Source organism: Mesorhizobium sp. M0077 (assembly GCF_040322955.1).
Classification (GTDB): domain Bacteria; phylum Pseudomonadota; class Alphaproteobacteria; order Rhizobiales; family Rhizobiaceae; genus Mesorhizobium.
On the sequence record NZ_JAMYUL010000010.1, the window covers coordinates 1 to 56,472 of the forward strand.

Genomic DNA, 56,472 nt, shown 5'->3' on the forward strand with positions numbered 1-56,472 from the left:
ATAGTCTCGGCCCAGCCGTCATCAACAAGCGATTCGTGTGTCATCGCAGTGTAGAATCACACCCGATTCCGCAGGGCAATACCTATCTTAGCGCCTATGCCCACTTGGGGGGAGATTGGCCGTCACGCAGGCTCTAGCCAATCGCCAGCGGTGCAAGAATAAGCGAGGCGCCGAAGCCGCCAACCTCCCACTTGTGGGGGAGATGTCCGGCAGGACAGAGGGGGGCGCGAAGGAACGCTGCCTAACGGTTCCCCTTAGATGTGGCCCACAAGCTTTTCGCAGCCAAGCGCTTGACGAGAAATTGAATCGATCTAATTTGCCGCGCAAAGCCATTCTTTGACCGGATTCGGGCCATGAACGCGCAAAACACCATGCAGAGCGCCATTCGCGAGCGATGGGCCGTAGCCGCGATCTTCCTCGCCAACGGCTTCCTGACCGGCAGCTGGGCGCCGCAGATTCCGGTGTTCCTGACCCGGCTCGACATCTCGAAATTCACCCTCGGCCTGCTGATCCTTCTGTTCGGCGTCGGCGCGGTCGCGGCCATGAGCTGGTGCGGCCATCTGATCTCCAGGCATGGCTCGCGCACCGTGTTGCGCTGGTTCGGCCTGTGCGGCAGCCTCGGCCTGCTGATCGTGGCGCTGGCGCCCAACGTCCCGCTGGCGGCGATCGCCATGATCATCTTCGGCGGCTCGATCGGCGGCATGGATGTCGCGATGAACGCCAATGCGGTGGTGGTCGAGCGCCGGCTGTCCCGCGCCATCATGTCGTCCTCGCACGGCTTCTGGAGCCTCGGCGGTTTCGCCGGTGGCGGTCTGGGCGGTTACGCCATCCAGACTTACGGCCACCTCGCCCATGCGGCTGTAGTCACGGTCATTGCTTTTGCCACCATAGCCGTGGCGGTCGGCTACCTCATCGCCGAGGACAAGCCGCAGGCCGCCGAGCATCACAGATTAACGCTGCCGGCCAACCCGCTGGTCTATCTTGTCGGGCTGATGGCGCTGCTGACGATGATTTCCGAGGGCGCCGTGCTCGACTGGGCAGCGCTTTATCTCCGGCAGGAGCTCGGCGCCGACCTCGCCATCGCCGGCCTTGCCTACGCCGCCTTCTCCGGCGTCATGGCTGTCATGCGCTTTTTCGGCGACGGCGTGCGCAACCGCTTCGGCGCGGTGGCCACGCTGCGCGGCTCTGCCGTCGTCGCCGCCGCCGGCATGCTGGTCGCCGGCCTGTCGCCTTCGCCCTGGATCGCCATCGCGGCTTTTGCCCTCTGCGGCTTCGGCATCGCCAACATGGTGCCGATCATCTTCTCGGCCGGCGGCAATCAGGAAGGCATGTCGTCGGGCACCGGCATGAGCGTCGTCACCACCATGGGCTATTCCGGTATATTGGTGGCCCCGTCGGCGATCGGCTTCGTTGCCGAGCGTTCGAGCTTCGGCCCGATTTTCGTCGCCATGTCGGCGCTGCTGATCGTCGTGCTGTCGATGGCCGGGCTCGCTCACCGCGCCGAATTCGCGGCCGCCCCCGCCGAATAGCGCTTCAGCTCCTCGTACAGGAAATCCGCGACGCGGCGGATGCGCACGCTGGTGCGCACGTCGCGATGCATGGCCAGCCACACCGGCAGGCTGGGCAATGGCAGGCCGGGCAGCAGTTTCTCCAGCGACGGGTCGCTGTCCGCCAGCGGCTCCTGGCCAAGACCGACGCCGTTTCCCGCCCGCAGCGCTTCCCACAGAACGATCTGGTTGTCGGCCCTGAAGCGGAAGCTGCTTCGGGTGACGGGGATGCCGACTTGCGTAAAGCCCCGGATCATCTCGTCGCTGCGGTCGAAGCCGATCAGCGGGTGGTCGAGAAGGTCGGCGGGCTTGAGCGGGCGGCCGTACGTGTCGAGATAGGATTTCGCCGCGCAGCAGCAGAGCTTGATATCGCAGACCTTGCGCGCCGTCAGCTCGTTCTGCGCCGGCTTGACCATGCGGATGGCGATATCGGCATCCCTTCGCAGCAGGTTCTCGACCTGGTTCGAGGCGACGATCTCGACCTCGATGCCGGGCTCCTCGATGCCGAGCCGCGCCGTCATCCTCGGCAGCACATAGGCCGCCACCACCTCGCTGGCCGCAATGCGCACCGTGCCTTCGATCGCCTCGACCGAGCCCAATGCCAATAGTGAGAACGCGCTCGCCTGCTCGCTCACCGCTCTGCCGCGTTCGAACAGCGTGGCGCCTGCTTCCGTCAGCGCATAGCCGCGCCGCCCGCGCCGGAACAAGGTGACGCCCAACGCCTGTTCGAGCTCACCGATGTGACGCCCGAGCGTCGGTTGGCTGGCCGACAGTTTGCGCGCCGCGGCCGACAGGCTGCCGGTCTCCGCCACGGTGACGAAACTCTTGATCAGGTTCCAGTCGATATCTTCCATTCAATTATGAATAACAAAGCTGCATCCCTAGTCAATTTTCATTCGCATATGGAGGCATCATATTCGCCGTGCAAACACAAACACGGAGAAGAAAATGACCAAGATCGCAATTCTGGGGGCCAATGGCCGGCTCGGCCGCGTGGTTGGCAAGGCCTTCATCGACGCCGGTTTCGACGTCCGCGCCGTCACCCGCAGCGGCAAGGTCCCAGCCGAACTCAAGGGCGCCACCGCCGTCGCCGGCGATGCGCTCGACCGCGAGGCGCTGATCCGCGCCACGCAAGGCGTCGACATCATCTTCAACGGCCTCAACCCGATCTACACCGACTGGGGCAAGTGTCTGCCGATGGCGGAGAACGTCATGGCCGCCTGCCATGCCAATGGCGCGCTGCATCTTTTCCCCGGCACTGTCTACAATTACGGCTCGCCGATGCCTGAGGTGGTCACCGAAGACACGCCATTCCGTCCGACCACCGAGAAGGGCCGCATCCGCTGCGCCATGGAAGCGCTGTTTCGCCGCGAGGCCGATGCCGGCCGCGTCCGCACCATCATCCTGCGCGCCGGCGATTTCTTCGGCGGCACCGGCAGCGGATCATGGTTCGACCTCGTCGTCGCCGCTAAGATGAGCAGGGGCGTCTACACCGCGCCTGGCCCTGCCAACCTCGTGCACGAATGGGCCTATTTGCCGGACTTCGCCATCGGCTTCGTCGGCCTGGCGCGCAATCAGGGCAAGCTCGGCTTCTTTGAGGCGCTCAACTTCCCCGGCCACGCCGTCACCGACATGGACATCAAGGCCGCGGCCGAGAAGGCGCTGGGCCGTCCGCTGAAACTGACCTTCATGCCTTGGTGGGTGCTGCGCGCCGGCAGCCCGTTCGTGGCGATGTGGCGCGAGATCGTCTCGATGTCCTATCTGCGCTTCGAACCGCACCGGCTCGTGTCCGACCGGCTGGCAGGCATCATCGGCGAAGTCCCGCACACGCCGCTGGACGAGGCCGTGGCCGAGGCCTTGAAGGACATCGGCATCAGCCTCGACAATGCAAAAGACGCCGCTTAAATGCATGTCGCCCAGAAGTGTGCGCGGTTCTGGGACAACGACATGCATCAAAACAAAGACTTTAGACAAAAATCTCTCTCGCAGTGCTGGCCCAATCGCTGGAAATCAGCAACCGGATGGTCATTATGAGGAGACTGTTTATAACGGTCGGCGAGATCACCATCACCAAGGGGAGACGATGCGTTACATACGTCCGCTTTCAATCGAAGACGCCGTTGGCCTGCTGGCCGACGCTTCCGGCACATCAGCCATTCTCGCTGGAGGCAGTGACCTCCTCGTTCGGATGAAGGGCGGGTTTGTCGATCCCGACCTGATCGTCGACATCAAGGCGATCGAGGGCTTGAGCGAGATCAGGGAGACGGCCGACGGCTTCAGCATCGGCGCCACCGTCCCCTGCGCCGTCCTGGGCGAGAGCGCGGTTCTGAAGAAGGCCTGGCCCGGTGTCGTCGAAGCGGCGAAGCTGATCGGCTCCAAGCAGGTCCAGGGCCGCTGCACCATCGTTGGCAATCTGTGCAACGCCTCGCCGGCCGCCGACAGCGTCCCGGCCTTGGTGGCCGCCGCCGCAAAGGCCGTGGTTGCCGGTCCCTCGGGCAAGCGCACCATTCCTGTCGAGGCCGTGCCGATCGGGCCCGGCAAGACCTCGCTCACCAAGGGTGAGATCGTCGAGGCGATCCTGCTCGGCAAGCGGGAGCCGCGTTCGGGCGACGCCTATCTCAGGTTCATTCCGCGCACCGAGATGGACATCGCCGTGGTCAGCGCCGGCGTGAAGCTGTCGCTCGACGAGCATGGCGTCATCACGGCCGCGCGCGTCGCGCTGGGCGCCGCGGCCCCGACCGTGCTTCTGGTGGAAGAAGCAGCCGAGGCTCTCATCGGCAGGAAGCTGGACGAGGCGGCACTTGAGCGGCTCGCCAAGATCTGCGCTGGGGCCTGCCGCCCCATCGACGACAAGCGCGGCACCATCGAGTTCAGACGAAAAGTTGCGGGCGTGCTGGCCGGACGGGCCGCGACGACCGCCTACGCACGCGCAGGAGGCAAATGATGGCCGGTGTAGCAGTTTCAACGACAATCAACGGCGATCACGTCGAATACCTTTGCCAGCCCGACGAGACGTTGCTCGACGTCCTGCGCGATCGGCTCGGGCTGACCGGCGCCAAGGAAGGCTGCGGCACCGGCGACTGCGGCGCCTGCTCGATCATTCTCGACAATCGGCTGGTCTGCTCCTGCCTTGTGCTTGGCGCTGAAGCCGAAGGCCGGCATATCGAAACCGTCGAGGGCATGGCGCATGGCGATCAGTTGCATCCGCTGCAGCAGAAATTCCTCGAGCATGCAGCCTTGCAATGCGGCATCTGCACGCCGGGCTTCCTGATCGCGGCGAAGGACCTTTTGGCCAAGAACCCCGATCCGACCGAGGAAGAAATCCGCTTCGGCCTCGCCGGAAACCTCTGCCGCTGCACCGGCTACGACAAGATCGTGCGCGCGGTCCAGGATGCGGCCAATGTGATGAAGGGAGCGCACGCATGAACTTCGATCCACGCTTTTCGGGCCGCAAATTCTCCTCCGTCGGCACGCGGCCTATCCGTCCCGACGGCGTCGACAAGGTGACGGGACGCGCCCGTTACGGCGCCGACTTCAACATGGCGGGACAGCTGGTCGGGCGTGTCCTGCGCAGCCGGCATGCGCATGCCAGGATCCTCAAGATCGACACTTCGAAAGCGGAAAAGCTGGCCGGCGTGAAAGCGGTGATCACCGCCGCCGACCTGCCCGATCTCACCGATGGCGATGCCGCCATGTACGACGTCCTCGACAATTGCATGGCGCGCGGCAAGGCTCTCTATGACGGCCACGCCGTGGCCGCGGTCGCCGCCGTCGATGCCCGCACGGCAAGGCAGGCGCTGAAGCTCATCGAGGTCGAGTACGAGCTGTTGCCGCATGTGACCGATGTCGACGAGGCGATGAAGCACACCGCGCCGTTGATCAACGACACGATCTTCACCGAGGGTCTCGAGGAAAAGCCGGCAAAGCCGTCCAACGTCACCAAGCGCAGCCAGTTCGGCCATGGCGATGTCCATCAGGGCTTTGGGCACGCCGATGTCATCGTCGAGCGTTCCTTCAAGACCGAGCAGACGCATCAGGGCTATATCGAGCCGCATGCCTGCGTGGCGAGCGTCTCGTCCGACGGCACCGCCGACCTCTGGGTCTGCACGCAGGGCCATTTCGTCTACCGCCAGCATTGTGCGCAACTGCTCGGGCTGGAAGCCTCGAAGCTGCGCGTCACCTCCTCGGAGATCGGCGGCGGCTTCGGCGGCAAGACCCATGTCTGGGCCGAGCCGGTGGCGCTGGCGCTGTCGCGCAAGGCGGGACGGCCCGTGAAGCTGGTGATGACCCGCGACGAGGTGTTCCGCGCCTCCGGTCCGACCAGTGCCACCTCGATCGACGTGAAGATCGGCGCCCGCAAGGACGGCACCATCACCGCCGCCGAGGCGACGCTGCGCTACACCAGCGGCCCCTATGCCGGCACCTGGGCCGAGATCGGCGCCATGACGGCCTTCGCCTGCTACAAGCTCGACAACGTCCAGACGGTCGGCTTCGAAGTGCTGGTCAACCGGCCAAAGACCGCGGCCTATCGCGCGCCTTCCGCGCCGATGGCGGCGTTCGCGGTGGAAAGTGCCGTCGACGAGCTGGCCAAGGAACTCGGCATGGACCCGGTCGAGTTCCGCATCAAGAACGCCGCGCAGGAAGGCACCCGCTCCTCCTACGGTCCGGTCTACGGCCCGATCGGCATCGGCCCGACGCTGGAGGCGGCCAAGCACCATCCGCACATGAAGGCGCCGCTGAGCAAGAACCAGGGCCGCGGCATGGCCTGCGGCTTCTGGTTCAATTTCGGCGGCCAGACCTGCGTGGACCTGAACATCGGCATGGACGGCTCGGTGTCGCTGGCCGTCGGCACGGTGGATGTCGGCGGTTCGCGCGCGTCGCTGTCGCTGGTGGCGGCGGAGGAGCTCGGCATCGACTATGCCCAGCTCAAGGCGGTGGTCGCCGACACGTCCTCGCTTGGCTACAACGACATGACCGACGGCAGCCGCGGCACCTTCTCGTCCTCGATGGCGACCATCTCGGCCGCCCGCAACGCCATCAAGATCCTGCGTGAGCGCGCCGCCCAGACGTGGGACATCCCCGTCGACGACGTGGTCTGGGAAAACGGCCACGCCATCGCCAAGGGCGAGAAATACGGCAACCTTGCAGCCCTGTCGCTGAAGGAGATCGCCGCCGCTTCCGGCAAGACCGGCGGGCCGATCGCCGGCCACAGCGAGCTCGTCGCCGACGGCGCCGGCGTCTCCTTCGCCACCCATATATGCGACATCGAGGTCGACCCCGATACCGGCTCGACCAGGGTGATCCGCTACACGGTGATCCAGGATGCCGGCAAGGCGGTGCACCCCACCTATGTCGAGGGCCAGTACCAGGGCGGTGCGGCGCAAGGCATCGGCTGGGCGCTCAACGAGGAGTACATCTACGGAAAGGATGGGCGTCTCCAGAACGCCGGCTTCCTCGACTACCGCATCCCGGTCTGCTCGGACCTGCCGATGATCGACACGCAGATCCTCGAGATACCCAATCCCAACCACCCCTATGGCGTGCGCGGCGTCGGCGAAACCTCGATCGTGCCGCCGCTGGCGGCGATCGCCAATGCCGTCTCCAACGCAGCCGGCGTGCGCATGACCCACATCCCGATGTCGCCGCCAAGGGTCCTCGCCGCGATCGAGGCGGAACGGGGAGGCTAGGGCAAAAATGAGGTTCTTGCCCTAGTGGTCGAAGTGACGCTCTGGGGCGCGCTGGGCCAGCTCGCCGGCGGCCAGAGCAAGGTCGAGGTCGAGGCCAAGGACATCAGGGAGCTGTTCAGGAAACTGGCTGAACAGTATCCCGGCATCGAGCCCTGGATCGAGAAGGGCATCGCGGTGGCGATCGACGGGACGATCTATCGCGATACGTGGTCGAAGGAACTGCCGCCGGGGGCCGAGATTTTCCTGCTGCCGCGGCTGGCTGGGGGGTGAAGTGGGGTGTCGCCCTACGTCCCAGAGCGGACCGGCATCCTCGGTCTGCGACCTTCAAGTGCAGGTCGGTCCTCGCCTAGATACCAGTTTTGCTGACCGCGTCTTATCGGCGGCGGGTTGGCCAACAATCCAGAGAACCTGATCCGCTGGATTACTATCGGCAAGGGACATCAGTCCGCACACCGCTCTGAAGTGACTCGAGCGGGTCACCGTTTGACGGACAACACCGGCCCCTTTCTGGAGAGGCCGGCTATCGTTGATCCAGGATCATCAAGCTAGGTTTGGCGCTGAGACGTATCGGAAATACGTTCGCGCACGGCATGCTCGGTCTTGTCTGCTGTGGACTTCACGATCTCGCCGAGCTGATCGGCTATCGTGTCTGCTTCCATATCTTGCCGGCCAGCTTCCTGCTTGATGGTCTCATAGGCGTCGGCGGCGACCTGCTTGGCCTCATCGAGGCCCCTATTGAGCAAAGTTTCGGCGGAATCGCGAAGCTTGTCGCCATAGGCGCCTAGTTGCTCGTCCTCCGTTGCGGTATGGGGCAGCATTGCACCTATAGCGGCGCCGATGGCGAGACCGACGGCCGCTACGGCCAAGGGTTGATCCTCCAACAGATCTTGCGCGGAGCGGCTGGCTTTCGCCGCCATGTCCCCAGTCGTCGAGCTTGCATTGGCAGCGCTTCCCGTCAGGCCCGCCGCAGCGGCTCTTGCGGCGTTCGATATGGTGTCGCCGACGCTGGTAGCGCTCGAGGAGAGCGATTCCGCGGCGTCGGAGAGCGTGCCGCCCAAGCCGCCGCGCTCCCCTGCTGCATCATGTCGTCCCGGCGCTGAAGGCAATGGATAGCCAGCCGAACGTTGGGCGGCGTTTGAGGTACCGCTGCCGAACATCAGCCAGGCCAGACCTGCGCCCACCATGGTGACCGGCAAAGGATTGTCTCGGACCTGCGTTCTGAGATTACTGAGCATGGCCGCGCTCTCCCCTCCCGAGAACAACCCGGTGAACTCATCCAGCAATTGTCCCGGCGTCATCTTGCCTCGAATGGATTCGGCGGTCTCCATCACCCGAGCGCGAGCAGCCTCGGCCTCGCGTTCAAGTTCGGCTGCGGATTTCTCGTTCATCTCACCTGCTCCTTAATCGCGCTCGCGTCGCGCTTGAGCTGTCCCTGAGTCCGGTCGGGGGTAAGTTCCGAAGGCGCCATGCTGGCCGTCCCCGTCCGCAGCAGGATGACGCCGAGGACCGCCACGACCACACCGACCAGCAGGGAAGACCACCCCGCGCCAAGCCCTGCTCGCGTCAGTGCGATAATGAGCGCCTGCAGCAACACCAAGAGCGCGGCGAGCAGGCAAATCGCGCCGCCCAGCACTTCCGCGGCACCTGCTCCGGCTTTGGTAAGCTTTTCAGAGAGCTCGGCCCGAAACAGCCTCGCCTCGGTTTGCACCAGAGTGGTGACATTCTGGGCCAAATCGGTGACTAGCCCGGCAAGGCTGGGATTGTCCTGGTTGTTCATCTGTCCTGCTCCGCGATCTGCGTGGCCCCATCATCGCCGACCACGCCAAAATCTTGTGGACGATCAGCGGACCAACCCTGTGGCTGATCGGTGTGTGATTTGAGGCCTCCCGGAGCGGCCTCAGAATCGGGCCTTGCCGGCGGAGAAGCCTTGATGAACCGCCCGAGAGCCAATCCGGCCAACACCGATCCCGCAAGCAGGACACCGGGATTTTGCCGGCCGAAGGACTGCACGTCATCAAGGACTTGGCTAAAGGGCTTCTGTTTCAAGGACGATGAAAGCCGCTCAAGGCCACTGGCAGCATCCAAAGCGAACTTCGATGCGTTCCTTTCATCGTTGCTGGCAAGGTGATCGCTGGCCGCTCGCAGTGCACCACCCAACGCCGCCAAGCTCGATCCGATGTCGCGCTGCGCCTCCTCCGCCTTGTCGGAGATGACCTGCGTGGCTTCAGATGCATAGTCGCCAGCCTTACGGGTCACCTCGTCCCGCGCGTCGTGAAGCAACTCGCTGGCACGCTCATTTTCCTGGCGAAGTCTTTCGGAGACGTCGCTTTTCGCCTTGTCGAAATCGGTGGGCTGTCCACCCTGATCCTTCTCATGCTGCATGAGGCCACCTAGTGAAAACCGAGGAAGGAGAGGACCGCGAGCACGACGACGATAAGGCCGATAAGATAGATTACACTGTTCATGTGCACGTCCTCCGTAGCTTTCCAACTTCGACGAACCTGCGATGTTCCGTAAGTGAGAGCATTTATCTCAGCCGAAACGAAGAGCTTCGTCAGGCACGCACCCAGTCAACAGTGAGTTGACCTGTCCCTCGTGGGCAGGAGCCGAGTGCCGGCTGCCTCCTGTATTGCAATGTTTGCCTATTCGGCGGCCCCGCCTCGGCGTACCGGCGACCAGGGAGAACTCTCCCTTGCCGTCCATCGACGGTCCATCCTCCAACGGCCCCGCGCTGGTTCGATACCTTCGACGAAGCAATTGATGAAGGCATAGGATACGTCCTGATACACACGGGAAGGAGTTGGGACCGGCAGAAACGCGTTAAGTCCGCCCATGTCTTCAATGGCCGTGAGCCACTGCTGTGGGTGCATGGTGTCGCGCGCAATAAGGAAGGACACGATGTCCTTCATGCCGGGATCGTTGGTCATGTTGTACAGGCGGGTAGCAAGTACGCGGCCACTTCCTTCCGCAGTGACGTTTGCGACCATATCTGCGCAAGATTGCCGCCGGCGTAGGGATGCGAAGCATTGAAGGGAAACGCCGTTGGCGTTTTCAGGCAGTGCGGCCAGGCCGGTCGACAAGATTTGGCGGACGTTCATCCCGTTGAGGGCCGAGCCGCCGACCTGTCGGGGAAAGGCGGTAGCGCTTCCGCGACCACCTTACCCCCGCTGCTTTGACGCCATGCCCACCAGCTCGCCGACTCTGCGGCTGGAGATTGCACTCATCGCTAATGACTGCTGGGCGTACTTTTCTGGGGTGGATCGTGCCGGTCCGCCTGTACGCTCGAATTTCTGCCTTTGGGATTCCGCTGGGGCCAGCTCAAAGACCTGAGGCATGCCTGAGCTAGGCTACTGGTGAACGCGTCTCCAAGGCCAAGTCTCTACTTTGCAGAACGCCTCCCTACGCCCCCAACGTCGGCTCCGTATTCACCTCCAGCGCCTCTTCCGCCTCATCTTCCTCGCCGAGCACCTCCCCATGCACCCCCAGCGGCCGGCCGATCCAGATCGGATCGACGAGATGGTCGCGTTTGGGGTTGGTGGTGTTGGGGTGGATGAGAATGCTCAGGCCGCCGTGGTTCAGCATCAGCCATGGGACCAGCGTGGCGAAGATCTCGGTGGCGAAGGAGACCTGGTACATGGCCTGCTCGTGCGGGCCGACCGGCTCGTCGCGCCAGTTGCCCAGGCGCACGCGAAAACGTTCGCCGATGCGCAGGCGCAGCCATTCGGCGTGTTGCCGCTCGGCTTGGCCGTCATAGTAGATGTGGGCGTGATAGCTGGCGATCTCGGCGAGCGGCCTTGGCGGGTTGGCGGTGTTCACCTTGATGGCTCCCTCGGCGATTATGGTGCGGGCAGCGTATACGCAAGGGGGCGGGGTGGCCAAGGGGGGCACAGCGTGTGCTCGTCATCTCGATTTCGGGCCAATCGCATATGGAGCTCCCCCGCTCCGTCTCGGCTTCGCCCAGCCACCTCTACCCCCACATTCGTGGGGGAGAGGAAATGCTAATCGCCAAGATCGCTGCCTTGAAAAGCTTGGCATTTCCTCTCCCCCATGGACATGTGGGAGAGGTGGCCGCGAAGCGGACGGAGTGGGGGCGGGCGCCGCCGTATGCCTATTGCCAGCACTTCATCGGGCGAGGACCCGCTGATCGCAGAGGTCTCTTGCCCCAATCAAACCCTGCCCATCAGCACCAGGATCAGCAGCACCACCAGCACAATGCCGACGATGCCCGATGGCCCATAGCCCCAGGAGCGCGAATGCGGCCAGGCCGGTACGGCGCCGATCAGGATCAGGATCAAGACAATGATGAGGATGGTGCTGACGGTCATTAAGAGTCCCTCGCCTTGCTGGTCGGATACGAGGGGACAATGCAAAAGGCCGCCCGGTTGTTCCGGACGGCCTTTTGTCTGACTGGTCGAATGCAGCTATTCCGCGGCTTTCGGGAAGGCGATTGCCGGCTCGTCGAGCGGACCCGGTCTCGGCCCCATAGGCGCATCGGGCTTCTTGTCGCGGCCGAACAGCCGGCGGAAGAACGCGTAGAAGCGGCTGTTCTTGCTGCGCGTGAAGATCATCAGCATGGACGGCGTCACCACCAGCGTCAGCAGCGTGGCGAAGGACAGGCCGAAGACGATGGCCGAGGACAGCGAAATCCACCATTGCGTCGACGGCGCGTTGATCGTCGTCTCGTGATGGAAGATTTCCAGCCCGAGACCAAAGGCGATCGGCAGCACGCCGAGGATGGCCGATACCGCCGTCAGCACCACCGGGCGGGCGCGCTCGCGGCAGGTCTGCAGCACCGCCTCCATCTTGTCCCAGCCCTCTTCGCGCAGCCGGTCATAGGTGTCGATGAGCACGATGTTGTTGTTCACCACCACGCCGGCCAGCGCGATGACGCCGATGCCCGACATGACGATGCCGAAGGCCTCGCCGGTCAGGAGCAGCCCCAGGAACACACCGATCGTCGCCATGACCACGCAGGACAGCACCAGAAGCACGCTGGTGAACTTGTTGAACTGCATCAAGAGCACCAGGAAGATCAGGAAGATCGCCGCGCCGAAGGCCTTGCCGAGGAAGGCGCTGGCTTCGGCGCTGTCCTCGTTCGACCCCGCCAGCTTCCAGCGTATGCCGTTGTCGAGCTTCATGTCGGTGACCGCCTTGGTCACCTCCGCCTGCACCGCCGCAACCTGGTTACCGGCGGCGACGTTGGCCTGGACGACCACTGTGCGGGCGCCATCGATGCGGTTGAGGATGCCGACGGTCGGCTCCGGCTTGCGCACGACGAAGTTGGAGATCGGCACCGAGCCTTGCGCAGTCTGCACCCGGAGCTCGTCGAGCGTCGACAGCGTGCGGCGGTCTTCAGGCAGCCGCAGCCTGATGTCGACGGCATCGTCGGCGCCGGCAGGCCTGTACTCGGACAGCTTCAACCCGTTGGTCACCAGTTGCACCACCGTGCCGACGGCGGTCGGGCTGATACCGTATTGCGCCGCCTTGGCGCGGTCGACCTCGAGCGCCCAGTCGACGCCGGGCGGCGGCAGGCCGTCGGAAACGTCGATGACACCGGGCACCTTGGCAATGCGCGCCGCAACCGCGCGGGCCTGGTCGTCGAGCCCTTTGGGGTCGATGGCCGAAAGCCGCAGCTGCACCGCCTTGCCCGTGGGAGGACCGGCCTCCGGCACGCGCACTTCGACATCGACGCCGGGAATGCCGGCCATGACGGTGCGCAGCTCATCCAGGATATTGTTCGCCGATTTGCGCTCGCGCCAGTCGATGAACTCATACTGGATGACGCCGACGACGTCCTCCGGCACGTCCTGTCCGCCGCCCTGCGTCTTGCCGACGCGGGTATAGACCGATTTGACGCCAGGCCAGCCAAGCAGCCGGTTTTCGGCGATCCTGGTCGCCGTGTCCATTTCGGCCAGCGAGAGATTGCCGCGGGCATGCACATAGAGCAGGCCGTAATCGGGCTCGACGCTGGGGAAGAACTCGACGCCGGCGCCATATTTCGAATAGGCGAAGCCGACGCCGGTGAGCAGCACGGCGGTGAGCACCAGCACGGTGATGGGGAAGCGCACCGCCTGTTTGACCAGCGCCATGTACCAGCCGTCGCGATTGTGTTCCTCGTGATGCTCCGGCGCCTTGGCGAAAAGCGCGCCCAGCGTCGGCGCGAACACCAGCGCATAAAGCATCGAGGCCGACAGCGTGACGATCAGCGTGATCGGCATGTATTTCATGAAGTCGCCGATGATGCCGGGCCAGAACAGCAGCGGCGAAAACGCCGCGATGCGGGTCATGGTCGCGGCGATGACCGGACCGGCCATGCGCTTGGCGGCCAGCGTGAAGGCTTCCGCCTTCGGCATGCCTTCGCCCATGCGCCGTTCGGCAAATTCGGTGACGATGATGGCGTCGTCGACCAGCATGCCGACCGCCAGGATAAGGCTGAACAGCACGATCATGTTGATCGTGTAGCCCATCATCGCAAGCAGCAGGATGCCGATCAGGAAGGATGACGGAATGGCAAGCCCGATCAGCAGCGAGGCGCGGCCCGACAGCGCATAGAGGATGACGATGAACACCAGGATGACGGCGATCATCACGTGGTTCTGCAGGTCGCCCAGCAGCTGGTTGACGAAGACAGACTTGTCCTGCGTGTAGGTGATGTTCATGCCTTCCGGCATCGTCTTGACGTAGGCGTCGGACACTTCCCGCACCTTGGCCAGCGTGTCGATCAGGTTGGCGCCGATGCGCTTCTTGACTTCGATGGCGATGGCCGGCTTGCCGTTGAGGCGAGTGATGGTCTCGGCGTCGGCGAAGGTCGAACGCACCGTGGCGATGTCCTTCGCCTGCACGACGGCATTGGGGCCGGCGACCACCGGCAAGGACGCGACATCCTCGGGTGTCTCGATCAGCGACGGCACCTTGACCGCGTATTTGCCTTCCGAACCCTCGATATTGCCGGCGGCGACCAGGCTGTTGGAAGCGCCGACCGCGCCGATCAACTGGTCGAGCTGCAGGCCGTAGGAGGACAGCTTCATCGGGTCGATGACGACCTCGACGAGATCGTCGCGCGCGCCTTGTATGGTGCCCTCAAGAACGCCCGGGACTTCCTCGATGCGGTCGCGCAGTTCGCGCGCCGCCGCCGTAAGCACACGCTCGGGCACATCGCCGGACAGCGTGACGACCAGGACGGGAAACTCGGAAATGTTGACCTCGGTAACAACCGGTTCTTCTGCCGCTTGGGGAAGGTCAGCCTTCGCGTCCTGAACCTTCGAGCGTGTATCAGTCACCGCGGTGTCGACTTTTATAGACGGCAGAAACTCAAGGAAGACAAAGGCACCGCCCTGATAGGCGGATGATTTCATCTCCTTTAACCCCTTGAGACTCTTAAGCTTTGCCTCCAGAGGCCTAAGCAGAAGTCTTTCAGCGTCTTCGGGCGCGATGCCTTGATAGGCAACATTTATATAAACATAAGGGGTAGGAACGTCGGGTTCCGCTTCCTTCGGTGTCGACTGATAGGCGACCCAGCCCGCCAGCAGCAGGAAGACCAGCACCGCAATGGTCAGCCGGGCATTGTTGATCGCGAGTTTGACGATATCCATGGCCTGTTCTCAAGATTTCAGGAGCCGCATGGCGGCCGGTTGTCCCCGCCCGGGGCCACCCGGCGCTACTGCGTTGTCGCTTCGCCCAACAGTTTCTGGATGGTCGCCTGGTCGGCCTCGACCGGCTTGACGACGTCCCCTTCCTTGACGAGCTCCTGGCCGGCGACGATGACGCGGGCATCGGCGGGAATGCCGCCAAGCACCAGGCCCTTCGGCGAGTCATCGACCAGGTCGATCGGGAAGAACACCACCTTGTTGTCCTTGTCGACGGCGCGGATGCCGAGGTCTCCCTTGTCGCCCAGCGTCACCACGGAGCGCGGCAACATGACGGCGTCGGTCGGCTGCGCGCTGAGCGCAATCTCTGCCGTCATGCCGGCCGGCACCGAGCCGTCGGCATTGGGGACGGCGATCTCGACGCGGAAGGTGCGCGTCGCCGACGAGGCGTCGCGGCTGATGTAGCGCACGGTGCCTTCGACGGTCTGGCCGCTGACCAGCCGCACAGCAGCCTTGTCGCCGAGCTTGAGATAGCCGAGGTCGCGTTCGCTGACTTCACCGCGCGCAATCACCGGATCGAGCTTGAGGATGGTTGCCACCTCGCCGCCCTGCATGACGGAACTGCCGAGCTCCACCGGCACCCGGTCGATGACGCCGTCGAAGGGCGCCTTGACCAGATTGCGGTCGAGTTCGGCCTGCGCCGTTTCCAGCTGCGACTGCGCAGCGGTCAGGTTCGAACGCGCCGTGTCGAGCTGCAGCTTGGGCAGATTGCCGGTCTTCATGAGCCGCAGCGACGCTTCGAGTTCAGCCTGGCGCTGCACGACGAGCTGCTTGGCATTGTCGACCATCGAGATCTTTTCTTCCGCCGCAAGCATCAGCACCAGATCGCCGGTCTTGACGTGATCGCCCTGCTTGACCGGCAGCTTTTCGATGACGCCGGCGACACGCGTCGCCAGCACGGCGCGCTTGTCGGCCTCGGTCAGCCCGGAAATGCGGATGGCGCGGGCATAGGTCTTGCGCGGCGGCGTCACCACCGCGACGGTGCGCAGCGGCGCCTTCGGTTCGGCCTCGGCTGCCTTAGGCCCAGTGGTCGGGGGCTTGGCTGCGTCCGGCGCCTTGGCCTGATCGCCCGGCTTGGCCTGGTCGCCCGGCTTGGCAGCGCCTTCGACAGCGGCGCTGCCGACGGACGAGAACGCGCCTGTTCCCATCCAGGCGGCGAAGCCGATGAGCACGACAATAGCGGCAAGCTTGTGAAACCTGATCTTCGGCATCATTTTTTTCCACTGCGGGGTTCGGCCAAGTCGTTATCCAACAGGGTGTCCGTCGTCTAACAGCTACCGTGTCTTCCAACTCGGGCGCATCGCCGATATGGGTGCGCGCCAGGCCGTGTTCAATTTGCCGTGAACGGCGAAGCCGCGCTTCTACATCAAAGTTGCATCGCAATACAGTCGAAAAGTTGCAGGGGCATTGCGCAAGGCAGGCGTAGTGTGGCCAACGGAAACGGTTTTATCGGCGCCCCGTCAGGCGGCGGAACCACAGTCTCGGAACCATACGGATGTTGGAGGCGCTTTGTTTTCAAGGCGTTTGGGCACTGACATCCCCTGTGCCCGCACCAGTTTTTGACGCTCAAATGTGGGCGCGCCCTGCGTCGTCGCGACTTGAATGGCAGTAGGCGTCAGTATGATTTTGTATACCGTCACACGCAGAAGTTGCGCCGCATCGGGAAAGCCGCCGGCGCTGCTCCGAAAAACTCAGGCCCGCCGGCGTTCCGCCTCCGGCTTCTTGCGGGCGGCGAGAAATTCCTTCACCCGCCGTCCCGGTGCCGGCCCGCGCACCGGTTTGAAGCCGTCATCGAGTTCGCCGGAAAGATCGAGCGTCGGCCGCTTGCCGACGGCGTCGTAATTCTCCTCCAGCCAGTCGCTGGCCGCTATACGGCCAAGGTCTCTGAGATAGCTCAGGAAGGCCCATTCCGCATTGACCTTGGACGACGCCGACAGATCCTTGAACGCCTCGTCGGCATCGATGCGGTGCATGCGGATGTCGCGGTATTCGCCAGGCGGCAGCCGGCCGGCGGCGATCAGCTCCTTGACGAAGGCGATCGAGCGGAATTCGTTCAGCAGCCCGGCATTGAAGGTGATCTCGTCGATGCGGTTCTGGATTTCGTTGGCGCTTCTCGGCGTGCCTTCGCGCACCACCGGATTGATCTGCACCAAAAGCACATCCTCGGTCGCCGCCGTCTTGAAGAACGGGAACAGCGCCGGATTGCCGCCATAGCCGCCATCCCAATAGGGCACGCCCTTGATCTCGACGGCGCGGAACAATTGTGGCAGGCAGGCCGAGGCCATCACCGTGTCGAGGTCGATCTCGCCATCGGAAAAGACGCGCAGCTGGCCGGTCTCGACATTGGTCGCCGAAATGAACAGCTCCATCGACTTGCAGGCGTGAACATTTTTGAAATCGATCTCCTGCTCGACCACGTCGCGCAGCGGGTTCAAGCCCAGCGGATTGGCGACATAGGGCGAAAACACTCGGGACATGGTGTCGAAGAAGAAATATCCGGGCGTGTTCTCGATCGACCAGTTGCCCCAGGCGACGTCCCACGGCATGCGCTGCACCGGGCTGAAGCGGCCCTTGGCCGCCACCGCGCGCCAGAAATCGTCGAGCTTTTGCCGTGCACCCTCGACGCCGGCGCGCACAAACCCATCGGCCAGCGCCACCGCATTCATGGCGCCGGCGCTGGTGCCGGACACCGCCGCGATCTCCAGCCTGCCATCCTCCAGCAGCCGGTCGAGCACGCCCCAGGAGAAGGCCCCGTGCGAGCCGCCGCCCTGCAGCGCGATGTTGATCTTCTTCGTTTCCTCCGCCTTGCCGTTTTTGGTCATGGCGTTCCTGTTCGGTTTGGTCGCTGCTGCCTCATTCCGCCCGGGGATCGGGCGGGTTCGACTGCAGCGGACTTATATTGCAGCGCAGCATATAAGGGATGACCAAGGCAAGAACACGAACACGGTCGCGTGATCACATGAAATTTTGGTCATGGGGAATGGTCCTCCACGCCCAGGTCTTCGCCCTACGAATACCCCCACCCTTGATCCCTCCCCACAAGGGGGAGGGAGACTTGGTAGACGCTGATCTCAGCAAACCACCGACGTTTCGGCGGCGCGCGCCAGCTGCCCTCCCCCTTGTGGGGGTCCGAAGGACGGGCGAGACCCGTGGCTCGCCCCGGCAAGCTAGGGTGGGGTCCTCTTCGCAACAATCTGAACTTGGAACCTCAGGCCACGAGGTCCGGCACCGGCCCGACATAGCGCGATTGTGGACGGATCAGCCGCCCCGTCGTCTGCTGTTCGCGCGCATGCGCGATCCAGCCGGCGACACGTCCGGCGGCAAAGACATTGCTGAACGCCTGTGGCGGAAAGCCAGCCGCCTCAAGCACAAGCGCTGTGTAAAACTCGACATTGGTCTGCAGCGAGCGCTGCGGCTTGGCGATCCGCAGCACTTCGAGCGCCGTCTGCTCGACCTGTTCGGCGAAGGCCAGGCGGCGGCCGGCTTCGCCCTCGCTGCCGAGCTGCCGCACGACGGCTTTCAGTACATCGGCGCGCGGATCGCGCACGCGGTAGATACGATGGCCGAAACCCATGATGCGCTCGCCATGCGCGACCTTCTCGCGCAGCCAACCGGCCGCGTCGCCATGCGCCTGGATTGCATCGAGCATCTCGATCACCGGGCCGGGCGCGCCGCCGTGCAGCGGCCCCTTGAGCGCGCCGAGCCCGGCCAGCACCGACGATGTCAGCCCTGCCAGCGTCGATGCGACGACGCGGGTGGCAAAGGTCGAGGCGTTGAGGCCGTGATCGCACACGGTGACCAGATAGGTGTCGAGTGCCCTTGCCAGCGCCGGCGACGGGACGGATCCCTCGAGCATCCTCAGCATGTCGGCGGCATGATCGGCCTTCGCGTCAGGTGCGATCGGCTGCTCGCCACGCGCCAGCCGCAGCAGAGCCGGCGTCAGCACGGCGGGCGCCGCGATCAGCCGCAAGGCGTCCGTCAGCGTCTCGCCATCCGGCAGCAGCGCCATGCCGGCGCGCATGGCGCCATAGATCTCAATCGGTGCGAGCAGCGGCAGCGAGGGTGCAAGCCGCTCGAACAGCTCGACGCGAGCCTTGCCCAGCCTCGCTGCCAGTTCGGCATCGCCGGGAAGGCCGTCGAAGAAGCCGTCGAGCAACAGGCGAACCACTTGCGCATAGCGCCAGCGTCCCGCCAATTCCGGCAGCGAATGACCGCGGATCGTCAGGCGGCCACCAAGGCCATCGACATCGGAGAGCACGGTCTCCGCCGCCACCACATCATCGAGCCCGTTCGCCATATCTCATCTCCTTGCAGCTTTTCTGCATGGGAGATAAGGGTTAGGCTGCGCCTCGATCAATCTTGATCAATATAATCAATGTATGGGCTAAAAATGTCCGAATGGCTGTCGCGGGAAGAGGCGCTGGAAAGGCTCAAGGTGCGGCCGCAGACGCTTTACGCCTATGTCAGCCGTGGCCGCATCGGCATGCGGCCGGATGAGAGCGACCCGCGCCGCAGCCAGTACCGCGCCGACGACATCGCGGCATTGGCGACCCGCCGGGCGCGGGGCCGCAGTCCCTCGGCCATCGCCGAGAGTGCGATCGCCTGGGGCGAACCCTCGATCGCAACAGCAATTTCGACCGTTCTGCACGGGCGCCTCATCTACCGAGGGCAAGACGCCGTTGCGCTCTCCAAATCGGCGACGCTGGAGGAAACCGCCGCTCTGCTGTGGGCCTCGGCCGAACCAGTGACGTTCAAAGCTCCGTCACCTGAAGCGCCTCATCCAGTCGGCCGCGCCTCGGCTTTTGCGCAGCTTGCCACGCTTGCCGGCCATGGGCGGCCTTCGCTTGGACGCAGCGCCGCCTCGCTGTGCACCGAGGCCGCGCACACAATAGCAGCGCTGGCGCAATCGCTGGGCGCCGGAACCGGCACAGCGCCTGTCCATAAGCGCCTGGCGCAGGGCTGGTCGGTGGATGATGCCGGCGCGGAAGCGATCCGCTGCGCCCTCGTCCTGCTCGCCGATCATGAACTCAACGCATCGACCTTCGCCGCCCGCGTCGCAGCGTCCACAGGCGCCTCGCCTGCCGCATGCCTCCTGGCCGGCCTGGCAACGCTGTCCGGCCTGCGCCACGGTGGTGCCGGCGAAGCGGTGATGCAACTGGCTGAAGATGCAGCAGCCCACGGCGCGGATGCGGCGATCCGGCGCTGGCTCGGCCATGATCGGCCCTTGCCGGCGTTCGGCCATCCGCTCTATCCCGACGGCGATCCCCGTGCCACCGCACTTCTGGAAGTCATCCCTGTCGACGAGACGCTGCAACAGCTGCAAAAAGCCGCCATGGCGGCGGTCGGTGCCCAGCCCAACATCGACTTCGCCCTGGCCACACTAACGCGCGGCCTTGGCTTGCCGCGCGATGCACCGTTCCAGCTGTTTGCGCTCGGACGCAGTGTCGGCTGGGCCGCGCATATGGTCGAACAGATCATTAGCGGCAGCATCATCAGGCCGCGTGGCCGCTATGAGGGACGCGTGACTTAAGCCGACCTGGCCGTGTTCCCGAACCGCGCACGGTACGCGACGGGCGTCGTGGCGAACTGCTGACGAAAATGATGCCGCAGCGTGCCTGCCGCGCCAAAGCCGGCGTTCTCGGCAATCCGTTCGATCGGCATGGCGGTGTCTTCCAGTAGCGTGCGCGCCCGCGAAAGCCGTTCCGACAGCAGCCAGCGCGACGGCGTGACGCCGGTCGCGGCCGCGAACCGGCGCAGGAATGTCCGCTCGCTCATCCCGGCAAGCTCGGCCAAGATGGCGACGGGATAGTCGGCAGAAATATCGGCGCGCATCCTGTCGATCAACGGTCCAAGCCGGCTGCGCTCATGTGGCTCGGGTACGGAACTCTCGACATACTGCGCCTGGCCGCCGTCGCGATGCGGCGGCACCACCAGACGGCGCGCCACCATGTTTGCAGCCTTGGTGCCGAAGTCGCGCCGAACCAGATGCAGGCAAAGATCGATGCCCGCGGCACTGCCTGCCGATGTCAGCACATTGCCCTCATCAATGTACAAAACGTCCGGAATCACGGTGATGTCGGGGTACATCTCCGTCAGCTTCTCGCTGTAGCGCCAGTGCGTGGTCGCCCTTTTGCCCGCAAGCAGGCCGGCCGCGGCAAGCACGAACACGCCCGAACAGATCGAAAGAATGCGAGCGCCGCGCTCGCTCGCCTTCCGCAGCGCCTCGATCAGCGCCGGCGGCACCGGAGCCTCCGTTCCGCGCCATCCCGGTACGATCACCGTGCCGGCCTGGCCGATCAGATCGATCCCGCCGTCGGCAACAATACGCACGCCGCCCAGCGCGCGCATTTCACCGCCATCGATCCCGGCAACGGCAAAACGGTACCAATCCTCACCCATTTCCGGCCGGGGCAAGGCGAAGATCTCAACCGCCACGCCAAACTCGAACGTGCACAGCCCGTCATAGGCAACGGCAACGACAAGAGGGTTGGCAGGGCGCGGATTGGCAGAGGATGGCATGATCTTGACGATATATGGCAAAGCTGCCAGCTGCAATCGCTCTGCTTCCTGTCTTATCTCTCCGTCGCATCAGCAATGGAGATACGAGGATGAGCTACGTGACAGACATTGCGGCGGCATCGCCGGATATCGCCCGCGACCATTTTCTGCGCCGGCTTTCCGTCGAGACCGACTGTTCCGACGTCGCCGCCGCAGTGCGTGCCGGAGAGCCGGACTTTATTCTCCTGCATGTGGTCGGTTCGCCGGAAGCCTATGGACGCCGCCATGTGCCGGGCGCGCTGCATCTGCCCCACCGCGAAATATCGGCCGAGCGGATGGTGCAATGGCCCGAAAAGACGCTGTTCGTCGTCTATTGCGCGGGACCGCATTGCAATGGCGCGGATCAGGCGGCCTTCAAGCTGGCCAGCCTCGGTCGTCCCGTGAAGATCATGATCGGCGGCATAACCGGTTGGCAGGACGAGGACCTTCCTTTCGCTTCAGGCAAGGAGCCCGGTGTCTTGCACGCGTGAGGCCAAGGCCAGGCTGCCGCGGCAGCGTCCACGCGATATGGTCCGGCTGGAGCAAGCATGCAGAAGGCGATGGTTAGAATTCGTCCATTCGTGCGCCAGGATGTCGGTGCGGTGCTCGCCCTCATGCGGGCGCTAGCCGTCTTCGAGGGTTATGACGACAAGCTTCGCGTCACCGAAGCGAACCTCATCGAGCACGGGCTGGGGCCATCGCCCCGGTTCGGCGTGTTGGTGGCGGAGCGAGAGGGCGCGATTGTCGGCATCGCCGTCCACTACCTCATCTCCTGGACCTACGACCTGAAGCCGGTTGTCTGGCTGAAGGAACTCTACGTCACTGAAGCGACGCGCGGCATGGGGGTCGGCCATGCGCTTGTTGAACAGCTTCGCCAACACGCTTTGAGCATTGGCGCCTCCGCCATCAAATGGACGGTGCTGAAATCCAACTCGCCGGCCAAAGCCTTCTACCGCTCGCTCGACGGCCAGCCCGACGATATCTGGGAACCGTGGCAGCTGAAAATCGACCCGTGACGGCCGCCTCGACCAACTGAGGGCGGTCGACCATGCGGCGGTCGCTTAAGACATGGTGTCGAGCTTGCGCTGCATGGCGGCGATCTGTTGCTTCAGTTCCTGAAGGTCGTCGCCGCTCTTTTCCGCGACGTCCTTGCGGGCCGGCTCGGGTGCAGCCGCGGCCGCAGCGTTTGTGGCGGCGGTCGGGAAGGGCGTGAACAGGCGCATCGCGTTCTGGAACATTTCCATGTTGCGGCGTGTCTGCTCTTCCAGCGCCTTGATCGGCGTGGCGATCTTCATCACATCCAGCGGCGACTTGCCGATCGCGCCCTTCATCTGCTCGCGGAACCGCTCCTGTTCCTTGGAGAAGGCCATCATCGACTGTTCGAGGAAGCTCGGCACGATCTGCTGCATCTGGTCGCCATAGAAAGCGATCAGCTGGCGCAGGAACGGGATCGGCAGCATGTTCTGCCCATCCTTGTTCTCCAGTTCGAAGATGATCTGCGTCAGCACCGGATGGGTAATGTCGTCACCGGTCTTGGCGTCCTGGACGGTGAACTCCTCGCCCTTCTTGACCATCTCGGCCAGATCCTCGAGCGTGACATAGGTGCTGGTGCCGGTGTTGTAGAGCCGGCGATTGGCATATTTCTTGATAATGATAGGGTCGTCTTTCGCGGCCATCAGCATCCTCCCGGGACACCGGCGCGCCTGAGTAAGCCGCCGGTAACGATTGCGCCATTTTTAAGGATATGCGCAAAAGCTCTATAATTCCAAGCGCTTTGTGCAGTGCGGCATCATTTATTGCTGCATGGCCGGCCAATTATGCTGCGCAGCAAAGGTTGGGCGATCCCGCCGGCCGCCCGCGCCCTGCTTGCGGCGCTTGGCCGGCATGCCCATTTCCGGTTTGACTTGGGGTGTGGAACGGGCAAGAAAAGTCCCAACAAGCCCCCAAGAACACGACACCTCGAAGTCTGGAGAGAAAAATGTCCGCTTCCAATTCAATCGTCGTTGCCAGCGCCGCACGCACGGCTGTCGGCTCTTTCAACGGCGCCTTCGCCGCCACCCCGGCGCATGAACTTGGCGCCGTCGTCATCAGGGAGCTTTTGGCGCGCGCCGGCGTCGAGCCGGGTGAAGTCGACGAGGTCATTCTCGGCCAGGTGCTGACCGCCGCGCAGGGCCAGAACCCCGCCCGCCAGGCGTCGATCAATGCCGGCCTGCCCAAGGAGACCACCGCCTGGGGGCTCAACCAGGTTTGCGGCTCTGGCCTGCGCGCCATCGCGCTCGGCATGCAGCAGATCGCCGCCGGCGACGCCACTGTGATCATCGCCGGCGGCCAGGAATCGATGTCGCTGTCGCCGCACGCCGAGCACCTGCGCGCCGGCGTCAAGATGGGCGACTACAAGATGATCGATACCATGATCAAGGACGGGTTGTGGGACGCCTTCAACGGCTACCACATGGGCAACACCGCCGAGAACGTCGCCCGCCAGTTCCAGATCACCCGCGACGACCAGGACCAGTTTGCGCTGGCCTCGCAAAACAAGGCCGAGGCCGCGCAGAAGGCCGGCAAGTTCAAGGACGAGATCGTCGCCTTCACGATCAAGGGCAGGAAGGGCGACACTGTCGTCGACCAGGACGAGTACATCCGCCACGGCGCCACCATCGACGCCATGTCCAAGCTGAAGCCGGCTTTCGACAAGGACGGCACCGTGACCGCCGCCAACGCGTCGGGCATCAATGACGGCGCCGCCGGCGCGCTGCTGATGAGCGAGGCTGAAGCCACAAGGCGCGGCATCACCCCGCTGGTGCGCATCGCCTCATGGGCGACGGCCGGCGTCGATCCGGCGATCATGGGCACCGGACCTATTCCCGCCTCGAAGCGGGCGCTCGAGAAGGCCGGCTGGTCGGTCAAGGACCTCGACCTTGTCGAGGCCAATGAAGCCTTCGCCGCGCAGGCCTGCGCCGTCAACAAGGGCATGGGCTGGGATACGTCGATCGTCAACGTCAATGGCGGCGCCATCGCCATCGGCCATCCGATCGGCGCGTCGGGCGCCCGCGTCTTCAACACGCTGGTTTTCGAGATGCGCCGCCGCGGCGCCAAGAAGGGCCTTGCCACGCTGTGCATCGGCGGCGGCATGGGCGTCGCTCTGTGCGTGGAAGCGCTGTGAAAGAGAAGTGAGTAGTGAATAGGGAGTAGTGAATGGGGAAGAAGGAGCAGCGCGGCGGGATATCGATCCCTACTCGCTACTCCCTACTCCCTATTCCCTTCTTCCGACCAAAGGGAGGAAGAACTTTCAATGACCAAAGTAGCGCTCGTCACCGGTGGATCGCGCGGCATCGGCGCCGCCATATCGATCGGCCTGAAGAATGCCGGTTACACCGTTGCAGCCAACTATGCCGGCAATGACGAGGCAGCGGGGAAGTTCAGCGCACAAACCGGCATCAAGGCCTACAAATGGTCGGTCGCCGACTACGACGCCTGTGCCGCCGGAGTCAAACAGGTCGAGGCCGATCTCGGCCCGGTCTCGGTGCTGGTCAACAATGCCGGCATTACCCGCGACGCCATGTTCCACAAGCTGACGCGCGAGCAGTGGAAGGAAGTCATCGACACCAATCTGTCTGGCGTCTTCAACATGACGCATCCGCTGTGGGGCGGCATGCGCGACCGCAAATTCGGCCGCGTCATCACCATCTCCTCCATCAACGGCCAGAAAGGCCAGGCCGGCCAGGTCAACTATTCCGCCGCAAAGGCCGGCGACATCGGCTTCTCGAAGGCGCTGGCGCAGGAGGGCGCGCGCGCGGGCATCACCGTCAATGTCATCTGCCCCGGCTACATCGCCACCGAGATGGTCAAGGCGATCGACGAGAAGGTGCTGAATGAACGCATCATCCCGCAGATCCCGGTCGGCCGCCTCGGCGAACCGGAAGAGATCGCGCGTTGCGTCGTCTTCCTCGCTTCCGAAGACGCCGGCTTCATCACCGGTTCGACCATTACAGCCAATGGCGGCCAGTACTTCGTCTGACGTCATGCCGCACTCGGCAACGCGCCGATTCGCCTGACCGTCGCAACTGTCAGGCGGCGAGCTTCAGCCCTGATTTGGCCTCAGGCTTGCTGGCGGCAATTAAGCCAGGCGCCTTTGCGGGCGCCGGCAGCCGGGCGTTTGAGGCCCGACTGAGACCCGACAGCTTCAGCGCAATGCGACGCTTCACGAACGGCAGAAGATTCACCAAGGAAAGCGACAGGTTGCGGACGAACCGCTTCGCCGGATTATGGGCAAGCGCCATCTCCGTCATCTTCCCCGCAAGATCGAGCACTTCCTGAGCCGCTGGGCGGCGCAGCTTTTCGTATAGGTCGAGTTCCGTCGCCGAGCGAATGCCGTTCACCACATCGCCAAGCAACTGGCCAAGCACGACCGCGTCGATGATGCCGGTATTCATGCCCTGCCCACCCGCGGGACTGTGTACATGCGCGGCATCGCCCATCAGGAACAGCCGGTCCTTGCGATAGGCCCTGACCAGACGATGATGCACGCGAAAGCGCGAACTCCACGTCAGGTCGAGCACGCGGGCTCTTGTCGTGGTTGGCCCGCGGCTATCGAGCAATGCCTGGATGTCGGCGGTGCCGGGCTTTTCCGGCGCATCCTTCATCGTCGCGACGACGCGGTACGAGCCATCCGGCAGCGGCGCCACCACCACCAGGCCCGCCGGTGCGAAAAACAGCGACACTTCGGCCGGTCCTACAGGCCAGTCCAGGCGAACGTCGGCCAGCACAAACGAACCATCATAGGCCTCGCCATCGAACTCGATGCCGGTCGACTTGCGCACCAGGCTCTGCATGCCGTCGGCTCCGACGACGTATCGCGCCGAGATGAGTTTTTCGTGGCCCTGCTCGACCACTGTCACGCGCGCGCCGTCACTGTCTTGAGCAACGGCCACAGCCTCGACCTCGCGATGAATGACGCCACCCAGGACCGCGATCCGTTCAGCGAACACCTGCTCGGTCACGTTCTGCGGCAGCATCATCAGGTAGGGATGCTTTGACGGCAGCTTGCCGAAATCGAGCTTGAGCAGCACCCGGCTCCGATCGCGGATGGCGAAATCGTCGAGATTCACGGAAAGCTCACTCAGCCGCTGCGTGAGGCCGAGCGGCTCCAGTGATTCCAGCGTTTGCGCATGGATGACCCCAGCGCGCGACGTTTGCAGACCCTGCGTCAGTCTGTCGATCAGCACGTGATCGACGCCAGCTTGATGCAGCGCGATTGATAGCGCCATACCAGTCGGGCCGGCGCCAATGATAAGGACTTCCGTTGTCTCAGGCAGCATTCCCCGTCTCCATTTATCAACACGTGTTGACTTCTAGTAAGTTGGATTGCATTTGTCAACGGCTGTTGGCATATGAATCTGGATGAACGAGAAGCAGCCGAACAAGCAGACCAAGTCGGACCGAACACGAGCCCAAATCCTTGAAGCCGCACGCCGGCTTTTCTCCGAGCACGGCTATGACGGCACCTCAATCCGCGACGTTGCGGCGCAGGCCTCGATCGATCCGGCCATGGTGATCCGTTATTTCCACAGCAAGGACGAGCTGTTCGCCAGGGCCGCCGTCGTGGACCTCCAACTGCCGGATCAGCGGATAGACCCTACCGCCATCGGTGAAACGCTGATCAGGCGCTTTCTGGTAAACTGGGAAGGTCAGGCCAACGGGCCAGGCATGATAATCCTGCTACGCTCGGCTGCGTCGAACGAGCACGCGGCCGAGAAGGTCCGCGACGTCTTCGCCAACCAGGTGAGGCCGATGGTTGCATCGATAGGCGACCCAGCGGACGCCGGACGGCGCGCCGGGCTGGTTGCCAGCCAGCTGCTGGGCCTGGCGACCTGCCGATATCTGTTGCGGCTTGAGCCCGTCGTCGCCCTGTCGCATGAGGAAATCATCCGGAATGTGGGACCGGTGTTGCAACGTTATGCAACAGGCCACGACGCGGCCTGAACCGGCGGGCACCGAGTGCTGTCGCGGCGATTGACCCGTTCCGGCACGCAAAGATTAACGATTTCTAGGCGCCCTGTGCAAAACCCGGTTCGCAAGCTGTGAATTCTCGGTGGACAAGCTGTGGACAACACAACATGTTGGGGTGAACAAACCAGGAAAATCCCGCGATCGCTGATTCGTCACCCATTCGTTCCGGCTTTGAGCGGAACGTTAACGACCAAGGCCGGAAACCACCGGAAAATGGGTTAAGGCCGATTAAGAAGATTCAACAATTTCAATGTTGGCTGAGGCGTATCGGATCACGACGATGCCCCGCCGGCAAAGGTTAACGCCAATGGTCGCCTTGCAGGAATCGGGCCAGTTTCCGCGATTCAGCATATGGTGAGACTCAGGCTCGCAAAATCCACATGTAGCCGTGAACAAAAGCTGAATCTGCCGGAGTCACTGATTCGTCGCCGATTCGTTCCAGACTCGTTCCAACTGTTAATTGAGACCTCAAAGACGAACCGTGGGATTGCCGGCCGGAACATTCCGCTTTCGCTTCGCGCCTGAAATCCCTATGTGTCGCCTGTCATACGCGCCACGCGAGGCGCGCTCCCGACAACACGATGCAGAAAGCCTCATCTCCAGGCCGATGAACATCCAGCCGAAACACACCGAGCCGCTGATCCTGTCGGGCCGCGACGTGACTGCCGTGCTGGGTCCGACCAACACCGGCAAGACCCATCTCGCCATCGAGCGCATGGTGGCGCATGAGAGCGGCATTATCGGCCTGCCGCTCCGCCTTCTGGCGCGCGAGGTCTATGCCCGCGTCTGCGAAAAGGTCGGCGCCCACAAGGTGGCGCTCATCACCGGCGAGGAAAAAATCCAGCCGCCCGGCGCGAAATATTCGGTCTGCACCGTCGAAGCCATGCCGCGCGAGACCGACGTTGCCTTCGTCGCTATCGACGAGGTGCAGCTCGCCGGCGACCTCGAGCGCGGCCATATCTTCACCGACCGAATCCTGCACCTGCGCGGCCGCCAGGAAACGCTGCTGCTCGGCGCGGCCACCATGCATGGCATCCTGCAAAAGCTACTGAGAGGCGTCTCGGTGGTGACGCGCCCTCGCCTGTCGCACCTGGCCTACGCCGGTTCCAAGAAATTGACCCGCCTGCCGCGGCGTACGGCGATCGTCGCTTTCTCCGCCGACGAGGTCTATGCCATCGCTGAGCTGATCCGCCGCCAGCAAGGAGGAGCGGCGGTCGTGCTCGGCGCACTGTCGCCCCGCACCCGCAACGCCCAGGTGGCAATGTTCCAGGCAGGCGACGTCGACTATCTCGTCGCCACCGACGCCATCGGCATGGGCCTCAACCTTGATCTCGATCATGTCGCCTTTGCCCAGAACCGCAAATTCGACGGCTACCAGTACCGCAACCTGACGGCGGCCGAGCTCGGCCAGATCGCCGGCCGCGCCGGCCGGCATCTGCGCGACGGCACCTTCGGCGTCACCGGCCAGGTCGATCCGCTGGACGAGGAACTGGTCAAGCGCATCGAGGGGCACGAGTTCGATCCGGTGAAGGTGCTGCAATGGCGCACCGCGCATTTCGACTTCGCCAGCCTCGACGCGCTGAAGCGCTCGATCGAGGCCAACGCGCCGGTCGAAGGCCTGACGCGCGCGCTGCCGGCGGTCGATGCGCAGGCGCTCGAACATCTCTCCCGCGACGAGGACATCCGCGCGCTGGCTACCAATGCCAAGCGCGTCGCGCTGCTGTGGGAAGCCTGCGCGTTGCCGGATTACCGCAAGATCGCGCCGGCCCAGCACTCCGACCTGATCGCTTCTATCTACACCGACCTCGCCAAACACGGCCATGTCGACGAGAACTACATGGCCGAGCAGGTGCGCCGCGCCGATACGACCGAGGGGGACATCGACACGCTGTCGCACCGCATTGCGCAGATCCGCACCTGGACATTCGTGTCCAACCGGCCGGGCTGGCTGGCCGATCAGGCACACTGGCGGGAAAAGACGCGCGAAATCGAAGACAGATTGTCGGATGCGCTGCATGAGCGGTTGACGAAACGGTTTGTAGACCGCAGGACTTCCGTCCTCATGCGGCGCCTTAGAGAAAATACAATGCCTGAAGCCGAAATCAGTCCTACCGGAACCGTCCTTGTCGAAGGCCATCATGTCGGCGAGTTGCAAGGGTTCCGCTTCACCGCCGACCAGAGCGCCGGCGGCGAAGACGCCAAGGCCGTGCGTACGGCAGCGCAAAAAGCGCTGGCCGCCGAGTTCGAGGCGCGTGCCGAACGCTTCGGCGCCTGCGCCAATGGCGACCTTGCGCTCGGCTCCGACGGCACGCTGCGCTGGATCGGCGCGCCGATCGGCACGCTGGTTGCCGGCGAGGACGCGCTGAAGCCGCGCCTGGTGCTTTTGGCCGACGAGCAGTTGACCGGCCCCGCCCGAGACAAGGTCGCCGCGCGCGCCGAGCGCTTCGTCAATTTCCAGATCGAATCCTTGCTGAAGCCGCTGGTCGACTTGAAGAATGCCGAGCAGATCGCCGGCATCGGCCGTGGCATCGCCTTCCAGCTCGTCGAGCATTTCGGCCTCATCAACCGCCGCGACATCGCCGAGGAAATGAAGTCGCTCGACCAGGAGGGTCGCGCCGCCTTGCGCCGGCTCGGTGTGCGCTTCGGCGCCTACCACGTCTTCGTGCCGGCGCTGATCAAGCCGGCGCCCGCCGGACTGATTACGCTGTTGTGGGCGCTGAAGAACGACGGCAAGGACAAGCCGGGCTTTGGCGACGTGGTGCACGCCCTGGCTTCCGGCCGCACCTCGGTGGTCATCGATCCTGCTTTCGACAAGAGCTTCTACAAGCTTGCCGGATACCGCAATCTCGGCCGCCGCGCCGTGCGCATCGACATTCTGGAACGGCTGGCCGACCTGATCCGGCCTGCGACCAACTGGAAGCCCGGTCTGGGACAGCGCCCGGACGGCGCCTATGACGGCCAGTCCTTCATGGTGACGCCGCCGATGATGTCCATCCTCGGCGCCACCGCCGACGACATGGAAGAGATCCTGAAAGGTCTCGGCTATCGCGCCGAGCCGAAGCCGCCGGCAGAGGTCAAGGCGCGGCTGGAAGCACAGGACAACGCGGCGCGGGAAGCGGCTGCCGCCAAGCTGGCTGCGGACGCGGCTGCAAAAGCTGAACAGGCCAAGGCGGCGGAAGCCGCTGCAAGTGAAGCCGTCGCTGAAGCGCCGGCCGTTGGATCGGAGCCGGATGCGGTTGCCGCCGCTGAGCCTGCGGCTGAGCAGCCCGTCGCCGAAGCCGCAGCGGAGGCTGTTGCTGCGGACGCTCAGCCGCGCGCGCCTCAAGAGGGTACGGAGCCAACTCCGGCCGCTGAAGCTACCGCCGAAGCTCCAGCCATCGCGGAAGCAACGGCAGAGCCCGTCGCGGAAGAACAGGTCGAAGCTCCCCAAGTCGAAGCCCCCATAGAAATCACGGAAGAAGCTCCGGCTGTTGCAGAAGCTGACGACACCGTCCCCGAAAGCGCCGACGCCCTTACCTCTCCCTCGATGGCGGAGGTCGCGGCGCGAAGCGACGCGGGTGACAGCGTTGACGAAGCAGGTGCAGACACAGCAGACGCTTCAGGCGCAACCGCCGACGCCGGCGCTGCCCCCACCCCGGCGCTGCGCGCCGACCCTCCCCACGAGGGGGAGGGTGGAAGCGCTGAGCCTGTCCCCGAGGCCGAAGCGCCAAAGCCCATCTTGTTGTGGCGGCAGGGCCGTTTCGAGCAGCGCCCGCGCCATCGGCAAGGCCGGGACAATCGCCCGCGTAACGGCCAGGCTAGCCGCGCCGATGCGCCGGCCGACGCTGCCGGCGGACAGCCGGCACCGGGCGAACGGCCGGCCTATCAGGGCCGGCGCGACCAGCGCGACGGTGCCGCCAAGCCACGCTTCGACCGTTCGAAGTTCAAGCCCAAGCCGCAGGCCGAGGGCGAACAGCGCCGCGACGGCAAGCCGCAAGGCGAGCGTCCGCGCGAGGGCCGGCCTGACTGGAAAGGCGGCAGGCCGGAAGGCAAAGGCGGACCGCAAGGCGCCAAGCCGGCTTTCCAGGTCAAGCCACGCGAGGAACGCCCGGCGCGCTTCGATCCGGACTCGCCCTTCGCCAAGCTCGCCGCCTTGCGCGACCAGCTGAAGAAGTAGGCTCTGAGCATGATCCCGAAAAGTGGAACCGGTTTTCGGACAAGATCATGCTCCAACAAGAGATAACTCGCTGCGATGGTTGCTGAAGGTCGTCAGCGCGTCGACAAGTGGCTGTTCTTTTCGCGCGCGATAAAATCGCGCTCGCTGGCGGCCAAGCTGGTTGTCGCCGGACGCGTCCGCATCAACAGCGACAAAGCAGCGCAGGCCTCCGATCTGGTCAAGCCTGGCGACGTTTTGACCATTACGCACGAGCGCCGCATTTTCATTTGGAAGGTGCTTGGCACCGGCGTGCGGCGCGGTCCGGCCGAGGAAGCGCGCACGCTCTACGAGGACATGTCCCCGCCGCCGGCGCCGAAAGGCGAGGCTGTTGCCGATGCCATTCCGGCGCTGCGCGACGCCGGCAGCGGCCGGCCGACCAAGAAAGAGCGCAGGCAAACCGACCGGCTGTTCGGCGAAGACTGAAGCCTTGGCCGTCTGCGCCATGCCGGCGGTCTGGAATTTCATTCCGGACACGCGGGCCCCGCCTGCAATGGCTGCCCTTGCAAGCGGCAGGCAAAGGCGTTACCTCACCAAAAAAGCCGCCGCATCGGCCCGAAAATCGGAAATCGATTTTTCGGAAGGCACGATGCGCAGATTCAAAGTGTCAGAGCGTACTTTGTGCGTCCAATTGGACGCACGTCGCTCTAGCAAGAACGGGACGTCCCGGAGCCGACCAATGACCTATGTCGTGACCGACAACTGCATCAAATGCAAGTACATGGACTGCATCGAGGTCTGTCCGGTCGACTGCTTCTACGAGGGCGAGAACATGCTTGTCATACATCCCGACGAGTGCATCGACTGCGGCGTCTGCGAACCGGAATGCCCGGCCGATGCAATCAAGCCCGACACCGAGCCGGGCCTCGACAAATGGCTGCAGGTCAACACCGAATACGCCGAGAAATGGCCCAACATCACCGCCAAGAAGGAGCCTCCGGCAGATGCCAAGAGCTTCGACGGCGAAGCCGGCAAGTTCGAGAAATATTTCTCCGCCGAGCCCGGCGAAGGCGACTGAGCACATGACGCTGGAATCGGAATCGATTTCGGAAAGGGTGATGCGCAAAGCAAAAAAGTGCGGCCTATTGGATCGTCATAACGCTGCGTAACGCGCATCATACATTAACTGCCTTGACAGGCGGCGATGGCGCTCGACCTTCGCGTTTGCAGCAAAACCTTGATTCTTCCGACTTTTTGTGCTACACCAGTTGAAACATGCCGGTGACACAACGTCGATTTATGGCGCAAGCGCCCCAAATCACTGAAAGGTGAAATCCCCAATCGGACCAGAGCGATCTGGGCCAGGCAGTCGCTATGTATGCGGTTTGCCGGTCCCGGCTTTTTCCGATGGGTTCATCTGTTGTGCGGCTAACGATCGGTGTCCCCGGTCGCATGCGTTCGGACCGGCAGGCCGCCGGTGCCACAACAAGGAGTTCAGGGCGTAATGGCAACGATCACCCCGCAGAAGAAGTCCACCTCGGCACGCCACGGTTTCAAGACCGGCGAGTACATCGTCTATCCGGCACACGGCGTCGGCCAGATCGTCTCGATCGACGAGCAGGAAGTTGCGGGCCACAAGCTGGAACTGTTCGTCATCGACTTCCAGAAGGACAAGATGCGCCTGAAGGTTCCGGTCGCCAAGGCGACCTCCATCGGCATGCGCAAGCTGTCGGAAGAGGATTATGTCGAGCGCGCGCTGAAGGTCGTGCAGGGCCGCGCCCGCGTCAAGCGCACCATGTGGTCGCGCCGTGCGCAGGAATATGATGCCAAGATCAATTCGGGCGACCTGATCTCGATCTCGGAAGTCGTGCGCGACCTCTACCGTGCCGACAACCAGCCGGAACAGTCCTATTCCGAGCGTCAGCTCTATGAGGCGGCACTCGACCGCATGGCGCGCGAGATCGCGGCAGTCAACCGCATGTCGGAAACCGAAGCCGTGCGCCTGATCGAGGTCAACCTCAACAAGGGCCCGAAGCGCGGCGCCAAGGCCGACAATGAGGAAGCCGAGCAGGAAGAAGCTGCCTGATCGCTTTCACCGTCGAAATCATGAAAAACCCGGCCTTGTGCCGGGTTTTGGTTTTTACCCCCTTGTGGGGTTCCAAGGACGGGCGAGACCCGTGGCTCGCCCAGGCAGGGTCGCTGCGAAGCAGCGAGGATGGGGACGACACCAGACCGCACCCGGACCTTCCGTCCGACCTCCCCACAAGGGGAACGTAGAAGGCTCAGCCGCCGGCTTCCTTCTCCGCCTCCTGCTTCAGCGTCGCAATAAAACGCTTGGTCCGTTCCCGCTCCGGATTGCTGAACACCACGGTGGACGGCCCCTTCTCGACGACGACACCAGCATCGAGGAACACCACCTCCTGCGCGATCTTGGAGGCAAGGCGAAGGTCGTGCGTGGCCATCACCATGGTGGTGCCTTCGCTGGCGAGTTTTCCGAGCACGTCGACCACTTCCTGCGCCAGTTCCGGATCGAGCGCCGAGGTCGGCTCGTCGCAAAGCAGAACCTTGGGCGACGGCGCCAGGGCGCGGGCGATGGCCACACGCTGCTGCTGGCCGCCCGACAGCGTTGCCGGCCAATCGTCCGCCTTGTGCGCCATGCCGACCTTCTCGAGCAGCGCCAGTGCCCGCTCGCGCGCCTTTGCCGTCGGCCATTTGAGCACCGTCACCAGGCCTTCCATGACGTTCTCGATCGCGGTGCGATGCGGGAACAGCTGGAAGTTCTGGAACACCATGCCGGTCTGCAGCCGCAGGCGCTGGATGTCGCGGCTGGGGATCTTGATGCCGGGACGGAATTCCAGCGTCTCGTCGCCGATGCGCACCATGCCCGAGGTCGGGATCTCCAACAGGTTGATGCAGCGCAGCAGAGTGCTCTTGCCACCGCCGGAGGGACCGACAAGCGCGGTGACGCTGCCTTCGGCAATGGTGACCGTCACGCCCTTCAGCACCAGATTGTCGCCGAAGCGCTTTTCGATATCGGTGAGGCCGATCATGAGCGCGCCTCCAGGAAGCCGCCATAGCGGTTGAGCCGCTCCTCCAGCCGCGTCTGCAAGGCCGAAAGCACCGAGCTCATCGCCAGATAAAGGATCGCCGCCTCGACATAGAGGATCAGCGGTTCATAGGTGGTGGCGACGATGCGCTGCGCCGCCTGGAACATCTCCGGCACGGTGATGGCGGCGGCCAGCGACGTATCCTTGACCAGCGAGATGAAGGTGTTGGACAGCGGCGGCACGGCGACGCGGCCGGCTTGCGGCAGGATGGTGCGCCGCATCGCCTGGCTCCAGGTCATGCCGATCGAATAGGCCGCTTCCCACTGGCCCTTCGGCACCGAGCCGATCACGGCGCGGATAATTTCCGAACTGTAGGCGCCTATGTTGAGGGTGAAGCCAATCAGCGCCGCCGGAAAAGCATCCAGCAATATGCCGACCGAAGGCAGGCCGTAAAAGATCAGGAACAGCTGCACCAGAAGCGGCGTGCCGCGAAAGATCCAGACATAGAAGCGGACCACGGCAACCAGAGGCTTGGGGCCGAACAGCCGCACCAGGGCGACAACCAGGCCGACGAACAGGCCGAGTGCGAACGATAGCAATGTCAGCGGTACGGTGAAGATCAACGCCGCCCACAGCAGTGTCGGCAACGAGTCCAGCATCAGGTGTAGCCAGTGCGGCACGAACGGCTCCTCCCTCACAGACCGCCGCGGTGACGGCAGTGCGATTGTGTGCTTCTCATATCATGCGAATAACGGCGAGCCGTCAAAGACGGCCCGCCGCTATTTGTCATTGCCGGCAAACCGCCGGGAGATGGTCTTTACTGCGAGACATCCTGGCCGAAATAGGTATCGGCGATCTTCTTGTAGGTGCCGTCGGCCTTGATGTCGGCCAGCGCCTTGTTGATCGCCGCGACCAGCTCCGGATCACCCTTGCGCACGATGACGCCGGAATAGTCGGCGTTCTCTTCCTGCGCGGCGATCTTCACATTGGCGTCCGGCTTGTGCTTCTTGAAGTCGAGGAAAGACAGGCTGTCATTGATGGTGGCGTCGGCGCGGCCGGTGAGCAGCAGCTGGATCGACTGGTCGAAGCCGTCGGTGCCGACAAGTTCGGCGCCGTTGGTCTCGGCGAGCTTGCCGAAATTCGATGTCAACGACTGTGCCGACTTCTTGCCCTTGAGGTCGGCGAAGGTCTTGATGTCGGTGTTGTCGCCGCGCACGATCAGCACGGCCTTGGAGGCGATGTAAGGATCGGAGAAATCGTACTTGGCCTTGCGCGCGTCGGTGATGCCGACCTCGTTGATCACGGCGTCGTAGCGGTTGGCGTCGAGGCCGGCGATCAGCCCGTCCCATTTGCCTTCGAGGAACTCGACCTTGACGCCGAGCTTGTCGCCGATCGCCTTGGCGATCTCGACGTCGAAGCCGACCAGCGCGCCGGAAGCATCATGATAGGTGAAGGGCGCATAGGTGCCTTCGGTGCCGACCTTGAGTGTGCCGGCCTGCTTGATCTGGTCGAGATTGGCGCCGGCGTGGCCTGATGTAACAGCCAGAACCTGCAGCGTTCCGGCGATGATGAGCGAATTGAGCCATTTCATTTCTATGTGATCCCGTCCTTGGCCGGTGTCCGGCGCTTGTGAGAGCCGGAAACTGACAGATACAGCGCAGCAAAATAAGGAACCAGATTTCAAAAAAACGGCGATCCAGAAATCAGATTCTCAAAGCAGCTCCGATCGGTGCCAATAGTCCCGATCTGCGGTGTCGATGCGCCCTGTCGGACCGCACAAAACAACCGCCCTCGGCGGCGGAACCAATCCCCGGTATGGCACGTTCATGGCTTGTTGTAGGGCGCCGCGTTTCCATTTCAAGAACCCTTGGCTGCGCTAGGCCCGAAGCAATTCCAGGAAAGTGGGAAAGCGGTTTCCTTCGGAATTGCGTCAAACAGAGATAACGGCCGCCAGGCCGTCCGAAAATGTCCGGGAGCAGGAGCGCGGCATGATCGAAGACACGGCAGGACGGACCATGGTCCGCACGGCAATGAAAGCCCCCTACCTCGAGCGCGATGAGGAACATGTTCTCGCCTTGCGCTGGAAGGAGGACCAGGATCAGCAGGCGCTGCATCAGATCACCGTCGCCCATATGCGGCTGGTCATCTCCATGGCTTCGAAGTTCCGACATTACGGCCTGCCGCTCGGAGATCTGGTCCAAGAGGGCCATGTCGGGCTGCTGGAAGCAGCCGCGCGTTTCGAGCCGGAGCGCGAGGTGCGCTTCTCGACCTATGCGACATGGTGGATCCGCGCTTCGATGCAGGACTATATCCTGCGCAACTGGTCGATCGTTCGCGGCGGCACCTCTTCGGCGCAAAAGGCGCTGTTCTTCAACCTGCGGCGCCTGCGCGCCCGTCTTGCCAATGGCGCCGAGCCGATCTCCAACGCCACGCTCTACCGCGAAGTCTCGGTAGCCCTAGGCGTCTCCGAGGCCGATGTCGCGAAGATGGATTCCAGGCTGTCAGCACCTGACTCTTCGCTCAACGCACCGCTCGCCGACGAAGCTGGCACCACCGAGCGGATGGACTTCCTGATTTCGGACGATCCATTGCCTGACGAGGTCGCCGGCGACACCATCGACGTCGAACGGCGCCTGATGTGGCTGAAGACGGCGCTCCGCGCGCTCAATGCCCGCGAACTCAGGATCATCGAGGAGCGCCGGCTGAGCGACGAAGGTGCGACGCTTGAGGCGCTTGGCGAGACGCTCGGCATTTCCAAGGAGCGTGTCCGGCAGATCGAGGCCCGCGCCATGGAAAAGCTCAAGCTCGCGCTGGTGAAGCAGAATCCGGAGTTCATGGCGGCCTGAGATTGCCAGGAACGGGGTACCCCGAGTTATCTCAGAAAAGTTATCTCAGAAAAAAGCACTACGAAGGCTGGGGTTTCTGACGAAGACCGGCGCTATCTGTCCGTGACGATCTTGACCTTGTCGCCGGCCGAAACCGAGGCGCCCGGCGACATCGCGTTGAGCACGCGGAACAGATCGAGCTTGCGGTCGACGCCGACCATCTGCGCCGAAAGTGTGCCCATCGTCTGCCCGGCCTGTACCGTGACGACGCGGATATGCAGCGGCTTCAGTGCCGCCTTCTCGGCGGGGCTGAGCACGCGGAACGAACCGCTGACCGAGCGTGCCACCGGATCGAGTGTCGTGCTGGCCGAGGGGGCCGCTGTCAAAAGCCGGTAGACCTGACCGCCGGCGCGGATCACCGCAATGTCGAACTGCCAGCCATCGGCGCCGGCGTGCGCGGTCGCCGCCTGGTTGCCGTCGATCGTCTCCTGGCGCACACTGGTCTCGTCGAGACCGGCCACCCAGCCGCTTCTGATGTAGTCGGTCAGCGCACGATCCTTGTCGATCGACACACCGTCGAAGCGGATCGCCATGTCGCCGGGACCGGTCGCCGTCACCGCCGCCGCCGAATTGTCGATGATGAAGCCGTCGGGCACCGTGAACGAAACGCCGAGGCCCGGATGCAGGAAGGTCTGGCCGCGCACATAGCCCTCTTCCGGCGTGTCGCCATAGAGCAGGCCGTCTATCCCGGCCAGGAAGGAATCGCGGTCGCGGGTGCCGATGCCCGGCGCGCCGAACTGGCGGGCGTGGCGCTGCGCCAGATCAATTCGCTGCGGCGTGTTGGGGTGCGTGGCCAGGAAGTCGAGGCTGGCGTCGGTGGCGCCGCTGATCGAGCGGAAATCGGTGTAGGCCGACATCGACTGCAGGAAACGCCCGGCGGCATAGGGATCGTAACCCGCCTCGCCGATCGACTTGATGCCGATGGCGTCTGCCTCCAGCTCCTGGTTGCGCGAGAACTGCGCCAGCCTCAGCTTGCCGCGGATCAATGCCTGCTTGGCGGTCGGGCTGTCGCCCAGCACATCGGAGACCACCTTGGTCGCCAGGCCTTCCTCGGCCTCGAGCTGCTGTCGCTGCAGACCGTGATTGGCGGTGACGTGGCCCATCTCATGCGCGATGACGGCGGCGAGTTCGGCCGAATCATTGGCCAGCGCCAGCAGGCCGCGGGTGACGTAGAGATAGCCACCCGGCAGCGCGAAAGCGTTGACGTTGGGCGAATTGAGGATGGTGATGCGATAGGTCTGGGTCGGATTGGCCGACACCACGGTCAGGCTGCCGACAACCTTGGCCACCATGCGCTCGAGCTTGGGATCGGAATATTCGCCGCCATAGGTGGCAAGGATGCGCGGATGCTGTGCCTTCGCCAGTTCGGCAAGCTTGCTGTTGGCGGCGACATTGTCGACCGTGATCGGCTTATCGGAAGGCTGGAAGCCGGATTCCTGCACTTCGGGAGGCGTGAACATCTGGCAGCTGGCCAGCGCCACGGCAAGGCCGGCCAGCGCGAGGAAGCGCACCAGCGGTCTGCGTTTCAAAGTGTCAGTGCCGGTCGGCAGCACGGCGTTCCTTCAGCTCTCGGCGCATGATTTGGACCGGGGTCCGCGCCAGCGAAAAATCGGTTTCGTTGGCAATCCTGCACACATCAAAAAACCTACAGCGTTTACGCATCCGGCCGGGTGCGGCGCTGTAGGGGCAAATCACGGCTCGTGCCGGACCAGTACTAAGCGGACCTAGCCACATCGACTGGACCATGGCAAGCAAGCGCCACATCACCTGTAGCCGGTTTGGTCGTAAATTATGTCCGCTTCCGGGCAATATCGCGTGATCCGCCCGAACTTGCGCCGATATAGCGCCGAAACGCTTCAGGGCCAGTGCCGTCGAAAAAATCGGCGGCAGGTCCCGTCGCGGCAACCCTGCCATTGTCCAGAAAAAGCATCTGCTCGCCGATACGGCGAGCGTCTTCCGGCTGATGCGTGACGAACAGCACCGTCATCGCCCGCTCGGCATGAACGCCGGCCACCAGGTCGAGCATATCATAGCGCAGCGCTGGCCCGAGCGAAGCGAACGGCTCGTCGAGCAGCAGCACCGGCCGGTCGCGCACCAGAACGCGGGCGAGCGCCACGCGCTGCCTTTCGCCGCCGGAGAGTTCGCGCGGCAGGCGCATTTCTTTGCCGGCCAGGCCGACGCGGTCAAGCGCCTCGGCGATTGCGGCGCGATCGGCGTCGGTCAGGTTGAGCGATGGCGAGCGGCCGAGCCCGACATTCTTCTCCACCGAGAGATGAGCAAACAGATTGTTTTCCTGGAATACCATCGACACCGGCCGCACCGAAGGCGGCTCGGCGCCGACATCGGCGCCGCCGATCAGCACACGACCGGACTCCGGCGTCTCGAAACCAGCCACCAGATTGAGCAAGGTCGATTTGCCCGAACCACTTGCCCCCATGATGGCGGTGATCTTAGATGTATCGAATTCGACATCGAACAGGAATGACGTTTCGCCATAGCTGAACGAGACCTTGTCCAGCCGGACAGTCGTGCCTTTCTCCACAGCGGACGTCACGATCTCTCTCCCCGTCCCAGCCAGTCTGCCGCGACCACCAATGCAAGGCAGACCGCCCCGAGCAGCAAAGCCAGCCCGGCAGCATCGGCCGTGCGATAGCTGCCCATGCGCGCCAGCAGGAGATAGGGCAAGGTCTGCACCGAATCGCTGCCGAACAGCGCGATGACGCCGAGATCGCCGAGCGACAGCGCCATGGCGAAGGCAAAGCCGGTGGCCAGCGGCCGCCGGAGCGATGGCCAGTCGACCAGAAGCAGCCGGTTCCAGCCCGCAATCCCGAGCTGCGCGCACAGCCTCTCATGGCGCTCGCTCGCCGCATCATAGGCCGGGCGCATCGCGCGGATGGCAAAGGGCATCGCCATCACCGCATTGACGGTGACGACCATGACCGGCGCGATGGCAAAGACATCGCTGACCGTGCGCAGCAGGAGAAACCAGCCGGCGCCGATGACGACGGGCGGCACGACGAGGACGAAGCCGGCGCCGGTGTCGGTGGCATGCTCGAGCAATGAACGGGCACTGGACCGGCGGCGCAGCGACAATGCCCGACGCGCCATGATCAGCGACAGCGACAGCGCCACCGAAAGTAGCGCCGCCGAGAAGGCGAGACCGGCGCTGGTCAGCGTCGCCTGACGCACGGCACTCTCGCCCGCCAGCCGGCCGAGATCGGCGTCGAGGCCGGACGCGACGGTGGCCGCCATTGGTCCGGCGACGAACAGCAAGGCGAGCACGATCAGGACGGCGTTGAACGCTGTTTCTGCTTTGCCGGCCAAGTGATAGCGGCGCGGCGCGACAGGCAAATTGGCGTCGCCGGTCACATTGGCGCCGAGCCGCGTCAGCGCCAGCATGACGGCAAAAGTCAGCGCGATCTGCAGCACCGTCAGCGTCACCGCTCGCGCCGGATCGAAGTCGAAACGCAGCGCCTGATAGATGGCGACTTCCAGCGTCGTCGCCGCCGGCCCGCCGCCGAGGATCAGCACGATGGTGAAGGAGGTGATGCAAAGCATGAAGACAAGCCCGGCGACGCCCGGCAGCGCGGCGCGCAGCACCGGCCACTCGATCAGCCGGAAGGCTGGCCTCGCCCCCATGCCGAGCTGGCTCGCCAGCCGCCATTGATCGGCCGGCACCGTTCCCAGCGCTTCGAGGAACAGCCGGGTGGCCAGCGGCAGGTTGAAGAAGACGTGGGCGACGAGGATGCCCGGCAGCCCATAGATGTCGGGCCAGCTCTGGCCACCGATCGCGGCGAAATAACCGGCGCGGCCATAGAGCGCCAGTATGCCCAGCGCTGCGACAATCGCCGGCAAGGCAAGGGGCACAGTAAACAGCTGCAGGATGAAGCCGCGTCCGAAGAAGCGCGGATGCCGCGACAGCGCCCGGGCGACGAACAGCGCCGGTACGGCGGAAAGCAGCATCGAGAGCGCAGCCTGCCAGAGCGTGAAGCGGACAACGCGCAGGAGATAGAGGTCAAAGGCGGACGCGGCGCCGGAAAGGTCGTGCGCGCCTTCGCGGATAAGGCCGGCAAAGGCGCCGCCGATCAGCAGCGCGATTGCCGCAAGCGCGATGGTGCCGGCGGTGATGCGGGGGTCAGAGGGATAGTGCGCACGCATTTCGTGCTATCCAACCCTACATCGCATGTTGGCTGCTGACGGAAATATTTCATGGAGGTCGAGTTCCCGCCCCCCCCCCTCTGTCCTGCCGGACATCTCCCCCGCAAGGGGGGAGATTAGCAGCTTCGCTCCCCGCCCCATCCTCGCCGCGTTGGAGGTTGACGAAAGCTTTCGAGCGCTTGATCTCCCCCCTTGCGGGGGAGATGGCCGGCAGGCCAGAGGGGGGTGTTCAAGCGCCATCCTGAATTCCTACTTGCTCATCACCGCCAGCCATTCATCCACCCAGGCCTTGCGATTTGCCGCGACCTCTTCCGGGCTGAACAGCAAGGTCTTCGCCGGCTTGACCAGCCTATCAAAAGCCGGATTGAGCGGCTTGTCGGTTTTCCCGGCCGGGAACATCCAGTTGGTCTCCGGAATGACATCCTGGAATTTCGGCCCGGTCATGAAGGCCAGGAACTTCGCCGCCAGCGGGTTCTTCGCGCCCGTGGTGGTGATGCCGGCGACCTCGACCTGCAGATACTCGCCTTCCTCGAACGAGGCCGCCTGGTAGCGCCCGGTGTTCTCGGCCACCATGTGGTAGGCCGGCGACGTCGTATAGGAAAGCACCATCGGCGCCTCGCCCTTGGAGAACAGGCCATAGGCCTCGCTCCAGCCCGGCGTCACCGTCAGCACTTTGCCCTTGAGTTTCGCCCAGGCTTCCGGCGCCTTGTCGCCATAGACCGACTTGACCCACAGCAGCAGGCCGAGGCCCGGCGTCGACGTCCTCGGATCCTGGATGACGATCTTGTCGGCGGCATCGCCCTCGACCAGTTCCTTCAGGCTCTTCGGCGGGCTCTTCAGCTTTTCGGTGTCGTAGACGACGGCGAAATAACCATAATCGTAGGGCACGAAAGTGTCGTCGCTCCAGCCGCCCGGCACGTTGTTTTCAGCCACCGCGCCATGTGGGACAAACAGGCCGGAAGCCTTGGCTTCCGCGGTGAGGTTGGTGTCGAGACCAAGCACGATATCGGCCTTGGTCGAGGCACCTTCGAGCTTGACGCGGTTGAGAAGTGCGACGCCGTCGGCGACCGAGACGAAGTCGACGCTGCAGCCACACTCGGCCTCGAATTCCTTCTTCACCTGGGGGCCTGGACCCCAGTCGGCAGTGAAACTCTCATAGGTATAGATCGTGAGTTTTTCCTGCGCGCACGCAGGGCTTGCCAGTAGCGAAACAGCAAGCCCCAGCGCTGGGACAAGACGGGACAAAAAAATGCGCATCGGCGCCTCCTTCATTCGTGTTGAAAGGAATTGAGGCGTCGGGCTGTCCGAAGCGTCTAATCCCTCCGCCGGTACAAACCGGATCAGGTTCAGCGGGTTGGCGAGACTGCCTCTCAGCCGGTCCGCGAAGATCGCGTCCGGCACCCCGTTAGAGCGTTTCGACACATAGGCCCGGCCAAGGTGCCACGCAAGCGGAAGTTTGCCCGAGCATGATCCCGGAAAGTGGAATCCGTTTCCGGAAAAAGATCATGCTCCAACAAAGAGTGACGGTGCCGCTCGGCCTTCCGTTTCGTCGGCGGGGCTGGTAAGGGCCAGCGGATATGAGCACATTCACCATCTTGCTTGGCGGCGATCTCGTCCGCACGCCGCGGCTCGACCGCCAGGTCGCGGGCACGCGCGTCATCGCCGCCGACGCCGGCATCGGTCATGCCCGCCTGATCGGCCTGATGCCGGAGCTGTGGGTCGGCGATTTCGATTCTGTGCCGGCGGACCTGCCTGCCGATCTCGCCGCCGTGCCGCGGGAGGTGTTTCCTCCCGAAAAGGACAAGACCGATGGCGAACTGGCGATCGCGGCGGCATTGGAACGCGGCGCCACCAGCCTGGTGCTGGCCGGCGCTTTCGGCGGCAAGCGCGCCGACCACGCCTTCCTCCATCTGGCGCTCAGCCTGCGGCTGGCCGAGGCCGGCACAAAAGTGCTGTTGACCAGCGGAGCGCAGGAAGGCGCCCCTCTGCTGCATGGCAAGGCCGGCTTCGACTATGCCGACGGAACGCTGTTTTCGGTGCTCGGCTTTTCCGATCTTTCGGGCCTCACCGTGTCCGGCGCGAAGTGGCCGCTCGACCATGTCGAGGTCTTGTTCGGCTCGTCGCTGACCATCTCGAACGAGGTCAAGTCCAACACGACCGGGGGCGGCCTCGAAATCGCGCTCGGCCATGGCCGCGCGCTGCTGCTCGCCCACCCCTACCCCTTGCCTGAAAGCTGACATGGCCCCGCCCCTTCTCAACCTCGACGGCATAAGACTGACCTTTGGCGGCACGCCGCTGCTCGATGGCGCCGAACTGACGGCGTCCGCCGGTGACAAGATCGCGCTCGTCGGCCGCAACGGCTCCGGCAAGTCGACGCTCCTGAAGATTGCTGCTGGTCTGATCGAGCCGCAAGACGGCGAGGTCTTCCGCCAGCCTTCGTCAACGGTGCGCTATCTCCCGCAAATGCCCGACATGGACGGCTTTGCCAATGTGCGCGCCTATGTCGAGGCGGGGCTTGGGCCTGCCGACGATCCCTACCGCGCCACATATCTGATGGAGCATCTCGGCCTCGCCGGCACGGAGAACCCCAACGATCTCTCCGGCGGCGAGGCGCGCCGCGCAGCACTTGCCCGCGTCATGGCGCCCGAACCCGATATTCTGCTGCTTGATGAGCCGACGAACCATCTCGATTTGTCGGTCATCGAATGGCTGGAAGAAGAGCTTGTCCGGACGTCTTCGGCGCTGATCGTCATCTCGCACGACCGTCGCTTCCTCGAACGCGTCTCGCGCGCCACTGTCTGGCTCGACCGTGGCCAGACCCGCCGCCTCGACAAGGGCTTTGGCCATTTCGAGGAATGGCGCGACCTTGTGCTGGAAGAGGAAGAGCGCGAACAGCACAAGCTCGGCCGCCAGATCGTGCGCGAGGAGCATTGGCTGCGCTATGGCGTGACGGCTCGCCGCAAACGCAACATGCGCCGCCTGGGCGAACTGCAGACCATGCGCCAGCGTTTTCGCGGCCATCGCGGCGCCGAGGGCTCGGCGACCATGGTGGCCAGCGACGCCGCCGAATCCGGCAAGCTGGTGATCGAGGCCAAGAACATCGAGAAGAGTTTTGGCGACCTGACCGTGGTCAAGGGCTTCTCGACCCGCATCCAGCGCGGCGATCGCGTCGGCCTTGTCGGGCCGAACGGCGCCGGCAAGACGACGCTGTTGAAGATGCTCACCGGCGAGATGAAGCCCGATGCCGGCTCGGTGCGGCTCGGCACCAATCTGGAAATCGCCACGCTCGACCAGAAGCGCGAGGCGGTCGATCCGGCCGAGACCCTGGCGCAGTATCTCACGGACGGGCGCGGCGAAAACCTCGTCATCAATGGCGAGCAGCGCCATGTCGTGTCCTACATGAAGGATTTCCTGTTCAAGCCGGAACAGGCGCGCACCCCGGTGCGCGAGCTGTCCGGCGGCGAACGGGCGCGGCTGCTCCTGGCGCGTGTTCTGGCGCGGCCGGCCAACCTTCTGGTGCTCGACGAGCCGACCAACGATCTCGACATGGAGACGCTGGAACTGTTGCAGGAACTTGTCGCCGGCTTTGCCGGCACGGTCATCCTGGTCAGCCACGACCGCGACTTCCTCGACCGCACCGTCACCAGCATCATCGCCCCGGACGGAGGCGGCCGCTGGATCGAATATGCCGGTGGCTATTCCGACATGCTGGCGCAGCGCGGCGGCACCCGGCTCGACGACCGCAAGGCGCGCGCCAAGGCCGAAGCCAGCGATGCGCCGGCGCCGGGCAAGAGCGAGCCGGCAGCGCCAAAAGGGCCGTCGAAGAAACTGTCGTTCAAGCAGAAATTCGCCCTGGAATCGCTGCCCAAGAAGATCGAGGCGGTAATGGCCTCGATCTCGCGTTTGGAAAACAACATCGCCGATCCCGCCTATTACGAGCGCGACCCGGCCTCGTTCCAAAAGACCATCGCCGCCCTCGACAAGGAACGCGCCACGCTGGCCGCACTCGAGGAAGAGTGGCTGGAACTGGAAATGCTGCGTGAGGAGATGGAGGGGTAGCATTGCCTGCGGTCTTTTATGCGCGTATATTGTGCGCATGAAAGGAGGCATCTCCGTGCTTCAATCGACGCCAAAAACTCAGCGGACCTCTGTCAACACGTCCATTGACTCTCAGTTGATCAAGGACGCCAAAGCGTTGGGCATCAACATCTCCCGCGCTGCCGAAGCAGGGATCGCGAAAGCGATTGCGGCGGAGAAAACGCGTCGATGGCAAGAAGAAAACAGGGAAGCCATCGAAAGCTCCAACGAATATGTCCGAAAGAACGGACTGCCATTGGCTAAACACCGGCCGTTCTGATGGCGCGTTACGATTTCTATCGGAGTACCGAGAGCGACGGTTATCTTCTCGACGTGCAGTCAGATATGCTTGAAGGGCTGAGCACGAGGGTGGTCGTTCCTTTGATGCCGCCCGAGATTGCCCCGCTTCCTGGCCGCCGCCTGAACCCGACCTTCGCTATAAACGGCAAAGATCTTGTGATGGTCACACAGTTTGTGTCGGCCTTCAGCGCGTCCGAATTGCGGATGCCAGAGGGAAACCTTTCTAGACATCACGACGACATCGTCGCCGCCCTCGACATGCTGTTCCAGGGCTTCTGAGCGAAGGCAGCCGCTACTGCCGCCCGTCAACCTGCCGTCTTGGCCTGCCAGGCCTTCAGCGCCTCGTCGAACACCTTCTCGCCCGGAATGCCCTTTTCCATGGTCAGCAGCGCCCGGCGTCCGGTCTTGTAGACCACCGGCACGTCGATCCAGTCCTGGCCTCGAAGCAAGGTCATATTGGCGTCCTCGTCGGCCTTGGTGTCGTTGAGCGCCACCAGGAAGAAGCCGTCGGCGATCTTGGCCGGAATGCCGATCAGCGGGCTGCCGGCATCCTGTTCCGAACTCTTCATGGCGACGCGCAGGATGTTGTCGACGCCACCGCCGTCAAAGCCCTCGGGCGTCAGGAAGATCATCTCGATGATGTGGCTGGCCGGCAGCGTCTGGTCGGTATTGCGGCGGATGGTCATGCGCAGCTGGATGTCCTTGCCGGGAATGGTCGCCTCGGCGCGGATCGCCGGCTCGGGCGGCAGGTCGCCGCCGGGCGATTCCTGCACCAGCGACCAGACGATGCTGCCGGGTTCGGCCGAACCTTGCGCGGTCGAGGTGCGTTCCTCGTAGAAGATCGCCTTCTGGCCGACCGCAACGGTCGGCGCGGGAGCGGCGGCCGCCGGCGCAGCGGGCGGCGTGGCGGCGGCATCAGCCGGTGCTGCCCCATTGGCCGGCGGTGCGACGCCATCGGCGGGCGGCGTTGCCGGTGGCGTGGCGGAAGCGTCGGGCGCCGGCGTGGCGGGCGCGCCCGTGGCTGCGGCGTCGCCGGCCGGCGGGGTCGCAGGCGCTGGAGCCGCAGGTGGCGCTGGAGCCGGGGGGGGCGGTGTGGTCAGCGCGGCGACGGACTCGCCCTCGCCGATGCCGCTTTGACCGGCCGCGGGACCGGGGTCGGTTTCACCGCCTTCGGGCGACAGGCGCTGGGTGAACTTCGTTCCCTCGCCGGCAGCGGCCGGTGCCGGTGCATCGGCCGCGGGCTTGGCCGGCGCCGGCTTTACCAGCGGTTCGGTCGAGACCGTCTTGGTGTCGCCGCCGAGGCCCAGCATCGAGCCAAAGGCATCCTTGTTCAGCCAGATGCCATAGCCGCCGCCGGCGACCACCAGAAGCGCGACGACAGCCGCGATCAACCCGCCATAGCTGCGCCTGCGCTCGGCTGGGCGCAGGCGCTGGAACGTGTCCGCGACCGGCTGCTCGTCATTGGCGAACACATCGGCGCTGTCGTCGTCGGCGTCCAGCTCCACGGCTTGCTTGTCGATGGTTTCTGCACGCGCCGCAGGCGACGGCGGTGTCGGCGCGGGCCTCTGCCAGCTCGGCTCTGTCCTGGCGGTCGGCGCCGGCTGCACGGGTTTCGCCGGCTGCCAGGCCGGCGCAGGCGTGGCGGAAGGCTTTACATGACTGGACTGGTTCTTGTTGCGGTCGATGGAGGAGAAGATGTGCTCCAGCTCCGCCAGCGGATCGGATGCCGGCACCGCCCTGGCATAGTCGCGCTCGACGCTCGAGATGGCATCTTCCAGGGATCGCTTCTGCGTGCTTATGGCTTCGGCGGCCAGCGGCGGCGAATACTCCGCAAGCTTCTTTGCCAGCATGGTACGAACGCTGTCATAGATCCGCGTACGCTTTTCGGGCGTTTCGTCGCCGTGCTTGTCGAGCGCCTTTTTCAGAATAGCAACGAAATCTGCCATGCTTCAGTCGACCTGTATTTTGTTTCCGCGCCGGCCCCCGCAAATCGGCCGCGATGCCCGGAAAGGCTTCAGAAAACTAGTCTTGAAACGGATCGGTCACAAGTATCGTGTCGTCCCGTTCCGGGCTGGTGGAAAGGAGCGCGACGGGTGCCCCGATCAGCTCCTCGATGTAACGGACATATTTGACGGCCTGCGCCGGAAGGTCGTTCCAGCTGCGCGCGCCGGCTGTGGTGCCTTTCCAGCCTTCGAGCGTCTCGTAGACCGGCTCGACACGCGCCTGCGCGCCCTGGCTGGCCGGCAGATAGTCGATCGTTTCGCCGTCGAGACGGTAGCCGGTGCAGACCTTGATCTCATCCAGCCCGTCGAGCACGTCGAGTTTGGTCAGGGCGATGCCCTTGATACCGTTGACGGCGACGGCCTGGCGCACCAGCACGGCGTCGAACCAGCCGCAACGGCGTTTGCGCCCGGTGACGACGCCGAATTCGTGGCCACGCGTACCGAGAAATTCGCCGATCTCGTTCTTCTGCTCGGTCGGGAACGGGCCTTCGCCGACACGCGTCGTATAGGCCTTGGTGATGCCCAGGACATAGCCGATGGCGCCGGGGCCCACCCCCGAGCCGGCGGCTGCCTGGCCGGCAACGGTGTTGGACGAGGTGACGAACGGATAGGTGCCGTGGTCGATGTCGAGCAGCGTGCCTTGCGCGCCCTCGAACAGGATGCGTTCGCCGGCGCGGCGCTTGTCGTCGAGGATTTTCCAGACGCGGTCCATATAGGGCAGGATCTCATCGGCGACCGAGGTCAGCTCGGTCATGATCGCCTCATGCGTGACTTCGCCATGGCCAAGCCCGCGACGCAGCGCATTGTGATGCGTCAGCAGCCTGTCGACCTTGAGAGGCAGCGTTTCCAAATCCGCCAGATCCATCACCCGAACCGCGCGCCGGCCCACCTTGTCTTCATAGGCTGGGCCGATGCCACGACGCGTCGTGCCAATTTTCGTCCCGGAATTGGAGGCGGCGTCCTCGCGGAATCCGTCCAGCTCCCGGTGCAGCGACAGGATAAGCGCCGTGTTTTCGGCTATTTTCAGGCGGTCCGGCGTGACCTCGACGCCTTGCGCCTTGAGTTTTGCCACTTCCGCGACGAAGGCGTGCGGGTCGAAGACGACGCCATTGCCGATGATCGACAGCTTGCCTTGCCGCACCACGCCCGACGGCAGCAGCGACAGTTTGTAGACCTTGCCGTCGACGACCAGCGTATGGCCGGCATTGTGGCCGCCCTGGAAGCGCACGACCACGTCGGCGCGCTCCGACAACCAGTCGACGATCTTGCCCTTGCCTTCGTCGCCCCATTGCGAGCCGACGACCACCACATTGGCCATGTTTCTTTTCCCTTGAGATGCCGCCCTGGCGGCCTGGATATGGTTCGAAACGACAGGCCTCTATAGCGTCAAGACCTCGCAAGCGCGACCTTTCTTTGCCGCCGAAAATGCCCTGAGGCACAACAATTTTCGGCTTTGACATCATTTACTTGCGTCGGCGGGGGCAATAGGCCGGCAAACACAACTTCCCAGGCGGCCGGAATCCCGCAATGCATCGACGCGCCTACCTGTTCCTGCTGCTGACCACCCTGCTGTGGGGCGGCAATTCCGTCGCCGGCAAGCTGGCGGTCGATCACGTCTCGCCGATGACGCTGGTCTTCCTGCGCTGGGTGCTGGCCGTCGCGATCCTGCTGCCGATCGGCTGGCGCACGATCAGGGAGGACTGGCAGGTGGTGCGCAAACACTGGTTCGTGCTGGCTGCACTTGGCGCCAGCGGCTTCACTCTGTTCAACACCATTTTTTACACCGCGCTCAACTACACGACCGCGATCAATGTCTCGATCGAACAGGCGGCAATGCCGGTCTTGATCATCATTGCCAATTTCTTCTTCTTCCGCCTGCGCGTGAGCTGGGCGCAGATTGCGGGCGTGGTGCTGACCATCTTCGGTGTCATCTTGACTGCCTGCCACGGCGATCCGCGCCGGCTGCTCCCATTGGAACTCAATTTCGGCGACGCCATCATGCTGGTCGCGGTCGTCCTCTACAGCGGTTATTCGGTCGGGCTGCGGCTGAAGCCGGTGATGCGCTGGCAGAGCCTGATGTTGTCCCTGGCGATCGCTGCCCTCATCACCTCGCTGCCGTTCTTCCTGTGGGAGGTCGCCGCCGGCAAGGTTATCGTCCCCGATATCAGCGGCTGGGTGGTCATCGTCTATACCGCGATCGGCGCTTCGGTCATTTCGCAGATCACTTACATCAGGGGCAACGAACTGATCGGCGCCAACCGTGCCGGGCTGTTCATCAATCTGGTGCCGATCTTCGGCACGCTGCTGTCAGTGCTGATCGTCGGCGAGACATTCCAGCTCTACCAGGCGCTGGCGCTCGTCCTGGTGCTGGGCGGCATTTCGCTCGCCGAATACAGCGGGCGCAAGATGGCGGCACCGAACCGCCGCGGATAACATTTGGCTGCTGCCGCGCTGCGCCGCCGTCGCGATAACTGCTGCCGCGCGCCGACCTGGAACATTTTACCTCTGGCGGAGTTTGCTTGCGTGGGAGGCAACAAGATGAGCCATAACCCTCGCAGCACGGCAAGCATTGCCGGTCACCCCATTCACCCAATGCTGATTCCGTTTCCGATCGCCTTCTTTGTCGGCACCTTCGTTTGCGATCTGATTTTCTGGCAAACAGCCGATCCCGGGTGGGTCACCGGATCGCTTTGGCTTCTCGGCGCCGGCCTGATCATGGGCGCCTTGGCCGCTCTTACCGGCCTGACGGATGTTCTCGGCGATGTTCAGATCCGCAATCTCACGACGGCATGGCTCCATGCCGGCGGCAACGTGCTCGTCGTGCTGATCGAGCTTTATAACTGGTACTCGCGTTATGCCGGTGGAGCGGCGGCTGTGATCCCGACCGGCTTTATCTTATCGCTGATCGTGGTTCTGATCCTGCTGTTTACAGGGTGGAAGGGCTGGGAACTGGTCTATCGGCATCGCGTGGGCGTCTCCGACGGCTCAGACGAATTGACCTGAACCGGCCTCTGCGACGGCCGCCCCAATGATGGGGGGAGGACCGCCGCATCCGCCACGCCGTCAACTACATTGCGTTGACGTCGAACTGCAGCCGCTTGGCCGAGTCGATGGACTTGTGCGCCTTGACCTGTTCCAGCACTTTCTCCGGGAACGGCGCGTCGAGATAGAGCAGCGCGATCGCGTCGCCGCCCGGCCGGTTGCGGCCGAGCTGGAAGTTGGCGATGTTGACGCCGTTCTCGCCGCACACCGTGCCGAGCAGGCCGATAATGCCGGGCGCATCGGCATTGGTTGTGTAGAGCATGTGCTGGCCGACCTCGGCGTCGAGATTGATGCCCTTGATCTGGATGAAGCGCGGCTTGCCGTCGGAGAAGCAGGTGCCGGCGATCGAGCGCGTCATGTGCTCGGTCTTCACCGTCAGCTTGATGTAGCCGTCGAACACGCCCGACTTGTCGCGCTTGACCTCGGCGACGATGATGCCGCGCTCCTTCACCATGATCGGCGCCGACACCATATTGACGTCGGCGACCTGCGGCCGGATCAGCCCGGCGAGCGTCGCACTGATCAGGGCGCGCGTGTTCATCGTCGCGGTCGAGCCGTCGAACAGGATCTCGACCTCGTTGATCGGGTCCTCGGTGACCTGGCCGACAAAGGCGCCGAGCACTTCGGCGAGCTTGACGAACGGCTTTAGCCGCGGTGCTTCCTCGGCCGTGATCGAGGGCATGTTGATGGCATTCGAAACCGCACCCTTGATCAGATAGTCGGCCATCTGCTCGGCTACTTGCAGCGCAACATTTTCCTGTGCTTCCGCTGTCGAGGCGCCGAGATGCGGCGTTGCCACCACATTCTCCATGCCGAACAGCGCGTTGTTCTCCGCCGGTTCGACCTCGAACACATCGACGCCGGCGCCCGCCACCTTGCCGCTCTTCAGCGCCGCGACCAGGTCGGCTTCGACGATGAGCCCGCCACGCGCGCAATTGATGATGCGCACGCCGTTCTTCATTTTGGCGATCGCCGCCGCGTCGATGATGTTGCGCGTCTTGTCGGTCAGCGGCGTGTGCAGCGTGATGAAATCGGCGCGGGCGAAAAGCTCGTCCAGCTCGACCTTGTCGACGCCGAGTTCCTCGGCGCGCTTGTCCGACAGGAACGGGTCGAAGGCAACGACATGCATCTTCAGGCCGACGCCGCGCGTGGCGACGATCGAGCCGATATTGCCGCAGCCGATGACACCCAGCGTCTTGCCGGTGATCTCGACGCCCATGAAACGGTTCTTTTCCCATTTGCCGGCATGGGTCGAGGCATTGGCCTCCGGGATCTGCCGGGCGAGTGCAAAGATCATGGCCACCGCATGTTCGGCCGTGGTGATCGAATTGCCGAAGGGCGTGTTCATCACGATGATGCCCTTGCGGCTCGCCGCGGGGATGTCGACATTGTCGACACCGATGCCGGCGCGGCCGACGACCTTGAGTCTTGTCGCTGCGTTGATCAGTTTTTCCGTGACCTTGGTCGCCGAGCGGATGGCAAGACCATCATACTGGTCGATGACTTCGAGCAGCTTTTCCTTGTCCTTGCCGAGATCGGGCAAATAGTCGACCTCGATACCGCGGTCCTTGAATATCTGGACGGCGGTGGTGGAGAGTTTGTCAGAGACGAGAACGCGGGGCGCCATGGCGGCCTCCTTGAACTGGATTGTCGGGAAAGGGCGGCCCGCAGGCCACCACGAAATCTCAGGCTGCGGCCTTCAGCGAAGCCTTCTGCGTGGCGAAGGCCCAGTCGAGCCAAGGCAGCAGCGCCTCGAGATCGGATGTCTCGACGGTGGCACCGCACCAGATGCGCAGGCCGGAAGGTGCATCGCGATAGGATCCGATGTCGTACGCGACGCCTTCCTTGTCGAGCACAGAGACGATCGCCTTGGCGAAAGCCGCCTGCCCGTCGGCGTCGAGCGCCGCGACATCGGCGTCGGTGAAGGACAGACATACGGACGTGTTGGACCGTGTCGCCGCATCGACCGCGAGATGGCCTAGCCAGGACGATTTGTCGACAAAGCCATCGAGCACGGCGGCATTGGCATCGGCTCTGGCAATCAAGGCATCGAGACCGCCGATCGACTTCGCCCAATGAAGTGCATCGAGATAGTCCTCGACGCACAGCATCGACGGCGTGTTGATGGTCTCGCCCTTGAAGACGCCTTCGATCAGCTTGCCGCCCGAGGTCAGGCGGAAGATTTTCGGCAGCGGCCACGCCGGCTTGTAGGTTTCCAGTCGCTCGACGGCGCGCGGCGACAGGATCAGCATGCCGTGTGCGCCCTCGCCGCCCAGCACTTTCTGCCAGGAGAAAGTGACGACATCGAGCTTCTGGAAATCGAGCCTCTGCGCGAATGCGGCCGAGGTCGCGTCGCAGATGGTCAGGCCTTTGCGGTCGGCTGGAATGAAATCGCCATTCGGTACGCGCACGCCTGAGGTCGTGCCGTTCCAGGTGAAGACCGCATCGCGGTCGAAATCGATCTTGGTGAGATCCGGCAGCTCGCCATAGCCTGTCTCGATCTTTCTGATATCGACTAGCTTCAGCTGCTTGACCACGTCGGTGACCCAGCCGGAGCCAAAGCTTTCCCATGCCACCATGTCGACACCGCGTTCACCGAGCAGCGACCACAGCGCCATCTCGACAGCACCCGTGTCCGACGCCGGCACGATGCCGATGCGGTAATCGGCCGGAACCTGGAGAATCTCGCGCGTCAGCTCGATCGCCTGTTCGAGCTTGGTCTTGCCGATCTTGGCGCGGTGGGAACGGCCGAGCGCAGCATTCTTCAGTGCCTCGACCGACCAGCCGGGGCGTTTTGCGCAGGGACCTGAGGAGAAATTGGGGTTTGCCGGACGGAGTCCGGGCTTCGTATGCGTCGTCATCGTGGTCTATCCTTCCAGATAGTGGCCCCTCGTTGGGGAGGGGTGGCCCACGGACGGCGATATGCGTTCAGCCCTCAGGCGTCAAGAGGAAAGTTTTTGTCGCTGGCGGGATACCGGCGATACGGGATCAGCATGTCGTGGGCTAAAACGCAAACAGCGGATCGAAGAGATCCGCCGTTGGGCTTCCGAACAGCAATCTTCCTACCAGAGGTCGTAGCGCAGGCCGAGCTTGACCTGATGATTGCTGATGCCCTTGCGGATCGGATAGGAGGTCAGGCTCTCGGCCGTGACATATTCGGCATCCGGCGCGGAGAAGTACTGGTAGCCGAGATCTACAGAAACATTCTTGGTCACCTGATAGGCCAGGCCCGCATCCAGCGTGTAGGCGAGGGAATACTGGGTCTTGTTGTCGTTCCGGACGAAATCATCCGTAGGGTCGACATTGTCGGTGAAGTAACTCGCCGACAGCTTGTATTTGCTCCGGACCAGCCCAATGCCGGCGCCGAGGTAGGGCGTGATCCCGACATAAGTGCCGAGATCGACATAGCCATTGACCATGCCCGACAGGGAATAATTTTGCAGCGATGCCGACGCGATGGTCGCACCACCCGGCGGCGGCGTCGCCGAATCGTCAAAGCCGACGCCGATCTTGTTGCCGGGCAGATAGCCAAGATTGACGTCGCCGCGCAGATAGTCGTTGAAGTGGTAGCCGAAGCCGATGCTGGCAAAGGCCGGATCCTGCTTCTCGCTGAAGCTCGCGGGGGCGAAGGTGAAATCCTGATCCTCGTAGCTCTTCTGCGCCAGATAAGAGACGTCGCCGCGCAGATACCAGCCCGAGCCGACCTCGACCGGTTGATAGTCCGGCGCCTGATCGACATAGATCGGCGGATCGTAGTCCGCGGCCTGCGCCGGCGTCAGCGGCACAAGGACGAGTGCGGCGAGCGCCGGCGCTGTCAGCGATTTGAAATTCATGGGTCCCCGGCTCCTGAAATTGGCGCCCGTCATTTTGATCGCAAGCGCCGTTTCACCAAGCATTGTTAACCATAGTGGTTAAGTCAGGGTTAAGGATAACGCGGCGTACCGAATTGATTTCGATTGGGTTTCTTCGGCACACGCGGCCGGTTGAAAACGCGCAAACATCGGCAAACGAAAACCGCCCGGCAAGACCGGGCGGTTCGCGAATTCCTGGATTTCGAAGCGACTACTTGGTGTAGATCGGCTCCGGCTCTGGAACGTAGGGCTCCGGCGATGTGCAACCATTATTGCCGCCGAACTGATAGCGCAGACCGCCTCGTACCTCATGTGTGTTGATGCCATGGTCGAAGCCGGGCCCGGAACTGCTCACGTCGAAGTCGAACATGCGGCCCCCCTCAATGTGAGAGTAGCGATAGCCGGCATCCAGGATCACCCTGTCGGTAAGGCAATAGGACGCGCCGGCCATGAGCGCGTAGGCAAAGCGCCAATTCTTCGACCCGGGGTTGGTCTCGGTTGTGTTCGGGTCGTGGACGGTATCCCATTTGACGTGCGCGCCGCCGATGCCAGCGCCAACATAAGGCGTGATGCCGTGCCAGGTACCGATATCGTAATAGGCGTTGGCCAAGAGCAGCAATGCGCTCATTTTCGACACTTCGACCGATGTCGTAACGCCATCGTTGGTTGATCCGTTGAAGTCCGAAGCGAACCAATAGTCGGCTGTCAGGTCGGTACGGAAATGATCGTTGATCTTGTAGCCAATGCCGGCGCCGAGTGAGAAGCCGCCCTTAAGCTCGCCGGAATCGAAAACATTGCTGCCGGGAGGCGGCCCGTAGGTGATATAGTCGATGCCGCGCAAATCCGATTTATGATAGTCGATGTCGCCGCGGATGTACCAGCCGCCGAAATCGGCCGGCTGCTCGTAGGCGATCGGCGCCGGCGCCTCTTCGACCACCGGCGGCTCCGCCAGATCGGCGGCGAATACTGGCCCGGCCACACCTGCGAACAGCGCGGCAAGGAGGGCCTTTTTTGCTGTATTGAACATGTTTGTCACCCCTGAGAACCGTCGGGAAAGTCCAACTTGCCCGAATGTGATTGACCTCAGTTGTGGATAATGAATTGGAAAAGTTAAAAGGCGTTTAACCCTGTCGATTAACCACGAATTCTCGACATTTTAGCAAACTGTCTCCGCCGGCATAACGCTGGGACCAACCCTGGCCGAAACAAAAAGCCCGCCTGCAGGCGGGCTTGAAGTCTTGAGCCGGCAGTTCGCCCCTGCCGTTGGACGCAGCGCAATCAGGCGGCGCTACGCGTTTCCGAAATAATGTCGACGATGTCGTTGACCACGGCCTCGACCAGCTGTGGGTCGTCGCCCTCGGCCATGACGCGGATCAGCGGCTCGGTGCCGGAGGGCCGTATGACCAGGCGGCCGGCCTTGCCGAGACGGTTGCGCGCGTCTTCGATCACCGCCTTGACCGTGGCTTCCTCAAGCGGCTTGCCGCCGGCGATGCGGACATTCTTCAACAGCTGCGGCACCGGCTCGAATTTCTTCGACAATTCGCTGACCGG

The 56,472-nt window shown here is 63.7% G+C and carries 51 protein-coding genes and 1 riboswitch (1 of these 52 only partly in view); of the genes, 23 read left to right on the forward strand and 28 right to left on the reverse strand.

Features of this window, described 5'->3' with window-relative positions:
- The first annotated feature begins 353 nt into the window (after positions 1–353).
- A complete protein-coding gene (locus NKJ57_RS19360; protein ID WP_352512246.1) occupies positions 354–1,529 on the forward strand; it encodes an MFS transporter in 1,176 nt (391 codons plus the stop codon).
- Here the strand turns inward: NKJ57_RS19360 and NKJ57_RS19365 are convergent.
- The gene (locus tag NKJ57_RS19365) at positions 1,493–2,401 is read right to left on the reverse strand and encodes a LysR family transcriptional regulator (protein ID WP_352512245.1); all 909 of its coding nucleotides are present in this window, start codon (positions 2,399–2,401) and stop codon (positions 1,493–1,495) included. The genes NKJ57_RS19360 and NKJ57_RS19365 overlap by 37 nt on opposite strands.
- Before the next feature lie 94 nt (positions 2,402–2,495).
- Between NKJ57_RS19365 and NKJ57_RS19370 the strand changes: the two genes are divergently transcribed.
- The 5 genes from NKJ57_RS19370 to NKJ57_RS19390 all read left to right on the forward strand — a co-directional run bounded on the left by NKJ57_RS19370 (position 2,496) and on the right by NKJ57_RS19390 (position 7,504).
- A complete protein-coding gene (locus NKJ57_RS19370) occupies positions 2,496–3,452 on the forward strand; it encodes an SDR family oxidoreductase (protein WP_352512244.1) in 957 nt (318 codons plus the stop codon).
- A 178-nt stretch (positions 3,453–3,630) separates the two neighbouring features.
- Complete coding sequence (locus NKJ57_RS19375; protein WP_352512243.1) at positions 3,631–4,491, forward strand: FAD binding domain-containing protein; 861 nt, start codon at positions 3,631–3,633, stop codon at positions 4,489–4,491.
- Positions 4,491–4,973, forward strand: a complete 483-nt coding sequence (locus tag NKJ57_RS19380) for a (2Fe-2S)-binding protein (protein ID WP_023684040.1) — start codon at positions 4,491–4,493, stop codon at positions 4,971–4,973. The genes NKJ57_RS19375 and NKJ57_RS19380 overlap by 1 nt, the downstream gene beginning before the upstream one ends.
- Entirely contained in the window at positions 4,970–7,234 is a 2,265-nt protein-coding gene (locus tag NKJ57_RS19385; RefSeq protein WP_352512242.1) for a xanthine dehydrogenase family protein molybdopterin-binding subunit, read from the forward strand. The genes NKJ57_RS19380 and NKJ57_RS19385 overlap by 4 nt, the downstream gene beginning before the upstream one ends.
- Before the next feature lie 24 nt (positions 7,235–7,258).
- Positions 7,259–7,504 (forward strand): MoaD/ThiS family protein, encoded by a 246-nt coding sequence (locus NKJ57_RS19390; RefSeq protein ID WP_023684042.1) that lies wholly within the window; start codon positions 7,259–7,261, stop codon positions 7,502–7,504.
- Positions 7,505–7,779: 275 nt separating this feature from the next.
- Here the strand turns inward: NKJ57_RS19390 and NKJ57_RS19395 are convergent, their stop codons facing one another.
- The 10 genes from NKJ57_RS19395 to NKJ57_RS19440 all read right to left on the reverse strand — a co-directional run bounded on the left by NKJ57_RS19395 (position 7,780) and on the right by NKJ57_RS19440 (position 19,177).
- Positions 7,780–8,622 carry a hypothetical protein gene (locus NKJ57_RS19395; protein WP_352512241.1) on the reverse strand — a complete coding sequence of 281 codons (843 nt, stop codon included), beginning with the start codon at positions 8,620–8,622 and terminating at the stop codon, positions 7,780–7,782.
- A complete protein-coding gene (locus tag NKJ57_RS19400) occupies positions 8,619–9,011 on the reverse strand; it encodes a phage holin family protein (RefSeq protein ID WP_023693628.1) in 393 nt (130 codons plus the stop codon). Before NKJ57_RS19400 ends, NKJ57_RS19395 begins: the two co-directional genes overlap by 4 nt.
- Positions 9,008–9,616: a hypothetical protein gene (locus NKJ57_RS19405; protein ID WP_023693627.1), complete on the reverse strand. Its 609-nt coding sequence runs from the start codon at positions 9,614–9,616 to the stop codon at positions 9,008–9,010. The genes NKJ57_RS19400 and NKJ57_RS19405 overlap by 4 nt, the downstream gene beginning before the upstream one ends.
- A gap of 260 nt (positions 9,617–9,876) precedes the next feature.
- Positions 9,877–10,332, reverse strand: a complete 456-nt coding sequence (locus tag NKJ57_RS19410) for a manganese catalase family protein (RefSeq protein WP_081725537.1) — start codon at positions 10,330–10,332, stop codon at positions 9,877–9,879.
- A gap of 301 nt (positions 10,333–10,633) precedes the next feature.
- On the reverse strand, positions 10,634–11,050 hold the full coding sequence (locus NKJ57_RS19415; RefSeq protein WP_023690511.1) for a DOPA 4,5-dioxygenase family protein: 417 nt from the start codon (positions 11,048–11,050) through the stop codon (positions 10,634–10,636).
- Positions 11,051–11,400: 350 nt separating this feature from the next.
- Entirely contained in the window at positions 11,401–11,559 is a 159-nt protein-coding gene (locus tag NKJ57_RS19420) for a DUF3309 family protein (protein WP_023673853.1), read from the reverse strand.
- A 96-nt stretch (positions 11,560–11,655) separates the two neighbouring features.
- Positions 11,656–14,826 carry an efflux RND transporter permease subunit gene (locus tag NKJ57_RS19425; protein ID WP_023693625.1) on the reverse strand — a complete coding sequence of 1,057 codons (3,171 nt, stop codon included), beginning with the start codon at positions 14,824–14,826 and terminating at the stop codon, positions 11,656–11,658.
- Positions 14,827–14,891: 65 nt separating this feature from the next.
- The gene (locus tag NKJ57_RS19430; protein WP_027050802.1) at positions 14,892–16,091 is read right to left on the reverse strand and encodes an efflux RND transporter periplasmic adaptor subunit; all 1,200 of its coding nucleotides are present in this window, start codon (positions 16,089–16,091) and stop codon (positions 14,892–14,894) included.
- A 480-nt stretch (positions 16,092–16,571) separates the two neighbouring features.
- Positions 16,572–17,702, reverse strand: a complete 1,131-nt coding sequence (locus NKJ57_RS19435) for a patatin-like phospholipase family protein (protein ID WP_023715056.1) — start codon at positions 17,700–17,702, stop codon at positions 16,572–16,574.
- Positions 17,703–18,088: 386 nt separating this feature from the next.
- Complete coding sequence (locus NKJ57_RS19440) at positions 18,089–19,177, reverse strand: citrate synthase/methylcitrate synthase (RefSeq protein ID WP_023702794.1); 1,089 nt, start codon at positions 19,175–19,177, stop codon at positions 18,089–18,091.
- A 93-nt stretch (positions 19,178–19,270) separates the two neighbouring features.
- Here NKJ57_RS19440 and NKJ57_RS19445 point away from each other — a divergent pair, with 93 nt between their 5' ends.
- Positions 19,271–20,410 carry a citrate/2-methylcitrate synthase gene (locus NKJ57_RS19445; RefSeq protein WP_352512238.1) on the forward strand — a complete coding sequence of 380 codons (1,140 nt, stop codon included), beginning with the start codon at positions 19,271–19,273 and terminating at the stop codon, positions 20,408–20,410.
- Here the strand turns inward: NKJ57_RS19445 and ftrA are convergent.
- The gene (ftrA, locus tag NKJ57_RS19450) at positions 20,407–21,399 is read right to left on the reverse strand and encodes a transcriptional regulator FtrA (protein ID WP_352512250.1); all 993 of its coding nucleotides are present in this window, start codon (positions 21,397–21,399) and stop codon (positions 20,407–20,409) included. The two genes, NKJ57_RS19445 and ftrA, sit on opposite strands and share 4 nt — an antisense overlap.
- Positions 21,400–21,488: 89 nt before the next feature.
- Between ftrA and NKJ57_RS19455 the strand changes: the two genes are divergently transcribed.
- Entirely contained in the window at positions 21,489–21,908 is a 420-nt protein-coding gene (locus NKJ57_RS19455; protein WP_352512236.1) for a rhodanese-like domain-containing protein, read from the forward strand.
- 57 nt (positions 21,909–21,965) lie between these two features.
- Complete coding sequence (locus tag NKJ57_RS19460) at positions 21,966–22,433, forward strand: GNAT family N-acetyltransferase (protein ID WP_352512234.1); 468 nt, start codon at positions 21,966–21,968, stop codon at positions 22,431–22,433.
- A 45-nt stretch (positions 22,434–22,478) separates the two neighbouring features.
- Here the strand turns inward: NKJ57_RS19460 and phaR are convergent, their stop codons facing one another.
- On the reverse strand, positions 22,479–23,093 hold the full coding sequence (gene phaR / locus NKJ57_RS19465; RefSeq protein WP_023731809.1) for a polyhydroxyalkanoate synthesis repressor PhaR: 615 nt from the start codon (positions 23,091–23,093) through the stop codon (positions 22,479–22,481).
- Positions 23,094–23,395: 302 nt separating this feature from the next.
- Here phaR and NKJ57_RS19470 point away from each other — a divergent pair, with 302 nt between their 5' ends.
- Together NKJ57_RS19470 and phbB are read left to right on the forward strand one after the other, a co-directional pair.
- Positions 23,396–24,580 (forward strand): acetyl-CoA C-acetyltransferase, encoded by a 1,185-nt coding sequence (locus tag NKJ57_RS19470; RefSeq protein WP_023673832.1) that lies wholly within the window; start codon positions 23,396–23,398, stop codon positions 24,578–24,580.
- Positions 24,581–24,709: 129 nt separating this feature from the next.
- Positions 24,710–25,435 carry an acetoacetyl-CoA reductase gene (phbB, locus tag NKJ57_RS19475; protein WP_352512233.1) on the forward strand — a complete coding sequence of 242 codons (726 nt, stop codon included), beginning with the start codon at positions 24,710–24,712 and terminating at the stop codon, positions 25,433–25,435.
- Positions 25,436–25,484: 49 nt separating this feature from the next.
- On the opposite strand, the gene NKJ57_RS19480 is transcribed toward phbB, so the two are convergent.
- Entirely contained in the window at positions 25,485–26,735 is a 1,251-nt protein-coding gene (locus NKJ57_RS19480; RefSeq protein ID WP_023693614.1) for an FAD-dependent oxidoreductase, read from the reverse strand.
- Between the two features lie 82 nt (positions 26,736–26,817).
- Between NKJ57_RS19480 and NKJ57_RS19485 the strand changes: the two genes are divergently transcribed.
- The 5 genes from NKJ57_RS19485 (at position 26,818) to NKJ57_RS19505 (ending at position 33,644) form a co-directional block, all read left to right on the forward strand.
- On the forward strand, positions 26,818–27,399 hold the full coding sequence (locus tag NKJ57_RS19485) for a TetR/AcrR family transcriptional regulator (protein WP_023693613.1): 582 nt from the start codon (positions 26,818–26,820) through the stop codon (positions 27,397–27,399).
- A 634-nt stretch (positions 27,400–28,033) separates the two neighbouring features.
- The gene (locus NKJ57_RS19490; RefSeq protein WP_352512249.1) at positions 28,034–31,582 is read left to right on the forward strand and encodes a helicase-related protein; all 3,549 of its coding nucleotides are present in this window, start codon (positions 28,034–28,036) and stop codon (positions 31,580–31,582) included.
- Positions 31,583–31,657: 75 nt separating this feature from the next.
- Positions 31,658–32,044, forward strand: a complete 387-nt coding sequence (locus NKJ57_RS19495; protein WP_023707255.1) for an RNA-binding S4 domain-containing protein — start codon at positions 31,658–31,660, stop codon at positions 32,042–32,044.
- A 253-nt stretch (positions 32,045–32,297) separates the two neighbouring features.
- The gene (gene fdxA / locus NKJ57_RS19500; protein ID WP_013529180.1) at positions 32,298–32,636 is read left to right on the forward strand and encodes a ferredoxin FdxA; all 339 of its coding nucleotides are present in this window, start codon (positions 32,298–32,300) and stop codon (positions 32,634–32,636) included.
- 426 nt (positions 32,637–33,062) lie between these two features.
- Entirely contained in the window at positions 33,063–33,644 is a 582-nt protein-coding gene (locus NKJ57_RS19505; RefSeq protein ID WP_023673664.1) for a CarD family transcriptional regulator, read from the forward strand.
- A 196-nt stretch (positions 33,645–33,840) separates the two neighbouring features.
- On the opposite strand, the gene NKJ57_RS19510 is transcribed toward NKJ57_RS19505, so the two are convergent.
- The 3 genes from NKJ57_RS19510 to NKJ57_RS19520 form a co-directional block, all read right to left on the reverse strand.
- Positions 33,841–34,608: an amino acid ABC transporter ATP-binding protein gene (locus tag NKJ57_RS19510; protein ID WP_023673665.1), complete on the reverse strand. Its 768-nt coding sequence runs from the start codon at positions 34,606–34,608 to the stop codon at positions 33,841–33,843.
- A complete protein-coding gene (locus NKJ57_RS19515) occupies positions 34,605–35,285 on the reverse strand; it encodes an amino acid ABC transporter permease (RefSeq protein ID WP_023693608.1) in 681 nt (226 codons plus the stop codon). Before NKJ57_RS19515 ends, NKJ57_RS19510 begins: the two co-directional genes overlap by 4 nt.
- A 137-nt stretch (positions 35,286–35,422) precedes the next feature.
- Complete coding sequence (locus NKJ57_RS19520; protein WP_023673667.1) at positions 35,423–36,196, reverse strand: amino acid ABC transporter substrate-binding protein; 774 nt, start codon at positions 36,194–36,196, stop codon at positions 35,423–35,425.
- Positions 36,197–36,593: 397 nt separating this feature from the next.
- Between NKJ57_RS19520 and NKJ57_RS19525 the strand changes: the two genes are divergently transcribed.
- Positions 36,594–37,451 (forward strand): RNA polymerase factor sigma-32, encoded by an 858-nt coding sequence (locus tag NKJ57_RS19525; protein ID WP_023685806.1) that lies wholly within the window; start codon positions 36,594–36,596, stop codon positions 37,449–37,451.
- Positions 37,452–37,543: 92 nt separating this feature from the next.
- Here NKJ57_RS19525 and NKJ57_RS19530 read toward each other — a convergent pair whose 3' ends face one another.
- From NKJ57_RS19530 to thiB, 4 genes are all read right to left on the reverse strand, one after another.
- Positions 37,544–38,950 (reverse strand): M48 family metalloprotease, encoded by a 1,407-nt coding sequence (locus tag NKJ57_RS19530; protein ID WP_245260137.1) that lies wholly within the window; start codon positions 38,948–38,950, stop codon positions 37,544–37,546.
- Between the two features lie 329 nt (positions 38,951–39,279).
- The gene (gene thiQ, locus NKJ57_RS19535; RefSeq protein ID WP_352512231.1) at positions 39,280–40,044 is read right to left on the reverse strand and encodes a thiamine ABC transporter ATP-binding protein; all 765 of its coding nucleotides are present in this window, start codon (positions 40,042–40,044) and stop codon (positions 39,280–39,282) included.
- A complete protein-coding gene (gene thiP, locus NKJ57_RS19540) occupies positions 40,041–41,648 on the reverse strand; it encodes a thiamine/thiamine pyrophosphate ABC transporter permease (RefSeq protein ID WP_352512230.1) in 1,608 nt (535 codons plus the stop codon). The genes thiQ and thiP overlap by 4 nt, the downstream gene beginning before the upstream one ends.
- 249 nt (positions 41,649–41,897) lie before the next feature.
- Positions 41,898–42,905, reverse strand: coding sequence for a thiamine ABC transporter substrate binding subunit (thiB, locus tag NKJ57_RS19545; protein ID WP_023754101.1), 1,008 nt, complete (start codon positions 42,903–42,905; stop codon positions 41,898–41,900).
- 43 nt (positions 42,906–42,948) lie between these two features.
- Positions 42,949–43,063: riboswitch (TPP riboswitch) on the reverse strand.
- A 162-nt stretch (positions 43,064–43,225) separates the two neighbouring features.
- On the opposite strand from thiB, the gene NKJ57_RS19550 reads away from it, so the two are divergent.
- From NKJ57_RS19550 to NKJ57_RS19565, 4 genes are read left to right on the forward strand one after another with little or no spacing between them, the layout of a single operon-like run.
- A complete protein-coding gene (locus NKJ57_RS19550; RefSeq protein ID WP_023737031.1) occupies positions 43,226–43,885 on the forward strand; it encodes a thiamine diphosphokinase in 660 nt (219 codons plus the stop codon).
- A 1-nt stretch (position 43,886) separates the two neighbouring features.
- Positions 43,887–45,707 (forward strand): ABC-F family ATP-binding cassette domain-containing protein, encoded by a 1,821-nt coding sequence (locus tag NKJ57_RS19555; protein WP_023737032.1) that lies wholly within the window; start codon positions 43,887–43,889, stop codon positions 45,705–45,707.
- A gap of 55 nt (positions 45,708–45,762) precedes the next feature.
- Positions 45,763–46,005, forward strand: coding sequence for a type II toxin-antitoxin system CcdA family antitoxin (locus NKJ57_RS19560; protein ID WP_023693600.1), 243 nt, complete (start codon positions 45,763–45,765; stop codon positions 46,003–46,005).
- Positions 46,005–46,304, forward strand: coding sequence for a CcdB family protein (locus NKJ57_RS19565; RefSeq protein WP_023673676.1), 300 nt, complete (start codon positions 46,005–46,007; stop codon positions 46,302–46,304). The genes NKJ57_RS19560 and NKJ57_RS19565 overlap by 1 nt, the downstream gene beginning before the upstream one ends.
- Before the next feature lie 26 nt (positions 46,305–46,330).
- Here NKJ57_RS19565 and NKJ57_RS19570 read toward each other — a convergent pair whose 3' ends face one another.
- Positions 46,331–47,971, reverse strand: coding sequence for a hypothetical protein (locus NKJ57_RS19570; protein ID WP_027050813.1), 1,641 nt, complete (start codon positions 47,969–47,971; stop codon positions 46,331–46,333).
- A 76-nt stretch (positions 47,972–48,047) separates the two neighbouring features.
- Positions 48,048–49,346 carry an adenylosuccinate synthase gene (locus NKJ57_RS19575; RefSeq protein ID WP_023684197.1) on the reverse strand — a complete coding sequence of 433 codons (1,299 nt, stop codon included), beginning with the start codon at positions 49,344–49,346 and terminating at the stop codon, positions 48,048–48,050.
- A gap of 209 nt (positions 49,347–49,555) precedes the next feature.
- Here NKJ57_RS19575 and NKJ57_RS19580 point away from each other — a divergent pair, with 209 nt between their 5' ends.
- Together NKJ57_RS19580 and NKJ57_RS19585 are read left to right on the forward strand one after the other, a co-directional pair.
- Positions 49,556–50,461 carry a DMT family transporter gene (locus tag NKJ57_RS19580; RefSeq protein ID WP_023726194.1) on the forward strand — a complete coding sequence of 302 codons (906 nt, stop codon included), beginning with the start codon at positions 49,556–49,558 and terminating at the stop codon, positions 50,459–50,461.
- A 105-nt stretch (positions 50,462–50,566) separates the two neighbouring features.
- Entirely contained in the window at positions 50,567–51,031 is a 465-nt protein-coding gene (locus NKJ57_RS19585; protein WP_023726193.1) for a DUF2231 domain-containing protein, read from the forward strand.
- 64 nt (positions 51,032–51,095) lie between these two features.
- Here the strand turns inward: NKJ57_RS19585 and serA are convergent, their stop codons facing one another.
- From serA to glmM, 5 genes are all read right to left on the reverse strand, one after another.
- The gene (gene serA, locus NKJ57_RS19590) at positions 51,096–52,697 is read right to left on the reverse strand and encodes a phosphoglycerate dehydrogenase (protein ID WP_023726192.1); all 1,602 of its coding nucleotides are present in this window, start codon (positions 52,695–52,697) and stop codon (positions 51,096–51,098) included.
- A 58-nt stretch (positions 52,698–52,755) separates the two neighbouring features.
- Positions 52,756–53,931 (reverse strand): phosphoserine transaminase, encoded by a 1,176-nt coding sequence (locus NKJ57_RS19595; RefSeq protein ID WP_023742248.1) that lies wholly within the window; start codon positions 53,929–53,931, stop codon positions 52,756–52,758.
- A 201-nt stretch (positions 53,932–54,132) separates the two neighbouring features.
- Positions 54,133–54,903 carry an outer membrane protein gene (locus NKJ57_RS19600; protein WP_023684192.1) on the reverse strand — a complete coding sequence of 257 codons (771 nt, stop codon included), beginning with the start codon at positions 54,901–54,903 and terminating at the stop codon, positions 54,133–54,135.
- 229 nt (positions 54,904–55,132) lie between these two features.
- Entirely contained in the window at positions 55,133–55,948 is an 816-nt protein-coding gene (locus NKJ57_RS19605; RefSeq protein WP_023684191.1) for an outer membrane protein, read from the reverse strand.
- Positions 55,949–56,199: 251 nt separating this feature from the next.
- Positions 56,200–56,472, reverse strand: the final stretch of a protein-coding gene (glmM, locus tag NKJ57_RS19610) for a phosphoglucosamine mutase (RefSeq protein WP_023673591.1). It continues 1,080 nt past the right edge of the window; 273 of the gene's 1,353 nt are visible here — the last part of the coding sequence; its start codon lies off the right edge, out of view — the gene reads right to left on this strand; the stop codon is at positions 56,200–56,202.

Bases quoted from the DNA above. Each gene is read 5' to 3' on its own strand.
- NKJ57_RS19435 (WP_023715056.1), bottom strand. From the start codon at position 17,702: ATGACCAAAAACGGCAAGGCGGAGGAAACGAAGAAGATCAACATCGCG.
- NKJ57_RS19470 (WP_023673832.1), top strand. From the start codon at position 23,396: ATGTCCGCTTCCAATTCAATCGTCGTTGCCAGCGCCGCACGCACGGCT.
- thiP (WP_352512230.1), bottom strand. From the start codon at position 41,648: ATGCGTGCGCACTATCCCTCTGACCCCCGCATCACCGCCGGCACCATC.
- NKJ57_RS19375 (WP_352512243.1), top strand. From the start codon at position 3,631: ATGCGTTACATACGTCCGCTTTCAATCGAAGACGCCGTTGGCCTGCTG.
- NKJ57_RS19440 (WP_023702794.1), bottom strand. From the start codon at position 19,177: ATGGCGAACGGGCTCGATGATGTGGTGGCGGCGGAGACCGTGCTCTCC.
- NKJ57_RS19565 (WP_023673676.1), top strand. From the start codon at position 46,005: ATGGCGCGTTACGATTTCTATCGGAGTACCGAGAGCGACGGTTATCTT.
- NKJ57_RS19585 (WP_023726193.1), top strand. From the start codon at position 50,567: ATGAGCCATAACCCTCGCAGCACGGCAAGCATTGCCGGTCACCCCATT.
- NKJ57_RS19485 (WP_023693613.1), top strand. From the start codon at position 26,818: ATGAACGAGAAGCAGCCGAACAAGCAGACCAAGTCGGACCGAACACGA.
- NKJ57_RS19555 (WP_023737032.1), top strand. From the start codon at position 43,887: ATGGCCCCGCCCCTTCTCAACCTCGACGGCATAAGACTGACCTTTGGC.
- thiB (WP_023754101.1), bottom strand. From the start codon at position 42,905: ATGCGCATTTTTTTGTCCCGTCTTGTCCCAGCGCTGGGGCTTGCTGTT.
- NKJ57_RS19530 (WP_245260137.1), bottom strand. From the start codon at position 38,950: ATGTTCACGCCTCCCGAAGTGCAGGAATCCGGCTTCCAGCCTTCCGAT.
- NKJ57_RS19365 (WP_352512245.1), bottom strand. From the start codon at position 2,401: ATGGAAGATATCGACTGGAACCTGATCAAGAGTTTCGTCACCGTGGCG.
- NKJ57_RS19550 (WP_023737031.1), top strand. From the start codon at position 43,226: ATGAGCACATTCACCATCTTGCTTGGCGGCGATCTCGTCCGCACGCCG.
- phaR (WP_023731809.1), bottom strand. From the start codon at position 23,093: ATGGCCGCGAAAGACGACCCTATCATTATCAAGAAATATGCCAATCGC.
- NKJ57_RS19570 (WP_027050813.1), bottom strand. From the start codon at position 47,971: ATGGCAGATTTCGTTGCTATTCTGAAAAAGGCGCTCGACAAGCACGGC.
- NKJ57_RS19575 (WP_023684197.1), bottom strand. From the start codon at position 49,346: ATGGCCAATGTGGTGGTCGTCGGCTCGCAATGGGGCGACGAAGGCAAG.
- NKJ57_RS19580 (WP_023726194.1), top strand. From the start codon at position 49,556: ATGCATCGACGCGCCTACCTGTTCCTGCTGCTGACCACCCTGCTGTGG.
- NKJ57_RS19445 (WP_352512238.1), top strand. From the start codon at position 19,271: ATGTCCGAATGGCTGTCGCGGGAAGAGGCGCTGGAAAGGCTCAAGGTG.
- NKJ57_RS19525 (WP_023685806.1), top strand. From the start codon at position 36,594: ATGATCGAAGACACGGCAGGACGGACCATGGTCCGCACGGCAATGAAA.
- NKJ57_RS19370 (WP_352512244.1), top strand. From the start codon at position 2,496: ATGACCAAGATCGCAATTCTGGGGGCCAATGGCCGGCTCGGCCGCGTG.
- NKJ57_RS19510 (WP_023673665.1), bottom strand. From the start codon at position 34,608: ATGATCGGCCTCACCGATATCGAAAAGCGCTTCGGCGACAATCTGGTG.
- NKJ57_RS19425 (WP_023693625.1), bottom strand. From the start codon at position 14,826: ATGGATATCGTCAAACTCGCGATCAACAATGCCCGGCTGACCATTGCG.
- ftrA (WP_352512250.1), bottom strand. From the start codon at position 21,399: ATGCCATCCTCTGCCAATCCGCGCCCTGCCAACCCTCTTGTCGTTGCC.
- NKJ57_RS19400 (WP_023693628.1), bottom strand. From the start codon at position 9,011: ATGAACAACCAGGACAATCCCAGCCTTGCCGGGCTAGTCACCGATTTG.
- NKJ57_RS19360 (WP_352512246.1), top strand. From the start codon at position 354: ATGAACGCGCAAAACACCATGCAGAGCGCCATTCGCGAGCGATGGGCC.
- NKJ57_RS19455 (WP_352512236.1), top strand. From the start codon at position 21,489: ATGAGCTACGTGACAGACATTGCGGCGGCATCGCCGGATATCGCCCGC.
- NKJ57_RS19480 (WP_023693614.1), bottom strand. From the start codon at position 26,735: ATGCTGCCTGAGACAACGGAAGTCCTTATCATTGGCGCCGGCCCGACT.
- NKJ57_RS19600 (WP_023684192.1), bottom strand. From the start codon at position 54,903: ATGAATTTCAAATCGCTGACAGCGCCGGCGCTCGCCGCACTCGTCCTT.
- NKJ57_RS19420 (WP_023673853.1), bottom strand. From the start codon at position 11,559: ATGACCGTCAGCACCATCCTCATCATTGTCTTGATCCTGATCCTGATC.
- NKJ57_RS19505 (WP_023673664.1), top strand. From the start codon at position 33,063: ATGGCAACGATCACCCCGCAGAAGAAGTCCACCTCGGCACGCCACGGT.
- NKJ57_RS19495 (WP_023707255.1), top strand. From the start codon at position 31,658: ATGGTTGCTGAAGGTCGTCAGCGCGTCGACAAGTGGCTGTTCTTTTCG.
- NKJ57_RS19385 (WP_352512242.1), top strand. From the start codon at position 4,970: ATGAACTTCGATCCACGCTTTTCGGGCCGCAAATTCTCCTCCGTCGGC.
- NKJ57_RS19520 (WP_023673667.1), bottom strand. From the start codon at position 36,196: ATGAAATGGCTCAATTCGCTCATCATCGCCGGAACGCTGCAGGTTCTG.
- NKJ57_RS19405 (WP_023693627.1), bottom strand. From the start codon at position 9,616: ATGCAGCATGAGAAGGATCAGGGTGGACAGCCCACCGATTTCGACAAG.
- serA (WP_023726192.1), bottom strand. From the start codon at position 52,697: ATGGCGCCCCGCGTTCTCGTCTCTGACAAACTCTCCACCACCGCCGTC.
- NKJ57_RS19460 (WP_352512234.1), top strand. From the start codon at position 21,966: ATGCAGAAGGCGATGGTTAGAATTCGTCCATTCGTGCGCCAGGATGTC.
- NKJ57_RS19430 (WP_027050802.1), bottom strand. From the start codon at position 16,091: ATGCCGAAGATCAGGTTTCACAAGCTTGCCGCTATTGTCGTGCTCATC.
- NKJ57_RS19595 (WP_023742248.1), bottom strand. From the start codon at position 53,931: ATGACGACGCATACGAAGCCCGGACTCCGTCCGGCAAACCCCAATTTC.
- NKJ57_RS19490 (WP_352512249.1), top strand. From the start codon at position 28,034: ATGAACATCCAGCCGAAACACACCGAGCCGCTGATCCTGTCGGGCCGC.
- NKJ57_RS19410 (WP_081725537.1), bottom strand. From the start codon at position 10,332: ATGAACGTCCGCCAAATCTTGTCGACCGGCCTGGCCGCACTGCCTGAA.
- phbB (WP_352512233.1), top strand. From the start codon at position 24,710: ATGACCAAAGTAGCGCTCGTCACCGGTGGATCGCGCGGCATCGGCGCC.
- NKJ57_RS19380 (WP_023684040.1), top strand. From the start codon at position 4,491: ATGGCCGGTGTAGCAGTTTCAACGACAATCAACGGCGATCACGTCGAA.
- NKJ57_RS19395 (WP_352512241.1), bottom strand. From the start codon at position 8,622: ATGAACGAGAAATCCGCAGCCGAACTTGAACGCGAGGCCGAGGCTGCT.
- NKJ57_RS19605 (WP_023684191.1), bottom strand. From the start codon at position 55,948: ATGTTCAATACAGCAAAAAAGGCCCTCCTTGCCGCGCTGTTCGCAGGT.
- fdxA (WP_013529180.1), top strand. From the start codon at position 32,298: ATGACCTATGTCGTGACCGACAACTGCATCAAATGCAAGTACATGGAC.